Origin of the sequence: Flavobacterium sp. (assembly GCF_027483985.1) — a bacterium.
In the GTDB taxonomy this organism is placed as follows: Bacteria; Bacteroidota; Bacteroidia; order Flavobacteriales; family Flavobacteriaceae; genus Flavobacterium.
The window spans coordinates 230,686-287,625 of the sequence record NZ_JAIXTJ010000024.1; the positions used below are offsets into that span (position 1 = coordinate 230,686).

At 33.0% G+C, this 56,940-nt stretch carries 61 protein-coding genes (2 of these 61 cut by a window edge); 14 read left to right on the forward strand and 47 right to left on the reverse strand.

The window, feature by feature from the left end:
* From Q0050_RS06860 to Q0050_RS06905, 10 genes are all read right to left on the reverse strand, one after another.
* Window positions 1-269: the beginning of a hypothetical protein gene (locus tag Q0050_RS06860; RefSeq protein ID WP_298393599.1), read on the reverse strand. 286 nt of this gene lie to the left of the window's left edge; the window shows 269 of its 555 coding nt (coding positions 1-269); its start codon is at window positions 267-269; its stop codon lies off the left edge, out of view.
* 1 nt (window position 270) lies between these two features.
* Window positions 271-987 carry a hypothetical protein gene (locus Q0050_RS06865; protein ID WP_298393601.1) on the reverse strand — a complete coding sequence of 239 codons (717 nt, stop codon included), beginning with the start codon at window positions 985-987 and terminating at the stop codon, window positions 271-273.
* A 54-nt stretch (window positions 988-1,041) separates the two neighbouring features.
* On the reverse strand, window positions 1,042-1,929 hold the full coding sequence (locus Q0050_RS06870; protein ID WP_298393603.1) for a DUF2589 domain-containing protein: 888 nt from the start codon (window positions 1,927-1,929) through the stop codon (window positions 1,042-1,044).
* A gap of 35 nt (window positions 1,930-1,964) precedes the next feature.
* Window positions 1,965-2,669, reverse strand: a complete 705-nt coding sequence (locus tag Q0050_RS06875) for an outer membrane beta-barrel protein (protein WP_298393605.1) — start codon at window positions 2,667-2,669, stop codon at window positions 1,965-1,967.
* Window positions 2,670-2,935: 266 nt separating this feature from the next.
* A complete protein-coding gene (locus Q0050_RS06880; RefSeq protein ID WP_298393607.1) occupies window positions 2,936-3,748 on the reverse strand; it encodes a CPBP family glutamic-type intramembrane protease in 813 nt (270 codons plus the stop codon).
* Between the two features lie 85 nt (window positions 3,749-3,833).
* The gene (locus Q0050_RS06885; protein ID WP_298393609.1) at window positions 3,834-4,463 is read right to left on the reverse strand and encodes a hypothetical protein; all 630 of its coding nucleotides are present in this window, start codon (window positions 4,461-4,463) and stop codon (window positions 3,834-3,836) included.
* 4 nt (window positions 4,464-4,467) lie between these two features.
* On the reverse strand, window positions 4,468-5,259 hold the full coding sequence (locus Q0050_RS06890; RefSeq protein WP_298393611.1) for a prolipoprotein diacylglyceryl transferase: 792 nt from the start codon (window positions 5,257-5,259) through the stop codon (window positions 4,468-4,470).
* A gap of 110 nt (window positions 5,260-5,369) precedes the next feature.
* Window positions 5,370-6,023: an outer membrane beta-barrel protein gene (locus tag Q0050_RS06895; RefSeq protein WP_298393613.1), complete on the reverse strand. Its 654-nt coding sequence runs from the start codon at window positions 6,021-6,023 to the stop codon at window positions 5,370-5,372.
* 252 nt (window positions 6,024-6,275) lie between these two features.
* Window positions 6,276-6,902 (reverse strand): response regulator transcription factor, encoded by a 627-nt coding sequence (locus tag Q0050_RS06900; RefSeq protein ID WP_298393615.1) that lies wholly within the window; start codon window positions 6,900-6,902, stop codon window positions 6,276-6,278.
* 43 nt (window positions 6,903-6,945) lie between these two features.
* Window positions 6,946-9,711 carry a sensor histidine kinase gene (locus Q0050_RS06905; RefSeq protein ID WP_298393617.1) on the reverse strand — a complete coding sequence of 922 codons (2,766 nt, stop codon included), beginning with the start codon at window positions 9,709-9,711 and terminating at the stop codon, window positions 6,946-6,948.
* A 296-nt stretch (window positions 9,712-10,007) separates the two neighbouring features.
* Here Q0050_RS06905 and Q0050_RS06910 point away from each other — a divergent pair, with 296 nt between their 5' ends.
* Genes Q0050_RS06910 through Q0050_RS06925 form a run of 4 tightly spaced genes read left to right on the forward strand, consistent with a single transcriptional unit; the run spans window position 10,008 to window position 12,763 of the window.
* Window positions 10,008-10,706, forward strand: coding sequence for a hypothetical protein (locus Q0050_RS06910; protein ID WP_298393618.1), 699 nt, complete (start codon window positions 10,008-10,010; stop codon window positions 10,704-10,706).
* A gap of 10 nt (window positions 10,707-10,716) precedes the next feature.
* Window positions 10,717-11,367, forward strand: a complete 651-nt coding sequence (locus Q0050_RS06915; RefSeq protein ID WP_298393620.1) for a hypothetical protein — start codon at window positions 10,717-10,719, stop codon at window positions 11,365-11,367.
* Window positions 11,343-12,116, forward strand: a complete 774-nt coding sequence (locus tag Q0050_RS06920) for a histidine kinase (protein ID WP_298393622.1) — start codon at window positions 11,343-11,345, stop codon at window positions 12,114-12,116. Before Q0050_RS06915 ends, Q0050_RS06920 begins: the two co-directional genes overlap by 25 nt.
* Window positions 12,116-12,763 (forward strand): response regulator transcription factor, encoded by a 648-nt coding sequence (locus tag Q0050_RS06925; RefSeq protein WP_298393624.1) that lies wholly within the window; start codon window positions 12,116-12,118, stop codon window positions 12,761-12,763. Before Q0050_RS06920 ends, Q0050_RS06925 begins: the two co-directional genes overlap by 1 nt.
* A 72-nt stretch (window positions 12,764-12,835) precedes the next feature.
* On the opposite strand, the gene Q0050_RS06930 is transcribed toward Q0050_RS06925, so the two are convergent.
* The 4 genes from Q0050_RS06930 to Q0050_RS06945 all read right to left on the reverse strand — a co-directional run bounded on the left by Q0050_RS06930 (window position 12,836) and on the right by Q0050_RS06945 (window position 17,702).
* A complete protein-coding gene (locus Q0050_RS06930) occupies window positions 12,836-14,458 on the reverse strand; it encodes a hypothetical protein (RefSeq protein WP_298393625.1) in 1,623 nt (540 codons plus the stop codon).
* Between the two features lie 128 nt (window positions 14,459-14,586).
* Entirely contained in the window at window positions 14,587-15,882 is a 1,296-nt protein-coding gene (locus Q0050_RS06935) for a DNA cytosine methyltransferase (protein ID WP_298393628.1), read from the reverse strand.
* A gap of 34 nt (window positions 15,883-15,916) precedes the next feature.
* The gene (locus Q0050_RS06940) at window positions 15,917-16,585 is read right to left on the reverse strand and encodes a hypothetical protein (RefSeq protein WP_298393630.1); all 669 of its coding nucleotides are present in this window, start codon (window positions 16,583-16,585) and stop codon (window positions 15,917-15,919) included.
* A 193-nt stretch (window positions 16,586-16,778) separates the two neighbouring features.
* On the reverse strand, window positions 16,779-17,702 hold the full coding sequence (locus Q0050_RS06945) for a LysR family transcriptional regulator (RefSeq protein ID WP_298393632.1): 924 nt from the start codon (window positions 17,700-17,702) through the stop codon (window positions 16,779-16,781).
* A 402-nt stretch (window positions 17,703-18,104) separates the two neighbouring features.
* Between Q0050_RS06945 and Q0050_RS06950 the strand changes: the two genes are divergently transcribed.
* From Q0050_RS06950 to Q0050_RS06965, 4 genes are all read left to right on the forward strand, one after another.
* On the forward strand, window positions 18,105-18,389 hold the full coding sequence (locus tag Q0050_RS06950; protein WP_298393634.1) for a hypothetical protein: 285 nt from the start codon (window positions 18,105-18,107) through the stop codon (window positions 18,387-18,389).
* Window positions 18,389-19,225 (forward strand): DUF6671 family protein, encoded by an 837-nt coding sequence (locus tag Q0050_RS06955; protein ID WP_298393636.1) that lies wholly within the window; start codon window positions 18,389-18,391, stop codon window positions 19,223-19,225. Before Q0050_RS06950 ends, Q0050_RS06955 begins: the two co-directional genes overlap by 1 nt.
* Before the next feature lie 9 nt (window positions 19,226-19,234).
* The gene (locus Q0050_RS06960; protein ID WP_298393638.1) at window positions 19,235-20,188 is read left to right on the forward strand and encodes an L-threonylcarbamoyladenylate synthase; all 954 of its coding nucleotides are present in this window, start codon (window positions 19,235-19,237) and stop codon (window positions 20,186-20,188) included.
* Window positions 20,189-20,291: 103 nt separating this feature from the next.
* Window positions 20,292-21,257: a sodium-dependent bicarbonate transport family permease gene (locus Q0050_RS06965; protein ID WP_298393640.1), complete on the forward strand. Its 966-nt coding sequence runs from the start codon at window positions 20,292-20,294 to the stop codon at window positions 21,255-21,257.
* Between the two features lie 133 nt (window positions 21,258-21,390).
* On the opposite strand, the gene Q0050_RS06970 is transcribed toward Q0050_RS06965, so the two are convergent.
* The 5 genes from Q0050_RS06970 to Q0050_RS06990 are packed head-to-tail and all read right to left on the reverse strand — an operon-like array spanning window position 21,391 to window position 28,491.
* Window positions 21,391-23,310 carry a beta-L-arabinofuranosidase domain-containing protein gene (locus Q0050_RS06970; protein WP_298393642.1) on the reverse strand — a complete coding sequence of 640 codons (1,920 nt, stop codon included), beginning with the start codon at window positions 23,308-23,310 and terminating at the stop codon, window positions 21,391-21,393.
* An 8-nt stretch (window positions 23,311-23,318) separates the two neighbouring features.
* Window positions 23,319-25,466: a GH92 family glycosyl hydrolase gene (locus tag Q0050_RS06975; RefSeq protein ID WP_298393644.1), complete on the reverse strand. Its 2,148-nt coding sequence runs from the start codon at window positions 25,464-25,466 to the stop codon at window positions 23,319-23,321.
* Window positions 25,463-26,827, reverse strand: a complete 1,365-nt coding sequence (locus Q0050_RS06980; RefSeq protein WP_298393646.1) for a sugar porter family MFS transporter — start codon at window positions 26,825-26,827, stop codon at window positions 25,463-25,465. The genes Q0050_RS06975 and Q0050_RS06980 overlap by 4 nt, the downstream gene beginning before the upstream one ends.
* A complete protein-coding gene (locus Q0050_RS06985; protein ID WP_298393648.1) occupies window positions 26,820-27,662 on the reverse strand; it encodes a sugar phosphate isomerase/epimerase in 843 nt (280 codons plus the stop codon). The genes Q0050_RS06980 and Q0050_RS06985 overlap by 8 nt, the downstream gene beginning before the upstream one ends.
* A 1-nt stretch (window position 27,663) precedes the next feature.
* Window positions 27,664-28,491, reverse strand: coding sequence for a phytanoyl-CoA dioxygenase family protein (locus Q0050_RS06990; RefSeq protein WP_298393649.1), 828 nt, complete (start codon window positions 28,489-28,491; stop codon window positions 27,664-27,666).
* A gap of 163 nt (window positions 28,492-28,654) precedes the next feature.
* Here Q0050_RS06990 and Q0050_RS06995 point away from each other — a divergent pair, with 163 nt between their 5' ends.
* The gene (locus tag Q0050_RS06995) at window positions 28,655-29,491 is read left to right on the forward strand and encodes an AraC family transcriptional regulator (RefSeq protein ID WP_298393651.1); all 837 of its coding nucleotides are present in this window, start codon (window positions 28,655-28,657) and stop codon (window positions 29,489-29,491) included.
* 58 nt (window positions 29,492-29,549) lie between these two features.
* Here Q0050_RS06995 and Q0050_RS07000 read toward each other — a convergent pair whose 3' ends face one another.
* From Q0050_RS07000 to Q0050_RS07045, 10 genes are all read right to left on the reverse strand, one after another.
* Window positions 29,550-30,161 (reverse strand): heme-binding protein, encoded by a 612-nt coding sequence (locus Q0050_RS07000; protein WP_298393653.1) that lies wholly within the window; start codon window positions 30,159-30,161, stop codon window positions 29,550-29,552.
* Window positions 30,162-30,172: 11 nt separating this feature from the next.
* On the reverse strand, window positions 30,173-30,715 hold the full coding sequence (locus Q0050_RS07005) for a DUF308 domain-containing protein (RefSeq protein ID WP_298393655.1): 543 nt from the start codon (window positions 30,713-30,715) through the stop codon (window positions 30,173-30,175).
* A gap of 16 nt (window positions 30,716-30,731) precedes the next feature.
* Window positions 30,732-31,205, reverse strand: a complete 474-nt coding sequence (locus Q0050_RS07010) for a DNA starvation/stationary phase protection protein (protein WP_298393656.1) — start codon at window positions 31,203-31,205, stop codon at window positions 30,732-30,734.
* A gap of 198 nt (window positions 31,206-31,403) precedes the next feature.
* Window positions 31,404-32,420, reverse strand: a complete 1,017-nt coding sequence (locus tag Q0050_RS07015) for a 2-hydroxyacid dehydrogenase (protein ID WP_298393658.1) — start codon at window positions 32,418-32,420, stop codon at window positions 31,404-31,406.
* A 15-nt stretch (window positions 32,421-32,435) separates the two neighbouring features.
* Window positions 32,436-33,401 carry an MlaD family protein gene (locus Q0050_RS07020; protein WP_298393659.1) on the reverse strand — a complete coding sequence of 322 codons (966 nt, stop codon included), beginning with the start codon at window positions 33,399-33,401 and terminating at the stop codon, window positions 32,436-32,438.
* 27 nt (window positions 33,402-33,428) lie between these two features.
* Complete coding sequence (locus Q0050_RS07025; RefSeq protein WP_298393662.1) at window positions 33,429-34,163, reverse strand: ABC transporter ATP-binding protein; 735 nt, start codon at window positions 34,161-34,163, stop codon at window positions 33,429-33,431.
* 4 nt (window positions 34,164-34,167) lie between these two features.
* Window positions 34,168-34,926 (reverse strand): ABC transporter permease, encoded by a 759-nt coding sequence (locus Q0050_RS07030; RefSeq protein WP_298393664.1) that lies wholly within the window; start codon window positions 34,924-34,926, stop codon window positions 34,168-34,170.
* A gap of 346 nt (window positions 34,927-35,272) precedes the next feature.
* Entirely contained in the window at window positions 35,273-35,791 is a 519-nt protein-coding gene (locus Q0050_RS07035; RefSeq protein WP_298393666.1) for a hypothetical protein, read from the reverse strand.
* Between the two features lie 31 nt (window positions 35,792-35,822).
* Window positions 35,823-36,224 carry a hypothetical protein gene (locus tag Q0050_RS07040; RefSeq protein ID WP_298393668.1) on the reverse strand — a complete coding sequence of 134 codons (402 nt, stop codon included), beginning with the start codon at window positions 36,222-36,224 and terminating at the stop codon, window positions 35,823-35,825.
* A 13-nt stretch (window positions 36,225-36,237) separates the two neighbouring features.
* Entirely contained in the window at window positions 36,238-36,492 is a 255-nt protein-coding gene (locus tag Q0050_RS07045; RefSeq protein ID WP_298393670.1) for a hypothetical protein, read from the reverse strand.
* Window positions 36,493-36,689: 197 nt separating this feature from the next.
* Between Q0050_RS07045 and Q0050_RS07050 the strand changes: the two genes are divergently transcribed.
* Complete coding sequence (locus tag Q0050_RS07050) at window positions 36,690-37,295, forward strand: 2,3-diphosphoglycerate-dependent phosphoglycerate mutase (RefSeq protein ID WP_298393672.1); 606 nt, start codon at window positions 36,690-36,692, stop codon at window positions 37,293-37,295.
* A 21-nt stretch (window positions 37,296-37,316) separates the two neighbouring features.
* On the opposite strand, the gene Q0050_RS07055 is transcribed toward Q0050_RS07050, so the two are convergent.
* The 5 genes from Q0050_RS07055 to Q0050_RS07075 all read right to left on the reverse strand — a co-directional run bounded on the left by Q0050_RS07055 (window position 37,317) and on the right by Q0050_RS07075 (window position 40,127).
* Window positions 37,317-37,517: a hypothetical protein gene (locus tag Q0050_RS07055; protein ID WP_298393674.1), complete on the reverse strand. Its 201-nt coding sequence runs from the start codon at window positions 37,515-37,517 to the stop codon at window positions 37,317-37,319.
* Between the two features lie 24 nt (window positions 37,518-37,541).
* Window positions 37,542-37,754: an SHOCT domain-containing protein gene (locus Q0050_RS07060; protein WP_298393676.1), complete on the reverse strand. Its 213-nt coding sequence runs from the start codon at window positions 37,752-37,754 to the stop codon at window positions 37,542-37,544.
* Window positions 37,755-37,758: 4 nt separating this feature from the next.
* Window positions 37,759-38,445, reverse strand: a complete 687-nt coding sequence (locus Q0050_RS07065) for a type 1 glutamine amidotransferase domain-containing protein (RefSeq protein ID WP_298393678.1) — start codon at window positions 38,443-38,445, stop codon at window positions 37,759-37,761.
* 203 nt (window positions 38,446-38,648) lie between these two features.
* Window positions 38,649-39,320 carry a BON domain-containing protein gene (locus Q0050_RS07070; protein ID WP_298393680.1) on the reverse strand — a complete coding sequence of 224 codons (672 nt, stop codon included), beginning with the start codon at window positions 39,318-39,320 and terminating at the stop codon, window positions 38,649-38,651.
* A 147-nt stretch (window positions 39,321-39,467) separates the two neighbouring features.
* Entirely contained in the window at window positions 39,468-40,127 is a 660-nt protein-coding gene (locus Q0050_RS07075; RefSeq protein WP_298393682.1) for a BON domain-containing protein, read from the reverse strand.
* Window positions 40,128-40,340: 213 nt separating this feature from the next.
* On the opposite strand from Q0050_RS07075, the gene Q0050_RS07080 reads away from it, so the two are divergent.
* Both Q0050_RS07080 and Q0050_RS07085 read left to right on the forward strand, forming a co-directional pair.
* Window positions 40,341-41,198: a sensor histidine kinase KdpD gene (locus tag Q0050_RS07080; RefSeq protein WP_298393684.1), complete on the forward strand. Its 858-nt coding sequence runs from the start codon at window positions 40,341-40,343 to the stop codon at window positions 41,196-41,198.
* Entirely contained in the window at window positions 41,198-42,247 is a 1,050-nt protein-coding gene (locus Q0050_RS07085; RefSeq protein ID WP_298393686.1) for a response regulator, read from the forward strand. Before Q0050_RS07080 ends, Q0050_RS07085 begins: the two co-directional genes overlap by 1 nt.
* A 716-nt stretch (window positions 42,248-42,963) precedes the next feature.
* On the opposite strand, the gene Q0050_RS07090 is transcribed toward Q0050_RS07085, so the two are convergent.
* From Q0050_RS07090 to Q0050_RS07125, 8 genes are read right to left on the reverse strand one after another with little or no spacing between them, the layout of a single operon-like run.
* Window positions 42,964-43,665, reverse strand: coding sequence for a WG repeat-containing protein (locus tag Q0050_RS07090; protein ID WP_298393687.1), 702 nt, complete (start codon window positions 43,663-43,665; stop codon window positions 42,964-42,966).
* The gene (locus tag Q0050_RS07095; protein ID WP_298393688.1) at window positions 43,662-44,618 is read right to left on the reverse strand and encodes a methyltransferase; all 957 of its coding nucleotides are present in this window, start codon (window positions 44,616-44,618) and stop codon (window positions 43,662-43,664) included. The genes Q0050_RS07090 and Q0050_RS07095 overlap by 4 nt, the downstream gene beginning before the upstream one ends.
* Window positions 44,608-45,174 carry a histidine phosphatase family protein gene (locus Q0050_RS07100; RefSeq protein WP_298393689.1) on the reverse strand — a complete coding sequence of 189 codons (567 nt, stop codon included), beginning with the start codon at window positions 45,172-45,174 and terminating at the stop codon, window positions 44,608-44,610. Before Q0050_RS07100 ends, Q0050_RS07095 begins: the two co-directional genes overlap by 11 nt.
* Window positions 45,158-45,847, reverse strand: coding sequence for a hypothetical protein (locus Q0050_RS07105; protein ID WP_298393691.1), 690 nt, complete (start codon window positions 45,845-45,847; stop codon window positions 45,158-45,160). The genes Q0050_RS07100 and Q0050_RS07105 overlap by 17 nt, the downstream gene beginning before the upstream one ends.
* The gene (locus tag Q0050_RS07110; RefSeq protein WP_298393693.1) at window positions 45,848-48,142 is read right to left on the reverse strand and encodes a glycosyltransferase; all 2,295 of its coding nucleotides are present in this window, start codon (window positions 48,140-48,142) and stop codon (window positions 45,848-45,850) included.
* Between the two features lie 11 nt (window positions 48,143-48,153).
* Window positions 48,154-48,354: a hypothetical protein gene (locus Q0050_RS07115; RefSeq protein ID WP_298393695.1), complete on the reverse strand. Its 201-nt coding sequence runs from the start codon at window positions 48,352-48,354 to the stop codon at window positions 48,154-48,156.
* Window positions 48,355-48,372: 18 nt separating this feature from the next.
* Complete coding sequence (locus tag Q0050_RS07120) at window positions 48,373-48,516, reverse strand: hypothetical protein (protein WP_298393697.1); 144 nt, start codon at window positions 48,514-48,516, stop codon at window positions 48,373-48,375.
* Between the two features lie 13 nt (window positions 48,517-48,529).
* Window positions 48,530-48,829, reverse strand: a complete 300-nt coding sequence (locus Q0050_RS07125) for a hypothetical protein (RefSeq protein WP_298393699.1) — start codon at window positions 48,827-48,829, stop codon at window positions 48,530-48,532.
* Window positions 48,830-48,983: 154 nt separating this feature from the next.
* Here Q0050_RS07125 and Q0050_RS07130 point away from each other — a divergent pair, with 154 nt between their 5' ends.
* On the forward strand, window positions 48,984-50,774 hold the full coding sequence (locus Q0050_RS07130) for a sigma 54-interacting transcriptional regulator (protein WP_298393701.1): 1,791 nt from the start codon (window positions 48,984-48,986) through the stop codon (window positions 50,772-50,774).
* Between the two features lie 183 nt (window positions 50,775-50,957).
* Window positions 50,958-51,656 carry a DUF1826 domain-containing protein gene (locus Q0050_RS07135; RefSeq protein WP_298393702.1) on the forward strand — a complete coding sequence of 233 codons (699 nt, stop codon included), beginning with the start codon at window positions 50,958-50,960 and terminating at the stop codon, window positions 51,654-51,656.
* Window positions 51,657-51,792: 136 nt separating this feature from the next.
* Here Q0050_RS07135 and Q0050_RS07140 read toward each other — a convergent pair whose 3' ends face one another.
* The 5 genes from Q0050_RS07140 to Q0050_RS07160 all read right to left on the reverse strand — a co-directional run.
* Window positions 51,793-52,707 carry an AraC family transcriptional regulator gene (locus Q0050_RS07140; protein WP_298393704.1) on the reverse strand — a complete coding sequence of 305 codons (915 nt, stop codon included), beginning with the start codon at window positions 52,705-52,707 and terminating at the stop codon, window positions 51,793-51,795.
* Window positions 52,708-52,771: 64 nt separating this feature from the next.
* Complete coding sequence (locus Q0050_RS07145) at window positions 52,772-53,527, reverse strand: SDR family NAD(P)-dependent oxidoreductase (protein WP_298393706.1); 756 nt, start codon at window positions 53,525-53,527, stop codon at window positions 52,772-52,774.
* Between the two features lie 284 nt (window positions 53,528-53,811).
* Window positions 53,812-54,645, reverse strand: a complete 834-nt coding sequence (locus tag Q0050_RS07150) for a metallophosphoesterase family protein (RefSeq protein WP_298393708.1) — start codon at window positions 54,643-54,645, stop codon at window positions 53,812-53,814.
* Complete coding sequence (locus tag Q0050_RS07155) at window positions 54,630-55,964, reverse strand: sodium:solute symporter (protein WP_298393710.1); 1,335 nt, start codon at window positions 55,962-55,964, stop codon at window positions 54,630-54,632. The genes Q0050_RS07150 and Q0050_RS07155 overlap by 16 nt, the downstream gene beginning before the upstream one ends.
* Before the next feature lie 7 nt (window positions 55,965-55,971).
* A protein-coding gene (locus tag Q0050_RS07160) for a SusD/RagB family nutrient-binding outer membrane lipoprotein (RefSeq protein WP_298393712.1) crosses the window boundary here: on the reverse strand, window positions 55,972-56,940 show its 3' portion. It continues 474 nt past the right edge of the window; the window shows 969 of its 1,443 coding nt (coding positions 475-1,443); its start codon lies off the right edge, out of view — the gene reads right to left on this strand; its stop codon occupies window positions 55,972-55,974.

A 56,940-nucleotide genomic window follows, 5' to 3' on the forward strand; every position in this document is an offset into this window, starting at 1 on the left:
CATTCAGAGGCAACTTGAATTTGCCTTTTTCTTGCAGATCTATTTTGACTATCAGAAAACAATGGTGCTACTATTTTACTTCTTAAGCCAGCAATTTCGGATACACTAGAAATATTATTGTTTTTAAATATTAGTTCAATCTCTCTCATCCAATTTTCAAGATTTGATAGAAAAGAACTTTCTTTGTTTTGCAGACTATCAACTAACTTTGGAAATTGCATTAATTTAATTTTCAAAGCTTCGACTATTGTTATTGGTGATGGTTTCATGTTATTCAGGCATTAATTTTGAAATAACTTCACCGTTATCATTTTCCATTTTTATCCATTCCATTCCTTGCTCTGAAATATTCATCTTTACCATAATGATATTGTCAGATTTAATTTCTCTTAATTTTGAAGATTCTACAATTACATTTGCAAAATTACTAGTAGAACCAGACTTTGTTTTGATTTCATTTTTTAAATTTTCCTGAAGATTTTTTTCTAAATCATTCTTAATCAAATTCACTTGATCTTTGTTAATCTTCTTATTTTGTGATCTATAAATCTCGGCTACTTTGCTTATCACAATTTCTGTAATACTTTTTGAATAATTCATTAAAGAATTTTCTATTTGATTTACATTGATTTGCGCTTCTAAAAGTTTAATGTAATCACTTATTTTAGATTTTAATTCTTTGGAGATATCACTTGGTAATTTATCAACTAAAATAGATTTTAAAATTTGTTGATAAGTAATACTTGAGAAAGTTGCATTATTTATAGGTTCTAAAGTGCTGTTTACATTTTTTGTTTCAAACTCATCAATAGCTATTGGAATAGTTAATTCAACATTTTCAATTCTCATTCTCGGTACTGCAAAATGTTGTAATAAATTATCTTTTGCATATTGTTGAGCAATTCTAATCGATTGTAAATCTGAATTTACTCTTGATTCACTGATGCTAGAAACCAAGCTCCCTAAAAATTCGCTTAAATCTGCCATAATATTTCTATTTTTTTAGCGAAGTTCTCATTATTGAGAACTTCGCATAATTATTTATTTACCTAAAGTTAGTTTACCTGGTGTAGAAATCATTGCTCCTTCTAGTATGTTTAACAATTTTTCTATACCAGCAGGCATTTCATCTTGTGATGCTTTTACATGGATCGCCATCGAATAGGTACGTTCAACAGAAGAGCCACTTGATGTAGTCTTTTTATAAGCTACAGAACCATTGAATTTTACATATCCACGTTTTCCACCATATCCAGCTTCAACGCTGCCTTTTACGTCTAATTCTGACGACTGGCTTTGAGTTTCTACCGAATTAATTTTTGCATTAAAATCAATAGTAATTTCATCGACTTTAATAAATGGGACAGGTAGCATCGTTAAAATTGGTACTGAAAATTGCATCTCTTGAAAAACTGCTGGTTTGGCAGGAATAAATGTTGATGTTTTTTCATCCAAGTCAATCGCAGTAGATACTGATGCTCCTATAGTAGAGCTGGATATTGCGGTTGCAATTGTACCATCTGATTTAGCTTTGTATTCTCCTTGATTTTGAATGGCTACATAAGAATTAGCTAAAATTTTTCCAGTTGAATCTGCAGTTAAAGTTCCTGTAGCTTCAATAATTGTATCTGAAGGAGGAGTCGTCTTAAATACAATATTTACTACTTCATTGGGTTGAAAGCCTGTTACATCTGCTTTAACTTTTGCACTTAACAAATATGGATTTGAAGATGGTACATAAGTTATTACTTCTTTTGGATATTTAAAATCCACATACACTGGTTCGTTGTTTTCATCAAAACCAACAGATTTAATAAAATTAGCAGTAGAAATTGCTGCATTAGATTGTGCTGTAATAACTGCATTTAATGGGCCTCCAATTAGATTTCCAAAATCTAATGAAGCTAACTCTGTTCCTGGATTTGCCATAATTTTTATTTATTAAAGATTAATTTTTTTTTTTGTTATTTTCTTTTTACTGGTTTAGTTTCTTGACATCCAAATGGACAAAACTTACAACACGTACAAAGATGACATTGATAAATTGCCATTGAAACTCCTACCGTTGCTCCTAAAGAACCATAACCAGCATTTATTGATATACCTAAGTTTTTGGAAATTTTAGTTAGATTTACTTTTGCATTCACCTGCCACATTCCCACAACACTTTTATCTTTAGCTTCATATACTGTTTCTAGAAATAAATCTTGTTCATAAGCATCTATTCTGATAGAGTTGGGTGATGGGTTAATCCCTATACCTGCCATAGCATTGAATTCAAATTGATGTTTTTTTCCTAATCTTATGCTTGGTCCAGTCATTACAGAAATTTGTGACCATGATATAGAACCCGGTGGATCTGGAATAGGAATGTATCTTGGTGGTGTTTTTCGTTTTCTGGTAATACTTGCAACTCCATCGTCATCAAGAGAACCTGTAGAAAAGCCAATTCTTGAAGCAATTCCCCAGGTATCACCCCAACGATGTCCAATACCAAAATTTACACCATCACCAGCAAATAAAGGTCGACTTGGATTTTGATTTTCTTTTAAGGAAGAAAAGGTGTAACCTGCATCCAAACTAAATTGATGATAGGGTTCCCATTTTTTTTGAGCAAAGCTCATCGCTGTTACAAATAACATTACGATAATTGTGATTTTTGTTTTCATTATGAATAGTTTTTGTTTTCCCTACTCTAAATAGCTTTTCGGGTACCGCTTTATGCTTTTAAAAGCACATTACAAAACTGCAAACTATCTCAAAATCAATCTATAGTTGTTTAACTGAAATCATATCCGTTAAACGACGGAAAAGCACTTTTATAAAAAATAAAAAATTAAAATGTTTACCCACAAAAACCAAAAAGTATATTGTATGAGCTATTTGCAATCGATAAAATAGAAATGGTTTTTATGGATAAAAAATGCGGTTAAAGCTAAAAATGAAGTAAATTTTTTTGCCAAAGGGCAAAGATATCCATAGTAATTGCAATGCTGCAATGGATAAACACTCCTAACCAAATGTTTTTGCTTCTTAATGCGAAAGTTCCGAGTACGATGCCAGCAATAATAGCGGCTATAGCTTCGGGCATTGGTTTTGCAAAATGAATCATACAATAAGGTAGTGTCATTATAAAAACAGAATAATATCCAAATCGGTTTTTTAATCCCTGAAGTAAAAATCCACGGAAGAAAAATTCTAAAGTAAAAAATTGAAAGAAATATTCGATTTCCCAAATCAAGAATTTGTAATTTATAGGTTCGTTATTATTTAACTGGTAAAAGGGATATTTAGTTTGAAAACTAGTGTTGAAGGATATTACAAACAAAACTGGTATCATAATTACCAACATAATCAGAAATAATTTATAGTCGCTTAATCCATTGTTAAAGTTTAATCCATAATCTTTTAAAGGTTCTTTTAAGATGATTTTTATTATAAAAATTGGTATCAAAAGATAACTAATCGTTAAGACTAAATTCCAATGAGTTAATCTATTTAATTGTGCAAATTGACCTTCGTAGAAAAATTTATTTATTGCATTAGCACTTTTAGGATTTATAGTATGTACCAAATTCACCGTGCTTTCAAACGAACTGCAATAATTTATTAATAAAAGCGAAATTGCAACCGTGATAGAAATAACAACGACTTTAAAATCAAATTTTTTTGAATCATCGGTAGCATTAAAATTTTTGGAAGCACTTTCGATATCATTAAAAGTTGTTATAAAAATTTCTTTTATCATTGCGATTTAATTTTAGTATTTGCATTTAAAAAAAAGCGATAAAAGAATTTCTATCGCTTTTTCAAACTAACTATCAAACATTTTTTTATTGAAATACAATATCAATATAAGGAATTCCAAAGTTTACTACTGGTCCTCCAGTACCATAAAAATTAGAGCCTGTAATTGTAAATCCACCAGATGTCACTGGGAATACGCTACTTGAGCTTGTAAATCTCAAAATTCTGCCGATGGTATTGCCAATGTTGCCACCATATCCTCCAGCAGGTAGCGTTCTTCTTATTGTATACGATTGATTTGCAATTAAATTAACTGGAGTGATGCTAACATAACTTGTTGCGGTTGAACCAAATAAATGATTTCCAGTGTAAATTACAGCATTGGTTGTAGTGTCCACAATTTCGATAGTATAAGGAAGATTATTTGCAAATAATGTTGCATTTCCTTGATAACCGATACTACAAATGGTTTTGTTTGCGTTTACAGTAAATGTGTATTGATGGGTTAACAAATCCATTGTAGAAACATCTTGAAATGATGGATTTGCAGTTGCCGTTGCGGCGAAAACTTGTTGAAATAAAGTATTAGTTGTAGTACATGTTGGAGTTGTAGCAACTGGATCTGGAACAGTACTACCACAACTAGGACCAACAATAAGCGTTGCAGCAACAAGTAAGACGATTGGTAAGCCAATTTTTATTAAGATTTTTTTCATCTTTTTAATTTTTAAGTATTAATTTATTTTGATATAATTTTTTGTAAAATAAAAATGAGCTGATTAAAAGTAATAACGCGATGAATTGCGAATGAGATAAATATCCATCAAGGATGTAGCCTCTTTCATCACCTCGAAAAAGTTCTAGAAAAGCTCTGCATAACGCATAGATTGCTAAGTATAAAACAAATACCTGTCCGTTGAAAGATTTAAATTTTTTAACTACTAAAAGAAACAGCATCAATAGCAGTAAAATAACTGCTTCATAAAGTTGGGTAGGATGAACCGAAATGTTGTTAGAAGTTGGAAAAACTACAGCAATAAAACTACTTGTAGGCAAACCATAACAACAACCTGCACAATAACATCCAATTCTTCCCATACAATGAGCTATTAATGTGGTTATTGCTAAAATATCTAACATTGGTAAAATAGCAATTTTCTTTTTGTTTAAGTACCAAATAACTGTTGGAATACAAGTTACAAATGATCCATAAAAAACAAATCCACCTGAAACATTATCCAATAATAAACTTGGATTATTCCAATAAAAAATAGGCTTTTCCAAATAGTAAAATAATTTTCCACCAATAAATCCAGCAATAAAAATTATGTAGAAGAACGAATTGGATAATTCAATTGCTAAATCTTTTTTAGCGCTCCATTTTGTGTATAAAGTAGCAAACAACGATCCTAATGCTATGCAAAAAGCATACGTATAAACCGTAACCTGCTTAACATTAATAAAGTTAGATAGCAAATCAGGAAGATTGAAATTAAGTAATTCTCTGTACATATTAATTTATTTTTTATCTAGATTACAAGTATCGATTTTGCAGTTTAACTCCTAAATCTGGCAGTTTCTAGAACACCTGCTTTTTTTGAATTTCTATTTTAACAGTTGTTTTATCTTAACAAGGTTACGTGTCCAACATAATCATAAGAAATACCTACGCTCAAACCATTACTTCCATAGCCTGCGCTAATTCCTAAAAAACTATTTTTTGTTAATTTAATTAGGTTAGCTTTCGCATTCACCTGCCACATTCCCACAACACTTTTATCTTTAGCTTCATATACTGTTTCTAGAAATAAATCTTGTTCATAAGCATCTATTCTGATAGAGTTGGGTGATGGGTTAATACCAATTCCTGCCATAGCATTGAATTCAAATTGATGTTTTTTTCCTAATCTTATGCTTGGTCCAGTCATTACTGAAATTTGTGACCATGATATAGAACCCGGTGGATCTGGAATAGGAATGTATCTTGGTGGTGTTTTTCGTTTTCTAGTAATACTTGCAACTCCATCGTCATCAAGAGAGCCTGTAGAAAAGCCAATTCTTGAAGCAATTCCCCAAGTATCACCCCAACGATGTCCTGCACCAAAATTTACTCCGTTTCCTGCAAATAAAGGTCGACTTGGATTTTGATTTTCTTTTAAGGAAGAAAAGGTGTATCCTGCATCCACACTAAATTGATGGTAGGGTTCCCATTTTTTTTGAGCAAAGCTCATCGCAGTTACAAATAACATTACGATAATTGTGATTTTTGTTTTCATTATGAATAGTTTTTGTTTTCCCTACTCTTTATTGGATTTTCAGGTAACTCCATTTGTAAATTAACATACACTTTACAAAATTGTAAAAAACAAGTTTTAGTTGATATAGTTAATAAACCCATTTTAACTCCGTTGTTTAACGGTATTTTGCGTTTTTGTTTTGATAAACAAATATTGTTCTTTTTTCAAAACAAAAAATCCCTTAATAAATGGATACCAGGGATTTGGGAAAAGTAAAAGTTAAGAGAAAAATTATTTTTTGATGTTTTTGTAATAATAGGCGATGGCCTCACCTAAGGAAGAAATATGTAATTTTTCGTAGATGTGTTTGGCATGTGTATTGACGGTAGCATAGCTTATTCCGAGGGAATCGGCTACCATTTTATAACTTAAACCATCAGACAATAATGCAAGTACTTCGTTTTCTTTTTGAGAAAGTGGATTTTTTGATTGCTTGGGCTTGTTGAAATATTCTAGAACTTTTTTAGCAATACCAGGATTCAAAGCTGCACCACCTTGACTTACTTCCTCAATGGCTTGAAGTATACGTTGAGGTTTGTCATTTTTAAGAATGTATCCACTAGCTCCGTTTTTGATACAACTGAATATTTTTTCGTCATCATCAAAAGCAGTTTGCATCAATACTTTAACTTCGGGATGATGGAGCTTTATTTGTTTTAAGCCTTCAATGCCATTTACTTCAGGCATATTGATGTCCATTAAAACTACATCGGGATAATAAGATTCCATTTCGGAAAGTACATTTTTACAGTTCATCGCTTCACCTATGCATTGTAAAGTGTCATTGAGCATTAGCAGTGCTTTCAGACTGTCTCTGCGTTCATTGCTGTCGTCGTATATAAAAATCCGTATTGGCATGTTACAAAAGTATAGCATTATTATAGCACTGGAGTACCTTAATTTAGTGATGAGGAATTGTGATAGTAATTTCAGTTCCAGTCAAAGGATTGGAGATTATTGTCAATGTTCCTTTTAATTCAGACACTCTTGTTTTTATGTTTGTAATTCCGTTTCCTTTCATGATAGTTGGGTCAAATCCAATTCCATTATCAGAAATTTTAATAGTCAAAATAGAATTTTGCATTTGAATTACAACATTAATTTGCTTTGCTTTACTATATTTTACTGCATTATTGATAGTCTCTTTGGTAATTAAAACAATATTTTTTCGAGTAGTTATATCGGTAACTTCAACATCAATTTGTGAATCAATTTCAATTTTATAGTCAATATTGGTTGAACCAATGATTTCGTTAGCAAAGTTTTTTATTCTAGAACTCATTGTCAAGAATTCGTCTTTACCAGGTTTCATACTCCAAATAATATCACCAATCTTATCGGCTAAATTTTGCGATTGGCTTTCAATTTTTTCTAGTACTTTTTGAGCTTCATTTGGATTTCTATAGATTAATTTATTGGCAACAACACTGTTTATTTGCAAACTACTCAAAGTTGATCCTATGTCATCATGCAAATCTGCTGTAATTTTATTGCGTTGTTGCTCTAGTAAAAGTTGTTTTTCATAATTTATTTTTTGTTTTTCTAGTTTTCGTTGGGTGTAATAAAAAATGGATAGCCCTGCCATAAAAATAATTAGTATAATCCAAAATAGAAAAGTTTGATGAAACGGAATAGCTACGTCAATATTAATTTTCAACTTTTTGGGACTGATAAAATTATTTTCATCAATCGCTCTTATTTCAATGTTATTTTCGCCACTTTTAAGTAATAAATTTAAAATATTACCTTCAATTGAGTACCATATTTTGGACCGATTAATAGAATATTGAAATTTGTTAAAGTGGCCTGTTAAATCTACTCCTGCTAATTCTAAGACAATATTTTTTTGGTCTTGCTTTAGTGAATAACTATTTTTGCAAAGTTCATTTTTGTTGTTAATTTTAACGGAAATAATTATTGGCGTACAATCATTATTTTTATTTTTTAGAGAAATGGGTATTATTGATATTCCAGTACTGGTAGCAACATAAACGCTATCGTTTTTGTGAACAAAGTCATTTACATGATTAGATGTTAAACCATCTACTTTAGATATTTTACGTATTGAATATTTTGGCAATTTAGATGAGTTTAAAATATATATTCCATCTTTGGAGGCAATCCATAATTCCTTATTAATTTGAAGTAATTTTGTGCAGTTAATGGGTAGATTATTCGAATTTGTAAGGCTAAATAGTATTTTGTTTTTTTGAACTAAATAGATACCTCCTTTAAAAGTGCTAAACCAAAGAGTACCTTTTGAACTGCTTTCAATGCATTGAATATTATCATTTTGTAAAGTAGAATTTGAAAAAAACAGGCTATAAGTTTCGTTTTTTAAATCATATTTATATACACCTAAATTTGCTGTAAAATAAAATGAGAAATCATCAATTTTATCAATGGATAATATTCGTTCATTTGGACTTTTAATGTATTTATAAGTATTGTTTAAAACATTTAATTTAAAAATTCCATTATTATTTCCTAAAAGTAAAATACTATCATTTAATTTTTGAGCTGTTTTTAGAGAAGCTATCCTCTTGTCAGAGAGATAGAGATTGTTGCATTTTCCGTAGTTTATGCAATAACCCATATCAGACGTAATAATAGTTTTATCATTGAAAGAAGCAATCGAACGAATCCAAGGGTTTTGCAGATGTTCTACAACTTTATGATTAAGTGACTTTTTCCCTTTCTCATATATTTCTCCTTGATGATTACCAGCTAAAAGTGTGTTATAATCAGTTACGTGAATACTTAAAAAATTTGAATCTAACGAACCAAATTCCGATATTGTTTGAATTTGAGAGGTAGAAAACTTAAGTAGTCCATTGTTTAGGCTTCCTAACCACACATTATTATTAACATCTTTATAATAGTAATTGATTTCTTTATTAGTCAAAATTGAATTTTTTAGTTCGAATGTTGTTTTATCATATACCATAATTTTGCCTGTAACTGTAATCAAAGCAAACTCATTTTTGGAAGAACTATACCATTTAATTTGTTGACCAGGTTTTAATACATTTAATTTTACTTTAAATGGTATTGCAGAGTTTATTTTGAAGTAGTTGATATAATTTCTATACAATTCATAATAGCCATTTTCTTCCGATATATTACTTAATGTGTTTTCATTTGTAGGAGTTGAATAAAAGAATGTTTCAATTAAAGTGTTATTTTGATTAATTTTTAATTGATTTAATTTGTTATTTGTAGATGGTTTTAATTTGTTGGATTTAATTTCAAATTCTTTATTATTAATGAAAAGTAATTTACTATGATAATTAAATTTAACGTCTGCTAACTTTTTATTTTTAAAAAACAATAATTCACTAGAGTTTTGAAAATAAATACCATTAACTGGATGTACTTGGATGTTTAAAAGAGTTCGACTTGATTTTATAATTTTTTTATTACTTTCAAACGAGATAAATCGGTTGGATTTTTCATCAAAGTAGCTTGGTGGTTGTTTGTAGCAATTGGCCCAAATCGTACCATTTTTCTCTTTCCTAATTTGGATAACATCGTTTGATGGCAAGCCGTTTTTTGTACTATAATTTACAAATCGTTTCCCATCAAAACGTGATACACCATTGTCGGATCCTATCCATAAAAAACCATTATTATCTTCGGTAATTTCATAGATGTGATTACTAGGCAAACCGTTTTCTGTGGTAAAGCAATTGGATAATTTATAGCTTTGACCGAAAATTGTTGTCCAAATAAATAAAGTAAAAAGGAGATATACTTGTTTAATAACAATTTTTTTTAATTAGTGCTAATTTAAGTAATAATCGATTAAAATCACTACTTTAATTTATAATTTGAAAAACACCGTCGTTTAACGGATATAGAATTAGTTAAACAACTATTAATAAAAAAGTAGGAAGTTGGTTACTTTGTATCAAAATAAAAACTATTTTTATACAACTATAACCAATTTAAAAACAAAAGATTATGAGACTAAGAAATTTACTTGGCTACTTACTAGTAGCTATTGCTTCAGTTTTGATTACTTATTTTATTATGCAACCTACAACTGATCCGGTGTCGCCAGTTCCAGATTCCCAAAATATCTGTATGGATTATGATGCTCAAAAAATGAGCACACTCGATGCCGACCTGATTCATGTTATGACGAAAGGATATAAATATAATCAATTAGAGTACATTCAATCAAAATCTGGAACTATTGCTCCAAAAGACGCTAATGCAATATGGTTTGATTTAGAAACTTTAAAAAAGTATTTATATCACATTGAAAAAAAATCTAAGAATGTAGATGGAACTCTAACTGATAAGAATCTAGGCGTTAGATTTTATTACTCAACATATCCTTCGAATGACACTGTTCAGAAATATGATTTTAAAGATTTAAAGGATTCATCTGGGAATTTATTATTCAAAGATTATGAAGGTTTACATACTTTAGTTATGATACCAACAATTACAATTGGAGATCAAATTTTAGATTTTAATCCACTTGATGAATCTACTTTTAGAGAAGGATTTTCTCAAAAAAGTAATTATGCTTATAGACCAGGCGAAAATATCCCAAATAATCAAACAGGTGCGCTCGCGGGTACAAGAGATATGAGTGGTCAAAACCACGGTACCTTATATCCTCCAGGACCAGCAGTAGGAATGGGCTTTTAATTATTTTTTTATGTATGAACAACCAAAAATATTAATACATCTATTGCATCTTTGCGAATTTATCGCCTTGGTGGCAGGAATTATTAAGTTTAAATCTTTAAAAAATTCTTATTGGAAGTGGTTTGTCGTTTACCTTGCTTATATTTTTGTTTATGAAATTATAAGTTTTGTTGCCAAAGCAGAGTTCAAATCTAAAATTGGAGTTTTTCAATCTTATGTGCATATACCCATAGAGTATTTGTTTCTTTTTTGGTTGTTTGCAGTAAAATCGCTTAAGAATAAAGCCTTATTTTGGTGGTTATCGTTGTTGTTTTTAGTTTCATTGGTATTTGATGATTACCTAAAACAAAAGGATTATTCTTTTTTATCCTTAAATACAACGGTCGGAAATTTACTTTTACTGGTTCTCGTAATGTCAGAATTTTTGAAGCAAATAAAAAGCGATGCCATTTTGAATTTTAAGGAGAATAAAATGTTTTATATCAATGTAGGAGTAACTTTCTTTTATATTGGAAACATGCCTTTTTTTGCCTTATACTTCGATATTTTAGAAATTCCTAAGTATTGGAATAGTTATTATATCTATTTTATGGTTTCTAATTGTTTAATGTACTTACTATTTGCAGCATCATTTATATGGGGAAAAGTCAAATCATATTAAATACTATTTTATTTTTTGTATTTTTTATTGCATTCATAATTGCAATATTCTCTTTTGTGCGTCAATATAATTTAAAAAAGAAAGAACATATTATGATGATTCAAACGCAACACGAGCAACACCAACAAGAACTTTTGGCTACTCAAATTGAAATACAAAACCAAACAATGCAGCATATTGGTCGCGAAATTCACGATAACATTGGGCAGAAGTTAACCTTAGCCAGTTTGTATACGCAGCAATTGGCTTATGAAAATAAAGCACCTCACATTAACGAGAATATCGAAAATATAAGTGCAATAATTAACCAATCGCTTAAAGAGTTGCGTGCGCTTTCCAAAAATCTAACTGATAATACTATTGATACCAGTCCGATTACGGTTTTATTAGAAGAAGAATTTCAAAAGATAGCCGATTTGAAAATATGTAAAGTAAATTTTAGTTCGGATGCCACTCATTTGGTTTTACCTTATCAAACGAAAAGTGTACTGCTACGAATTGTTCAAGAGTTTCTTCAAAACAGCATTAAATATTCTAAATGCAAGAACATTGTTGGACTTCTAACTAAAAACGAACAATCCATTACACTTTCAATCGCTGATGACGGAATTGGGTTTGATGTTTCAAAAAAATCTGATGGAATTGGGTGGAGTAATATTAAAAAACGCACCGAAATCATTGGCGGAACTTCAAGTTTAAAAAGTAGTGCTGAAGGAACACATTTGTTAATTTCTATTCCAAGTATATAATGAAACATTCTATTGTTATTGTCGACGATCACGTTTTAATTGCAAAAGCTTTGCGAGGAATCATAGCCAATTTTGTTGATTTTGAAGTCTTGTATGAATGTGAAAACGGAAAAGAACTTCAAGACAAATTTAAATCACAAAGTACTATTCCGAATATTGTTTTGCTTGATATTAGTATGCCGATAATGAACGGTTTTGATACTGCTTTGTGGCTGAAAGAAAATCATCCTGATGTTCTCGTTATGGCATTGAGTATGCAAGATGATGACGAAAGTGTGATTAAAATGATCAAAAATGGCGCTAAAGGTTATTTGCTAAAAAATACGCATCCAGCTGATTTAGAAAAAGCACTTAAATCATTAGTAACCAATGGGTATTTTTATCCAGAATGGGCGGCAAGTAAGGTCTTCGCAAGTATTGGAAGTCCATTAAAGTCCAATGAAGCTGTGATTTCAATAACCGATAGAGAAAAAGAATTTTTAAAATATTCGGTAACCGAAATGAATTATAAAGAAATAGCCGAAAAAATGTTTTGTAGTCCAAGAACGGTTGAGAGTTATCGCGATAATCTGTTTGAAAAATTAGAACTAAAGTCTAGAGTTGGATTAGCGGTTTATGCCATAAAAAACGGTTTTGATACTTTATAAAATCATTTTGATTAGTACAAAAAAAAGGATAACTCTTATGAATTATCCTTTTTTTGTATTGTACTAGTTTTATTATTTACATTCGTCCAATGTTTGTGCGAAGGTCAATATACTTTCTAAATTGTTTTTGAACTCTTTTTTATCAACGCGTTCTAATAAAGAGGCGCAACCTGCTGCGAGTTCTTCAAATCGTTTTTTCGGACCTAACATCCATGAGGCCGAAGCTGTAGATTTTCCTTCCGATTCGTTGGCTGCTTTTACAATAATCTCACCATTAAAATATTGATAAACTGACATCTTCTTACCAGAATACATTTCTTTAACGAATTTTTTACTAGCTCCAGAAAGCGTTACACCACCATTTTCAGAAGACACTTTAAAGGCTACAGTAGCAAATTCTTCTCCGTTACTTAAGATCAGTTTGTTAACTTCATTGGCTTTGAAACTTCTTTCAGAAAATTTACCTTGAAAATCTTTTACAGTAACTACTACGGCATCGCTTAAATTCAAACCTCTACTTTTTGGCATATAACCAGTAACGGTGTCTTTTTTAATAGTCAAAATGTAGGCAAGAGTATAATTTGGATCCGTTTCTATGCTATAAGGTGCCGATTGCGAATAAGAAGGATTAGAATTGTATCCTTGTTGTTGAGGCACATTTTCTTCAAATATAAAATTCTTTGTATCAATAGGAAAGTGTCTAGTTTTTAACTGATTGACATTGAATAACGCAATGTTGTTGTCATTTTCCTTCACCATCGATTTTCCATCACCAGGATCATAATCATTTGTGATTAAGACATTTGCCCACTCATTAGATTTTACTGGTTGGTCTAAATAGTTGTAGATTTTTGCTAAGTTATAGTAAGCGCTATAACGTATTTTTCTATCAGCTTTAGAATCAGTTGTGTATTTATTAGACAACGATTTGAAGTAGTTAATCGGTTCTTCCAATTCTTTTTCAAAACCATCTACTGGCTCAGCAAAATTCATTTTATCCAAAACCGCTTTAGCTTGTACGTAAGCATTGTATTCAGCTGCTTGCTCTGGGTGTTTTTTGTTAGCTAAAATCCAAAATTGGTCTTTACCAGTTTTTACAGGATAACCAAACTCGTTGTTTAATTCGTTGTTCAAACGGTTTACTACTTCGTTTAAATAATTATTTACGATTGTACTTTGTAACGAATACTGACCATTTTGCGCCTGATTATAATTTTCAGTTTCCGTTCCTTTTATCGTGTTGGAAGCGTTAAAACTTATAATTTTATTGATTTTCCCGTCGCCACTTACTGCTTTTGCATTTCCTTGCTGCGTGTAAGAAACTACAGGTGTATAGTAATATCTTGTAGTTAAAACTCCATTTCTATCTTTATTCGATACGGTTCTTGTGGTAACTTCTTTTTTAGTTACTACAGGATTTTGGAGCATTACCTCAATACTCATATAACCATTTTTTTCTCTTTTTTCTAAACCAGAAATAGTTACTTGATTTTCAATAAAGTACTTCGATTTATTGTACAATAAAGAACGATCAAAAGAAATCAAAAACGAATAGTTTCTGTTTTTCTTATCCAAAATAGGTTTTGTTGGAAGCTGCACATAAGAATAGTTGATTTCAAATGGATCTAAATCAGTAGATTGAGCAAAAAAACTACACGATGTTAACAGCAAAAATGCGAGTAAAACTTTTTTCATAATTAAATTAATTTGTACAAATATATAAAATCTTAATTACCCACAAATTAATGGGTGTTTTTGTTTGAAGTATTAATTTGAATTTAAAAAAAATGGTAATTTAGAATATCCAACTCTTTTAAATACAATTATTTATTATAGGATTTTCTAATAGCTAATCCGATGGCTTTGGCTAATAATGGTGGTACTGCATTGCCTAATTGCACCAATTGTTTGTTTTTCGGACCTTCGAACAGAAAGTCATCGGGAAACGATTGAATGCGCGCCATTTCTCTTGCGGTTAATACTCTCGGTAGTTTGGGATGAATATTCACGCCACCGTGATTTTCTTTGATAGTGCACGAAGCTTCGTTCCACGGACACTTTTTCCACGCATCGGAATAACCTTTATATAAACTTTTTCCTTCTTCTAATTCCAACATTCTTTGCGCCATATCCGGACGATGTTTAGTCGAAACGTGATTGAATGCCGCGTCATCAGGAAGATGCATTAAATCTTGAATGGCTTCTCCAGTGGTCATATAATCGGTAGGCGATAGAAATGGTTTAGGATGTAAATTGGTTTTATTGATTCGGTTTCCAATAAAAATTACCCTATCGCGTTTTTGTGGAACACCATAATCTGCGGCTCTCAAAACGGTAACTTTCATTTCATAACCTGCTTCTTTAAAATCATTGATAATCATTTCTTCAACTTTACCTTGAAGCATTGAACGCAAACCAACGACATTTTCACAAACTACAAATTCGGGATTTAGGTGAACTACAATTTCTAGTAAATCTTTATATAATGAATTTCTTGGATCTTCAACAATGCGGTTGCCGGCCATACTAAATCCTTGACACGGAAAACCGCCAGCTACAATATTTAAAGTACTGCCATTCAACTGTTTTGCAACGGTATCGTAGAATTCTTTTTTCTTTTCGGGTAATTTTATATCGCCTTCAATAAACGGATGATTGAAATTTTTTCGATACGTTTTTGCAGCAGCTTCAAACCAATCCATTCCGCACATGCCTTTTAGTCCTGCCAATTCAAATCCTTTTGTAATGCCACCAGCGCCCGAAAATAAATCAACAAAGGTTAATTCAGATGGTTTTGGATTTTCCCAAAGGTCAATGATTTCCGTCCAATTTACATCGTCTTTAGCATTGTTTTTATAATTAACGGTTCTTTTTGCTTTTGTATTTAGCGTTATTTTTTTACCATGTAAATCATAGCCATATTGGGCTTCTTCTTCAGCAGCATTTGAATTAATAAATTGATCTAAAGCTTCCACCGGAATTCGATAAGACGTTCCAATTTTAACGGATTCTAATTTGCCACTGGCAATGTGTCGTCTTATAGTTTTTTGCGACAGACTTAATTTTTCAGCGATAGCTGCAATAGAGTAGAAGGTACTTTGGGTATTTTTAGCGTTCATAAATGTCCAGTTTGCATGGTGCAATATAGCGCTTTTAGTCGATGCTATAAAATTTATGAGATAGATTTCCTGAACGATCTTCTAAAATGAAAATTACATCTGAAATCACCTTTTGACAACTAATGAAATTATTGTGAATACTTACTTTTGAAGCATATTCTGCAAATACATTTTTCTTAAATTCCCAAGCACTTCTTAAATGCATTTCTCTTTTTTTATCTAGCATCGAATGATGTGCTATGAAAAGTCTGTTTTGGATGTTGCTTCTCACACCAGTACTTTGTTTTTCATAAAAGAAACGAACCATCTCAGTTGGATCATTTACAACTTTATCGATAGATTCTATAAAATCTTTAGGAATTACAGTACCTTTCAAATCAAATCGTAAGCTAGAATTACTATTAAATTCCAAATCATAGGATTGGTCTTTGTGGTTGGGATTGGGTGTAACATTTGAATTTTGACAAAATAGATATTCATCACATTGAGCACATTTCCATAAAAACCAACGGCGTCTGAAATAGTTTTTTGATTCGTCAGTAAGCGCTGTAATTTGGCGCTCTAAAGTTTCATAATCAGCTATTTGAAACATATTGACTTGTGAATCGGTGGCGTTATTTTGTATAAAACCCCAATGCAATGGCATTTTGGAAGCCAACAAACTCAAATCATTGGATAGTTTTTCAAATTGTGCTGCTGTCATAAGTTCTAACTTAGATTATTCCAAAAAAGGAATGTTATGAAAATCTAAAGTATTGATTTAAATCTAAATAGCGAAATTATTTTATGTTTTCAGTGTTATTCGCTTTCAATTTGAAAAATTATATCAAACTATTTTTTTGAACCTATAAAAAATTTGCATCCATCTAAACGTCTATTTTTAGTAGAAAAAATATTTAATACGAATTAATCCACGAGAAGTGTTCCTCGCTAATGTTTGCTTTTTCTTGACGAATAAAATCTAAAAAAGCGGTAGCTGTCGGACTCAATTTTTTTCCTTTTAACCAAATTAAAGTCCAATTGGTAATAATTGGTAGATTTTTTGCCGGAATGATTTTGATGCTTTCATTTTCTAATTCATTTTTCAAACCAATTAAGGGCATTATCGACAAACCAAGTCCTGCGATTACGGCTTGTTTTACGGCTTCATTAGAAGTTAATTTTAGTTTCATTTTGGCTTGTAATCCTTCATTTTTTAAGTAATTCTCCATTGCAATTCGTGTCGCAGAACCCTCTTCTCTATAAATTAGCGCACTTTTTGCAATGTAATCATTTACTTTTTTAATATTTTCTTCCTTATTTTTAGTGTTGGTTACCAAAAAAAGTTTGTTGGTAAGAATAACTTCTGAGTGTACTTCAATATCATTCGGTAAAGTTGAAACTAAGGCAAAATCGACTTCATTTTTCTTTAATGATTTGATTACATTTCCTCTGTTAGTTACATCCATTTCTAGTTCAATTCCCTTGTTTTTATTTGTAAAATCAGATAAAAAATAAGGCATAACATATTTTCCTGTAGATACCACCGAGATTTTTAGTTTTCCAGAAAGTATGCCTTTAAAAGCTAAGGTCTTATAATTAATGCCATAAACTTCATTGCTTATATTTTGAGCAGCTATTGCGATTTCTTTTCCAAATTCGGTGATGTATAATTGTCTTCCCACTACTTCAGTTAACGGAATTTCGAATTGATCCTGCAAATTTTTTAGTTGTATCGAAACCGCTGGCTGGGTTAAATGCAACTCCTCAGCAGCTTTAGTAATGCTCTTTGTTTGCGTGATTTTTAAAAACACTTGCAATTGATGTAAAGTATAATTCATAAAATATGTTTATGTATTTCATAACAAATATAAATAAAAATATATGAAATAGAGCATATACCTTTGTCAAAAATTAATACTACAAGTGGTGATTAACCGATGTTCAATAACTAAAAGGACAGCATTTTCAAATGAATTTCGAAATGTAACACCAATGTTAGAATAAGATTTGAATAATAAAATAGGACTATGTTTTTGCCAAAGCATCTGTACAACTTAAAGAATAAATATGAATAACAATAAATTATCTAAAAAAGACCAAATAGTGCTGACCGTATTGTTGCTCGTTGCACTTGGTAGTTTTATTCTAACACTATTTTCACAGCAAGTATTATTTATGTGTTTGTTAGGTATTTCTACTTTACTACTAGTTTCACAATTAAAAAAAATGAATATAAAATTATGAAAGTTCAAGAAAAAAAAGAATTCAAGCTTATCGATAGTACGTTTACTCCAAGTGATGCCAACAATGTTTTATCAGAATTAATTGTTAGTAAAATTAATTATCATAAAATAGATGATTTTAGTCAGCACATCCGATTTGAAAGAGATAGCCAGCATTCTAAAAAACGAATCGAGGAATTGAAAGCGACGCAAGTTGAACTAAAAGAATTCATAAATGCGGCCAAAAGTAAAGGAGTGAATTTAGTAGTTAAAAGTACCGTTTATATAGAATTTTCAGAATAGTGTTTAGTAATAGAAAGCTGCTTATAGCTACAAAACATGCTAAAGAAACCGTAATTGCTCCATTGTTTGAGCAACACCTTAATGTTAATTGTTTTGTAACCGATTTATTTGATACCGACACCTTAGGGACTTTTACAGGTGAAGTTCAAAGAAAAGATGATGCGCTGACAACGCTTCGCAAAAAATGCCTTCTTGCTATGGAAAAGAATCAATGTGATTTAGTTATTTCAAGTGAAGGTTCGTTTGGCGCTCATCCATCGGTTTTTTTTGCTTCGTGCAACGAGGAACTTATGATGTTTAAGGATGCTAAAAATGATTTAGAAATCGTAGTTCGCGAGCTAAGTATGGAAACCAATTTTAATGCATCCAAAATTAATAATGAAACCGAACTATTTGATTTTGCACTTCGTGCGGCGTTTCCTTCGCACGCATTAATAATGAAATCGGCAGAAAATAATTTTACTAAAGTAGTCAAAGGCATAACCGACAGAAAGGCTTTAAAAAAGCATTTTGAAGATTTCCAAAAGGAGTTCGGAACGGTTTATGTTGAAACCGATATGCGAGCTAATTATAATCCGAGTCGGATGAAAGTTATTGAAAAAACGGCTAAAAAACTGCTTGAAGCGGTTCAATCCAAATGTCCAAATTGTGAACTTCCCGGATTTGTGGTTACCGATGCCAAAGCTGGATTACCTTGTCAATGGTGCAGTACTGCTACAAATTCAACTTTAAGTTACCTATACACCTGTAAAAAGTGCGAATATACTAGCGAAGTTTTATATCCGCATAACAAAAAAACAGAAGATCCTGCTTATTGTGATTTTTGTAATCCTTAAAACTATAAAATGATATCCAAAGATATTTATCAAGCTGCTTTTTTATTAGAAAACAATGAGGTAGTGGCCATTCCAACAGAAACTGTTTATGGTTTAGCCGCCAATATTTATGATGAAGTTGCCGTAAAACGAATTTATCAAATCAAAGGAAGACCTCAAAATAATCCGCTAATTGTGCACGTTGGCTCCAAAGAAGTAGTTCAAGATTTGGTTTCAGAAATACCTAGTAAAGCCAAACAATTAATGGATAAATTTTGGCCTGGTCCGTTAACGCTAGTGCTTCCAAAAAAAGATACTGTTGCTGACTATATCACTAGTGGTAAAAATAGTGTTGCCGTAAGAATGCCCAATCATCCTGAAACCTTAAAGTTATTAAATCTATTAAAATTTCCAATAGCAGCGCCAAGTGCTAATCCTTCTGGATCTATTAGTCCAACATCGGCAGAACATGTTGCTCGTTATTTTGATACTAAAATACCAATGATTCTTGATGGTGGTGAGTGCCAAAACGGCATTGAGTCGACTATTATTGGATTTGATGGAGAACTTCCGGTACTTTATAGATTAGGTTCTATTGCAGTGGAGACTATTGAAAGTGAAATTGGTACAATTCGTATTCAAAATTTTGAAGAAAAGACTCCAAATGCGCCTGGGATGATGTTCAAACATTATGCACCCAGTACAAAAACTATTTTAGTAACCGACATTGTTGATGCTATGGACTTTTACAAAGGCAAAAAAATCGGTTTATTGTTGTTCAATTCTAAATTCAATTCTACTGATTGCGTTGCGAAAGAAGTGCTATCGGTAACCGCTGATTTAGAAGAAGCCGCAGCCAACTTGTATGCAGCAATGCATCGTTTAGATCAATTAGAATTAGATATCATTATTGCAGAACGATTTCCTGACAATCAATTGGGCAATACCATTAACGACCGATTAAAAAGAGCTTCTTCAACTTAAGTTTTAATTTTACTTCAAGAAGTAACTTGCTTCTAAATGCTATTTAAAATTGTTTTTAGATTAAATAATCGATTATAAATCTGCGTAAATACAAATCAAACCAATGAACTTAAATTTATTATTAGATAATTTAACCAATCCAGCCTTACTATTTTTTCTTTTAGGAATTATCGCCACTCGTTTAAAAAGTGATTTAGAGATTCCGCCCAACAGTTCCAAATTTATTTCGCTTTACCTTTTATTCTCCATCGGATTTAAAGGCGGACAAGAATTAGCACACAGTACTTTTAGTCTAGATATTTTGTGGTCGGTTTTATTTGGAATGACCATTGCCATTATTATTCCTACTTATTGTTTTTTTATTTTAAAAAGGAAATTCAATATTCAAGATTCGGGAGCAATCGCTGCGGCTTATGGTTCAGTTAGTGCGGTAACTTTTGTAACGGCTGCTTCTTTTTTAGAGATTCAAAAATACAGTTTTGGAGGTCATATGGTAGCAGTAATGGCACTTATGGAAGCTCCAGCAATTGTTGTGGGTGTGATTTTAATGCGAATTTATGGCGCAAATAAAGTAAATGCTAAAGAATCTAGTTTGTCATCGGTAATCAGACATTCTTTAACCAACGGTAGTGTTTTATTGATTTTAGGAAGTTTGTTGATAGGTTTCCTAGCCAGTGACCAACAAGCTATGGGAATTAAACCTTTTACTACCGATATTTTTAAAGGATTTTTAGCCATATTTTTACTAGATATGGGAATAGTAAGTGGCAAAAAGTTGAATGATTTTTTAAAAAGTGGTTGGTTTGCTACAGGTTTTGCTTCAATAATTCCTTTATTCAACGGTTGTATAGTGGCTTATCTAAGTCAATTTGTAACACAAGATATCGGAAACCGATTTATTTTTGCAATTTTAGCGGCTAGCGCTTCTTATATTGCAGTTCCGGCAGCTATGAAAATTGTTGCGCCAAAGGCCAATCCGGGATTGTTTTTACCAATGGCTTTAGCAGTAACTTTTCCTTTAAACATAACTATTGGTTTTCCAATTTATTTGGCGGTTATTTTGTGTTAAACAAATTCATAAAACAACTACGGTACTTTTTGGTTTGAATTTTCTTATTGATGTTTAGTTCCTAATAACCATTAAGTACATTAAAGTAGTTGCTTCAAGATGGAAAAGTTGTTACTTTTCCATCTTTTTTATTTTAAAAACTAACTTGTCTTAAGATGGTTGTTCCAAATGGAATAAGTGTAATATTTTCTATTTGGTTGGTTGTTTTGTTTTTTGCTTTGATTATTATTTTACCATTGTTGAAAGTAGCTTGGTTTTCGTCAATAAATTGGAAGCGATTACTGTCTTTTGGTTGATAAAATAAATCATCAAAATTAGTAAAATAGGTTTTTCCTTTAAGTTCTATAGCATTAATAGGTTTTGCATAAAATAATGCGCCGTAAGAAAAATATTTTTCTTTGTTTGCATCTTCTTTTATTTGAATTTTAGTACTGAAATTAATTTCAATAATGTCTTGTTTAGCAAACGGTCTGTCAAAAACTAAGAAGTCATTTTCATTAGTATATTTTTCTTTTGTGATAATACTTGTAACCCAAGAAGGTTTCCTAATCTTTAAAATAAAAGAAGCTTTATTTGGATTTGCTATTTTGAAAGTGAATTTATTTTGATAAGGATATTCGGTAATCGTTTCAATTGTTATGTTTTTATTTTGAACTTTTGTTGCAACTGTATTGGGCATTAAAAGTGCATTTACTAAAGTAGTGTCATTTTCTTTCAACCAAGCTTTTTCTATGAAATAAGGAGTAATTCTTCCAGCATTTGGATTGCAACAAACGGCAACATCTTGATGCGCAGGCGAATATTTATATCTAGTTTGATTTCGATTAGCTTCAACTTCACCATTCTTCGTTCCTTCCATTTCGAAAGAATTATCGGTTTTTAAATAGGCTATGCAAGAATGATTTGGATTTCGTGAACCTTGAGCTGCATTGTAGAAAATAGTTTCGATGGTTTCGGCAGTTTTTGAATTTCCTTGCTTTTGAAACAAAACGGAATAACTATCTAATAATTCGTGCAAAGAACAATATTCATAACCAGTATTAGTTGCATCGGCAATTCTTTCGGCTATCCATTCATCGCCAATTGCACCACCTGTTGGTGTTGTGGTGTTTTCAATTCTTTGAATATAAATTTGAAGTGCTTTTTGTAGTTCTTTATTATCAGAAGCATAAGCAGCAACTAATAGTGGTCGCAAATGTTCATATGTATGTACACCGTGGGATTGTAATTTGTAATTGGGATTTAAAATGTTATTCAATTGTACATCTTTTTCAGACTGAAAGGTTTTGCTAAAATCCTTATATAGAAACAGCGCATAATCGGTATATTTTGTTTCACCAGTAATTTGATACATTTTATCCAAAATATCTGTGAATGTTAATCCGTGTGAAACTCCGCCATTAAACGCATTACCAGAAGTAAACGGACTAGATTGATTTAATGGATAATTTGTCATCACATTATCAACAGCTTTTACAATAGCGTTCCACAATTTCTTGTCTTTTGAGTATTCATAATAAGCAAGTAAACCTCTATACATTGTAGCTTTTGACCATAATTCACCATTTTCTGAGTTGAATTGATAACGCAAATCTTTGTCATAAATACCAATATAACCGTCTTCATCTTGCGTTTTTAAAACCTCTTGAACGTACTTTTTAACTTTTTTAAGTCCCACTTTATCGTTCAATAAAATGACGTTTCTGATGTAACCATCCCACCAATTGGATTGGGTTTCGCTGTTCCACCATTTGTATTGTTCACTGCCTTCAGCATCGCCTTCTTTATTGTTTCCCAAATCTTTGACTTCGCTGTTCTTGTGCAATCTTCCTGAACCATAAATGGGGTCATTAATTAAGTCTGGAACTAATTGATCTAAGTTGCCCACAAAACCATCAACATCTTTTTGCATTTGTGTTCTTATCCAACCCGAAGGTTTGATGCTTCCAAAAGGTAGTATTTGATATTTTTCCTCGACTTTATTTGAATCTTTATTTTGTGAATTCATAGTGTACGAAGCTAGAATTACTAATGTTATATATAAATTTCTCATTGAATAAATTATTTATTGGTCATTTGAAAATTAAGAGTACCACCAGTCATAATTTCTGAATAGGTTATGAATGGTTTTGATAGTGAAGCACTATTCAGTTTAGGGTTTTCTTGAAAAATATTCTCATTAGAGAAGTTAGTTGCTTCAATGGTAAACGTTTTATCGTTTTTTAAATGCAAAGTTGCTTTTTTAACTTGTGGTGCTCCGAGGACAAATTCTCCATTAGTTGGATTTACAGGATAAAAACCTAAGTTAGACATAATATACCAAGCCGACATTTGACCACAATCGTCATTACCAATCATACCATCAGGCGTGTTGTTGTGAAATTCGTTAATGATTTTATGGATGTATTTTTGTCCGATTTTTGGTGTTTCTGAATACGCATACAAGTAAACAATATGATGACTAGGTTCGTTACCATGTGCATATTGACCAATCATTGCTTCCTGACCCAAGAACTTGTTTGGATTTAAACTTTCTATGGTAAAGAAATCATTGAGTTTTTTTGTGAATTCCTTTTTTCCACCCAATAGATTTTTCATGCCAACGATGTCGTATTGCGCTGGAGTCCAAAAATATTGCCAGGCATTGGCTTCGGTATAATCGCCTGGATTGTTCATTGGTGAAGTTGCAGTTAAAGGATCAAATGGAGTTCTCCAATTGCCTTTGGAATCTTTACCACGAAATAAATTTGTTTCAGCATCAAAAAGATTTTTATAGTAATTGGCTCTTTTTTGAAACTCCGCTTGATTTGTTTTATCGTTTAAATTTTTAGCCATTTTTGCTACACAATAATCATCAAAACCACTTTCTAAGGTTCTGGATACCGCTTCATTATCTAATTTATCAAAAGGATAATAACCATATTGATTATACAATTCCCAATCGGAATTAATATGACTTTTGGTTGAAGTTTCTATCATGGCTTTGAGTGCTTCGTCTTTATCAAAACCTTTAAATCCATTAGTATAAGCCGATAAAATCATAGGAATGGCATGATTGCCAATCATACAATAATTGTCTTGTCCCCAAGCCGTCCAAATGGGTAAAAATCCTGCGGCTTTGTGATGTAAAAGCATTGTATTTACAATTCCATCAATTTTTTCAGGAGCTATAATTTGAAGCAACGGAAAGGCACCTCTGTAAATGTCCCAAATGGATAGAGTAGAGTAGTATTCCTTATTTGGAGCAACTGCAATTCTATCATCCGCACCACGATAGTTACCATCTACATCAGCAATATTGGATGGTTGTAAAAGCAGATGATATAACGAAGTATAAAAGATTTCCTTTTGTTTTTGTGGCGCTTCAATGTCAATTCGATTCAGATAGTCGTTCCAAATTTTTTCGGCGTTTTGTTTTACTTTTTCAAAGCTCCAATGCGGAATTTCAGACTTTAAATTTTGTTTTGCTCCTTCAACACTTACCGTTGATAAAGCAATTTTTAGCTGCAAAATTTTATTTTTTGGCAAATTAAAATCTAGAATATATTTCGGTGCATTTTGTTTTTTCTCTTTCGGAAGTTCTTTAGATGCAACAAATGGCGTTTGAAAATTAATAGTAAAGAAATACTTTTTGGTTACCCAACCTTTGGTTTTGCAATAACCTGAAATTGTGCTATTATTTTCAATTTTGATGTCACTTTCTAGTACCAAACTGTCATTGAGAAATTGAAATCCGTGTTGAAAATCAAGCAGTAATTTTGCCGTTTTGTTTGGATATTTATATTTATGAAAAGCGACTCTTTCCGAACAAGTGAGCTCTACTTTGATGTCGTCTTTTTTAGTTAATGAATAATAGCCAACAGTTGCTTTTTCAGTGTTCTTGAAATAACTGTTTTTGAATTTTAGCTTTTTTTCATTGAAAGGTAGTAACAAAATGTTACCCATTTCACCAATTCCGGTTCCGCTTAAACGCGTTTGTGAAAACCCTAAAAGCAAAGTATCTTTGTATTGATAACCGCTCGTATGGTTCCATCCAGCAATGTTGTTATCAGGTCCGGGTTGTACCATTCCAAAAGGTAATGAAGGTCCAGGAAATGTATGTCCGGTGCCATCTGTACCAATAAATGTATTTACATATTTGGAATTGTTTTGGGCACTTGCATTTATCATAAATAACAAAAGTACCGACTTGAAAAGTAGCGTTCTCATTTCCATAACGTATCCATTTCTTCGAGAGTTTTGTTTTTTGTTTCTGGAACATTTTTCCAAACAAAAAGTAAGGATAGTAGGCAAATTATTGAAAACAAATAAAACGGAAATGCGCCATTAAAATTATCTTTTAACCATTGATTTTCAACCAAACTTGGAAAAACTTGTGTTACCACAAAATTAGCCACCCATTGAATAAAAACACTGATTGCCAATGCCAAACTTCTTATCTTATTTGGAAAAATTTCTGATAGTAACACCCAAACAATTGGTCCCCAAGAAATACTAAAAGAAGCCATAAATAGTAATAAAAAAGGTAAAACCCAATTACCAACTGCGTCATAATAAATAAACAATCCAACTGCTGCTAATGCAATAGTCATTCCAATAGAACCTATATAGAGCAACGGTTTTCTTCCCATTTTATCTACCCATTTGATAGCTAATAAGGTAAAAATTAAGTTTACAACTCCAAGAATACTTGTTTCGAGCAACGAAACATCTGTTGAACTTCCTAAACTTTTAAAAATTTCTGGCGCGTAATATAAAATGGCGTTAATACCTGTTAATTGCTGAAGAATAGAAAGTCCAATACCAACAAAAAGCGCTTTTTTGAATAAAGGATTAACTAAATGCTTCCACTGATTTTTATCTTTTTGGTGTAGTGAATTTTCAATTTCAGTTTGAACTAAAGCAACATCATTTGGAGCATTTAATTTTTCCAAAACACTAATTGCTTTCGAGGTTTCTCCTTTTTGGAACAACCATCTCGGACTTTCGGGAATTAGAAATATAAAAATTAGAAATAGGATAGAAGGAATGATTTCAGAACCAAACATCCAACGCCAACCAATATTCAAATTCCAATCGGCATCGCCTTGCAAAGCGATGAAGTAATTTACAAAATAAACTACAACAATACCAATCACGATGGCTAATTGATAATTACCTACTAAAGCGCCACGTCTTTTTGGTGGAGCAATTTCAGCTATATACATCGGTACAACCATTGAAGCAATACCAACACCAATTCCTCCAACAATTCGAAATATAACAAACATTGTAAATGAATTGGGCAATGCCGTACCTACAGAATTTAGAATAAATAGAATAGCAGTAATTAGCATTGTTGCTTTTCGCCCGAATCGGTTACTTAAATAATCAGAGAAAAAGGCACCAATTAAACAGCCAACCAACGCACTTGAAATAGCCCAACCAGTTTCAATAGGAGTCAAATGAAAATATTCGGTTAGATTCCCAATTGCTCCAGAAATTACTGCTGTGTCATAGCCAAATAATAATCCGCCAAGTGCCGCACTTAAAGCAATAAAAAGAATATAGTTTTTGTTGTTTTTATCCATTGGTTATTAGGTTTTGTTGCAAATAGTGTTTCATTTCAAGATTGATTTCCCATTGATTCGAAAGTGGTTTCTTTGAGAAAGGTTCTTGAGGCATATATGGAAACGGACCAAATTCTGGTGTAATGGTTATTTGAGAACCGTTACTTTTCTTTTGAATTTCAATAATTTCTTTCCACCAACTTAAATAGCGTTCTAAATGAGTGTTCCATTCTGGAGCAAAAGGGTTGTTTACTTGCGGACTTTGCTCAAATCCAACACGAGCATGGATGTGTTTTATATTGGGATAAATTTTGGTTAATAACTCTTTTTGGTCTTCTAAATTACTTTCTGATACTACGCAAAAATGAGAGAAATCGGCAATTAGTTTTAATTTGGGGTAAATGTCAATATACTTTAAAAGCGTTTTTAAATGAAATGAAAATCGGCCGCGATGTATTTCATGCCAAATGGGAATTCCTGAATTTCGAGTAATATGTTCTGTGATTTCAATTATTTTACAATTATCACTGAAATCATAAAAATCTTTTCCAGTATGCGAGTTAATGTAATTGGGTTTTAAAGTGGTTAAAAATTCCAATCGTTTTGTAATTCTTTCAATGTATTCATCGACCGTTTCGTTTTTATTGGACAACACTTGTTGCGCGATGAAAATAAAATTAGGATTAATAGTATTTCTAATATTCTCCAACTCTTCCATAAATTCAGTTATGAAATTTGCATCATCAGGAAAATTGATTTCTACACCTTCATAACCATTGTTCACAACATTGTATAGAAATTCTCTAGCCGATTGATGCTCGCAGCCCCAATAGGTACAAGTATATTTTCCATCCATATTAATTTGAATATAAAATTGGATTAATAGGAGAGTTGATGATTTCACCAATTTTTGCACCCGGACACCAAGTATTCCAATCGTGTATTTGGTTTTTATTTTCTGGATTTTTTAAAATCATATCTTTATCCATATAGATGATGGTCATTACTTTTCGCATTGCGTCTGTTATATTAGCACCAGCACGATGAAACACCCAACCCGAATGAAAACTAATCTCACCAACATCAAAAGGTTCGATAACATGTTTGAAATCAGTAACTCGTAATTTTTTCTGAATAAGTTCTTCACTCTCATCTCCAATTTCTAGTTCGCGTCCTTCTACTATAGTATGGCTTCCAGCACTAAATTCTAATGGACCCATTTCTAGTGGTGTTGCTTGTAAAGGCATCCAAGCCGTAACCGTTTTATCAGTTTCTAATGGCCAATAATATTGATCGGCATGCCAAGGAGTAATTCCACCGCCACCTTCTTTAAATAAAGCTTGGTCATGATATAAACGAACACCCTTTACTTCCATTAAATCGGTTGCAATTTTAGCTATTCGTTTACTAAAAATTAATTCTTTAATCACATCGTTTTCTAACCATAAATTAAATAATTGCAGAAATGCTTTTCCGTACGTTGTTCGATTTTCAAGAGCTGTTTGCTCTTGATTCATTATGTTTACTTGTTTTGTAATTGCATCGTTAAAGAAGGCAACAGTTTCTAAATTTAGAACTTCTTTCAATTTGATATAGCGATTTTTTTGATAGAATTCAATTTGTTCTTGAGACAGCGCATAAGGCATTTCAAGAAATTCAATTATTGAGTTTGGAACGGTTTGCATATTCTAAGAGTATTTTATTCTGTTTTTTTTTAATTGGTCATCCATTTTAGAATTTTCAAATCTATTGATTACTTCTAAATGGATTTAACATTAATTTGTTAGATTATGACACTATATTGAATTATTTTTGAATTTTAGTACTATAATAAGTTTATAATAAACTATGAAAGCCAAATTAGAAGACATACCATCAGAAAAAGGACACTCTAGTTTTTACGCTTATCGATTTCAGGTGCCTTTTTTCGAATTTAAATGGCATTATCATCCTGAATACGAACTAACATATATCGTAAAAGGAAATGGTTACCGAATTATCGGAAATTCTTATAAGCATTACACTAAAGGTGATTTGGTTTTATTGGGAGGTAATTTGCCTCATACTTGGTCGGGAACAATAGAGGACGATTCATACTCTGAAGCAGTTGTTATTCAGTTTTCTAAAGAACTTGTTGAATCATTTTTAGCATTTAATGAAAGTGCATTAATTAAAGAAATGCTAAAAAATTCAGAAAAGGGAATTTGCTTTAATGGAGATGACCAATTGATTTCAAATATTTCAGAGTTAGTAGAAACCAAAGGTTTGGAAAGAATATTAAAGTTACTTTCAATTCTTGATAGGTTATCGACCACTGAAGGAACATTTATTGCCTCCAATACGTTTCACAATGTTGTTTCTAAGAAAAATGAAATCCGACTAAATAAAGTATGTCAGTTTATTCAAAGCAACTTTAGTAGTAAAATATCTTTAAAAGAAGTAGCAGACTTAATTTATATAACAGAGAGTAATTTCTGTAAATTCTTTAAAAAAGCTACAGGAAAAACTTATTCTGATTACTTAAATGAATTAAGAATCAATGAAGCTTGCCGCTTGCTTATTCAAACAGAAAAAACCATTAGTCAAATATCTTTTGAATGTGGTTTTGAAACCATAAGCTATTTTAATAGAGTATTTAATGCCAAAAAAGGATGCACACCATCGAATTACAGAAAATCGAATTGAGTAAATGCTATCCTTTTCAATATGTGTGCATTAAATAAATGTTGTGGTTTGTGTTATCTTATTTATTTGTAGTAAAATTACTTTCGTTCAACCCAACAACCACTTCATTTCTTCTGCCAAAGAGTTGATAAGGCGGATTATATCCGAGATATCGAAAATTACCATAATAAGTAAGGCCTTCTGCTTTCAAGGCTTCTTCTAGAATACTTTTGTATTTAGCTATTTTTTCATCGGAGCTAAATCCGCCAAAGCGAATTGCGGCAACATATTCTGCTGCGGTAGTTTCAATACTTATTGCAGAATTATTGGGTTTGGGTAACGTTTCTTTTTTTAAATCAGATGGCATAACAAAGGTCATAGTTGCAGTGGAATCACGAAGTTCCATTTGTACAGGCGAAGTCATAGCAATTTTTTTGTTTTCGCTATTTCCACCAAAAATATAGGATGTCAATTTATTAAATCCAGATGCTCCTAAATCGCGATAAGATGTTGCTGTTAATGAAATTTTTGCCACATTCGCTACAAGATAATAGCGTATTTCAAATTGTTTTTTGACCTTAAGTACTTTGTATTCTTGTGTATTTGAAGCGCTAGTTGCCAAAGTACTGTAAATTTGAAAAATGATTAGCACACCTACAATGATGATGATAAAAATGAAAAGAGTTTTCATACTTGTAATTTTTATAAATTGCTTTCAACAACAGGATTTTCTTTTCCTTTCATTGCTGGAGTATAGAGAATCATATTTACACCAACTAAAACAAATAGAACTCCAAAACTTTCTAGTTGGTAGCTTTTGAAATTCATTACCATCGCGGCACTAAAGCCAATAGCTAAGCCAAGCAAAAACCGAATTATTATGGTTTTGTAAATGGTCTTTTGATTTAAGTTGAACAGCCAATTGCAAAAAATAATTTCTGAAACAGCATAGAAAACAAATAGGAATGTAGTGAAATCAATGAAGCGTTCTATTGAAATTCCGAATAATAAAATAGTGCTTCCGTAGAGTATCATTGCTAAACTGTGTAACGAATGGTAAACAAATTGCACTTGTTTTTTTTCTTGTACATAGGCTGCCAAAAATGCAAATAATCCTGCAACAATCAGCGTGATTCCAGTTGATAACGTAATCATTTTAAAACTGCAATAACTAGAGAGCACTAATAAAATGCCAATTAAAAGTACAAGGATACCATAAATAAGGATGGGAAGGCGTTTATACATTTGTCGTTGGTCTAGTTTATTTTAAATGAGATCTTAAAAACCAAGCCATTTTTTCGTGGGTTTCAACCAAACCAGTAATAAAGTCGCTACTGCCTAAATCGTCGTATTCATTTGCGAACAGATGAATTGAACCTCGTAGTGACATAATTAAGGTTTCGTGGTCATTCAATAACTCTTTGATATAACCTGTACTATCGTTTTTCTCACTCTTTTGTTCGGTAAATTGCGTCACACTAATAAATGCTTTTAGCATAGCGTCAACATAATGTCCTAAGGTGCGAATTCGTTCGGCCACACTGTCGACGATTACATCTAATTCTCCAAATTGCATTTCAAAAAATTTGTGTTTATCATAAAAATCTGGACCTTCAATATTCCAATGCGCATTTTTGGTTTTGGTATATAAAACGTATTCGTCGGCTAGTATTTTTGCCAATCCGTTGGCAACTCCTTCACGTTTTGCTGCTGTAATTCCGATAGCTGTTTTCATTTTTTTAATTTTTAAATAGTTTTCTAATGATGTTATTTTTATGAAGTTACAAACGAATCCACTTCTACTTTTTTACGATTTCTATTTCTCTAATTTGAAATAAAATAATGTAGGTTTATTAAATGCAAAGTTGAGGTATAAAAGTTGCGTTTTATATGATGTAGCGTACTTCAAAAAGTGATTTTCGTTACTTTTTAATTAAGTCGGTGAACTGACAGGCAATTGGAACGCAACTTCATTTTCAGTAGCTGTATTATCTGCAAAGGAATTGAAATTGGCGATGGTTATTCGGGCAATTTCATCTAAAGCTTCTTTGGTAAAAAAGGCTTGATGTGGTGTGATAAGCACGTTGTTGAAGGACATCAACCGTTCGATTTGGTCATCTTTTACAACTTTATCAGACAAATCTTTGAAGAATAATTGTTCTTCACCTTCATAGACATCAATTCCTAAAAAACCAATTTGAGCAGATTTTAAAGCTTCAATTACGGCTTTGTTTTGAATGATAGCACCGCGACTGGTATTGATAAGCATCATTCCTTTTTTGACTTTTGAAAACGCATCGGCATCAAATAGATGGCGTGTGTTTTGGGTTAACGGACAATGAATTGAAATAATATCAGCGGTTTTGAGCAGTTTTTCGAAGGAAACAAATTGGACACCTTTTTCCATTAAAGCCTTTGATGGGTTTAGATCATTCGCAATGACTTTGCAACCAAAGCCGAGCATTATTGTACAAAAAGCAGCACCGATTTTTCCAGTTCCTACAACGCCAACGGTTTTTCCATATAAATTGAAACCCATTAAATTTTGAAGTGAAAAATTGTTTTCTCTTACTCTGTTATAAGCTTTGTGCGTCTTTCTATTCAATGTTAAAATTAAGGCTACTGCGTGTTCGGCAACCGCTTGAGGCGAATAGGCAGGAACACGAAAGACTTTTATTTTGTTTTGCGCAGCAGCTTCTAAATCGACATTGTCATAGCCAGCACTTCTTAAATCAATAAGTTGTATGCCAGCAGAAGCAAGTTTTGCAATAACGTTAGCATCAAGTACATCAGTGAGCTGAATGCAAACTGCGTCAAAGTCTTTTACCAGATTAATGGTGTCTTCGTTTAAGGATTTTTCGAAATAGGTGAGTTGGTGTTTGCCTTCTTTATTATAAAGGTCGAGATTATCGCGTTCGTAATATTTGGTACTAAAAATGGCTACTTTCATACTATTTTAATAAAATTATTTTTTGATGGAATCTTGTTTTTGTTTTAAAAGTTTGGCTTCAACTTTGGCTTGTCTTTTGAAATTTCCTCTAAAAAGAAAACTGCGTTTAATGGCTTCTTCGAGTTCATTTAGTTTTTTGGTTGCAGATTTTAAATTGATAAATGTCGAATCTAAGGTTTGTGCCGTTTTTTCATCGGTTAGTAATTTGTGAACAATACCCGAATCATTATTTAGTTTTTTGGTAAAATCGTGGACTTCAACAGAACTTTTCTCAAAATTTGTAACCATTTTTTTGATGCTATTCGCATACATCGGATCGGTTAGTAGTTTAGATATTGTGCCGTTTTTATCGTTTAATTTTTCGCTAAAAATCACTAATTGATTTGTACCTGTTTCTAAATTAGTCATTGTTTTTTCAATGCTTTTAGCAATTTCTTCATCGGTTAAGACTTTAGACAAAGCACCTTTTCCGGAGTTGATTTTATAACTAAATTCTGAAAGTTCTTTGGTAATGATTTTCGTATAATCAATACTTTTTTTCAATCCGTTCATTAAATCGGTCATTTCAATGGCTTCGACAGTGTTGACAAATGCATTGTCTTTGATAATTTCGTTCGAACTACTTCCAGGCGAAATCATCAGTACTTTGTCACCCATTAATCCATCAGAACCAATGGTAGCTAAAGCATCAATTTTTATGTATTGTTGAATTTCGGATCGAACCACCATTTTGACCACCAAAATAGAATCTGAAACAAATTCAATTTCTTTTATGGTTCCGATATTGATGCCCGAAAGCAAAACGTTATTTCCTAAACTTAAACCGTTTACATTTTTAAATTTTGCTTGCAAATGAAATGTCGAACCAAATAGATTTTGGCTTTTTCCAATAAAGTAAACCGTACCCAAGAAAACCGTTAGGGAAATGATTACGAACAATCCCAATTTCCACGTTTTAGTATTTGTCTTTTTATTCTTCATTTTTTTAGTTTCTAAAACAGTTGGTTGTTATTCGAAGAAGGAACGCACCCAACTGTCTTTGTTTGTTACAAGTTCGTCATAAGTTCCTTCGGCATAAATAAGACCATCTTTAATAATCATTATGCGGTTACCGGTCATTTTAGCGCACACAATATCGTGCGTGATGATTAACGATGTGGTTTGGTATTTTTTCTGAACAGATAAAATCAATTCGCTTATTTCTTTGGAGGTTATCGTATCTAATCCGGCTGTGGGTTCGTCATAGAGAATGATTTCGGGTTTTATGATTAGCGTTCGTGCCAAACCGATTCTTTTTATCATTCCGCCAGATAGTTCCGCTGGCATTTTATCGATTGATTCTCTTAATCCAACACTATCAAGTGCTTCATTGATTTGCTTTTCAATTTCCTCTTCCGACAAATGACGCGTGTGATGTTTTAAGGTAAAAGCCAAATTTTCTCTAACAGACATCGAATCGTATAAAGCGCCATTTTGAAATAAAAAACCTATTCGCAATCTGATTTTGTTGAGTTCTTTGTTGCTAAGATGGGTTATATCAGTCCCAAAAACCTCTATTGTTCCTTTGTCAGCTTCTATTAATCCGACGATGCATTCTATTGTAACCGATTTTCCTGAACCGGATCTTCCTAAAATTACTAGTGCATCGCCTTTGTTAACCGTTAAATTTATACCACGTAAAACTTTGTGATTACCAAAGGATTTGTATAGATTTTTGATGGCGATGATAGGCTGTTCTTTCATAGTATTAAAAGAATAAATCGGTTATTTGAGCCGCCAACATATCGATAATAAAAATAGAAAGTGATGCTGTTACCACGGCTGAATTGGCTGCTTGACCAACACTTGCCGTTCCACCTGAAGCGTTGAATCCTTTATAACATCCGATGACGCCAATAAAAAAGCCAAAGAAGAATGTTTTTATGGTTGCTGGAAAAATATCTAAAAAATCAAGGTGTTCAATAACTTCTGAAAAATAGCGAAAAAGACTAATGTTGCCGTGAACATTATAGCCAATATAACCACCATATATTCCAACCAAATCGGCGATAAATACTAATAAAGGAACCATTAATGTTGTGGCGGAAATTCGAGTAACGACCAAATATTTATACGGGTTTATAGCCGAAACTTCCATAGCATCTAATTGTGAAGTTACTTTCATTGAACCCAGTTCGGCACCAATGCCAGAAGCAATTTTTCCGGCACAAATTAAGGCCGTAATAACTGGAGCAATTTCTCTGATTAACGAAAGTGAAACCATACTAGGTAACCAAGATTCGGCTCCAAATTTTGTCATTGTGGGTCTTGATTGAATGGTTAGTACCAAACCCATGATAAATCCGGTAATTCCAACTAGCGGAAGTGATTTATATCCAATGGTGTAACATTGTCTGATAAACTCGTTCCATTGAAAAGGTGGTACGATAAGTTCTTTGAAAAAACGTCCTATAAAAACAGAAAAATTTCCAGCTTGAGTTAATTGATCTTTTATTTGGACTATCATTATTTATATTTGATTTTAAAAGATGCGATTCAAAGTTGTGTTGGTAAGGACCTTTTTTTTGAATAGGAGCAGGTGCAATGACTTTTTTTGACCATACTACTAATTTTTAATTTATTAGAAATGAAAACTTCTTTTAGATAAATTCCATACAAATGTCCAATAAACGCTTCGTTCTAAAAATGATAACAATCACCTTAAAAAGTGACCGTGGTTACATTTATACCAAAAAACTTCCCATAAACTCTAAGGAATTTTGGGAAGTCACTACAGCTTAAAGGTTGGTTTGAGATGATTATTCGTTTAAGAATACATTTTTATGCCCTCGAATTACACTAGTTTGCTGCTTTTATTTTGGAATGCTATTTACTACTTGTACTTTTGTTGGTGTTTTTTTTATGGCAATAAAAGAATTGGCCAGTAATAAAATTATGGCAATTAACATGGCTATCGTTGTTAAGCCAATACCTTGTGAATAGCGTTTATAACCTTGGAGCGTGACCCGATTGTTTTTAGTAAACGAAATTTTATTGGCTTCTATTTCATAAAGTAAAACTTGTTCATAGGTTATGTTTTTCATTTTTTGATATTTCTCTACTGATAGCGATTCGTCTAGTGGTTTACCTCTGAATATTGTTAACATTAGTAGAATAGAGGTGATAAAAAACACAATTGGTATGATGGAAATAAATTGCATAATGCTGTTGGTTCCGTTTAAACTATTTAAGAAGAAAGGGATGAATAACACTGTAAAACCAATGATAGTTCCCGCATAAGAATGTTGTTGTCGATAAGAAGCGACTTGTTTTTCAATAATTTCTTTAGAGTTTTCGGCCAAAAATTCTAAAGATTTAATGGTATCATCCATACTGTTAGTTTGTCAATTACTTGAATTATGACTATTTTTTATTTGTTTGTTGCAGTAGTTCTTTTTCTAATTCGCTTATTTCGGTTTTGTCCTTTTTTATTTCTTGACGGAGTAAGCCAAACAAACTCATATAGAGATTTGCAATCCATATTACTGAAAAACCTGCAATGACATAACCACGCCAATCAGGAAGTAGCATTTTGAAATTAGTTAAAAAGAGAAAGACAAGTGTAACATAATGGCTAAAGCAATATTCACAAGTAAATAGATAAAAAAATTTTCGTTCTGCAATCGAGGTTCCTTTGATGCTGTGTTTGATGCAAAAAGCTCTAGGCTCGCGAAATACTTCTTCGTGAGTAACCGTCCAAGCTACGCAAGCAACTGGAATTGCCAGTAAAAAAAGCCAAAAGAGTTGCGAACTTAATGCTAACATAACTTCATATAATTTAAGCAGTTACCTCAGCGGTATTATTTTTGGATAATTTTTTAGCTACTTTTTTGGTATCTTTTTGTTCTTTCTTGATTGCACTCTTCTGATTTTTTAGCGTCGCAGCATCAATTCGTTTATTGATTTTTTTAACCAATTTGTTGGCTGTTGCATCAATTTTTTTCATAATCTTTTTTCCGCTAGATTTTGCCAGTGTTGCATCGGTCAGTGCTGAGGTAATTTCGGCAGCCATTTTCTTTGAATTTGATTTCATTTTAGTGTTTTTATTAGTAGTGAATGAGACGGTATTAGGTCATTTAGTTGCGCAAAGTTCTGTGAAATAGTATCGGAATAAAATGATTTGATGGCATTTAAAAAGTGATTAGAAACACATTTGTATCGGATAGATAACAGCTTAAAAGTTTGTCTTTCGGTCGAACTTTGATGGTTCTATTTTTACAACCTACTGCTATGTCAATTTTAATAATAGTTCGTCACGGACAATCAGTTTATAATCTTGAAAATCGATTTACTGGCTCGTTAGATGTTGCTTTAACTGCTTTAGGTGAACAAGAAGCCACAACAGCAGGAGTGAAACTGATGGACTATCAATTTGATTTCGCATTTACCTCAACGCTAATTAGAGCCAAGCAAAGTTTGCAGCTTATTTTAAATGTTATCGGACAGAGTGCAGTGCCAATTTTTGAAAATGCTGCGCTAAACGAACGAATGTATGGGACTTTACAAGGATTGAACAAACAAGAAATTGTAAAGCAATTTGGTTTAAAACAAGTTGCTTTATGGAGAAGAAGTTATGCTATGGCACCACCAAATGGTGAAAGTTTAAAAGCAACTTATGAGCGAGTGGTTCCATATTATCAATCGGTTATCGAACCCAAATTAAAGCTTGGTGCTACAGTATTGATTGTTGCGCATGGCAATAGCTTACGAGCGTTAATGATGTATTTAGAACAGATAAGCCCGAAGGATATTGTGAAAATCACGATTCCAACAGGCTTACCTAGAAAATATGTGTTTGATGAAAATTTAAAGATACTAACGGTTGCTTACTTGTAACAATCGACTCCGTTTTTAAAATTAAGTAGCGTCAAGGTTTTTATCCTTATAATTGCTTTTACTCTTTTTTAGTGTAGGCTTGTTCCTTGAACTACTTTTCGATTCCTGATTTTGTAATTCTATAAAAAAGGAAGCATTATCTTCGTTAGAAGTAGTGGATAGTTTCTTCAATTTTTGTTTTTGAAGTTGCGTTGCTTTTACATCATTGTTTTTAGATTTCATTGCCTTTAGATTAAGATAACGTCCTTATTGTTTTTCTAAATTTTTCTTCATCTCTTCAAATTCTTTAACAGTTATTTGTCCTGCGGCGAATCTTTTTTTCAAAATTTGTAGTGGTTGGTCTTTCGGATCGCGTTGCCCTGGAATTTTATACGGAATTGCAAAAATCCAAAAGAGCAAGATGAGCCAAATTACCCACCAAATAAAGTTCATTCCGTAGTAATAGTTTTGATAATACATAAGGTTATTTTTTAGAATTAATTGCTTCAACCAATAGGTTTGCTACTGCAGCTGAGGAAGCAGCATTTTGTCCGGTAATAAGTACTCCATCTTGCTTAACATAAGATGCTCCATCGGAACCTTTACTATAAATGGCTCCGTTTTTTACTAATTCATCTTCTAACAGAAACGGCACCACTTTGGTCAATTTTAAAGCTTCTTCTTCTGCATTTGAAAAACTGGTTAAATTTTTTCCTTTTACTACAGGTGTTCCATCGGGAGTTTTGGCATTGATTAAAGCCGCTGCAGCGTGACATACAAACGCCATTGGTTTTTCGTAATTATTAAAATCTTCAATCAAATTGATGGAATCTTCGTCAGTTGCTAAATCCCATAATGGTCCGTGTCCACCAGGATAAAATACACCATCATAATCCGCTTGATTAATTTCTTTTAGTTTAAACGTATGTGCCACCAAATCAATGGCCGTGTAGTCTTTATAGAAACGTTTGGTATCTTTAGTTTGTGCTGCTTCTAATTCACTTTTAGGATCAACAGGTGGTTGTCCGCCATTAGGTGAAGCGATAGTTATAGTTGCTCCAGCATCTAAAAAGACATAATAAGGTGCGGCAAATTCTTCAATCCAAAAGCCTGTTTTTACTCCATTTTCCCCTAAAGTATCGTGTGAGGTAAGTACAATTAATAATTTCATTTATGGTCAAGTATTAAGTTTTTAAAGGGATGAGGTATGGGATGTTTTAAATTGTATTTGCGCAATCTTTTGACATCTCTTCCAGTTGTGTTTATTAGAATTGTTACCGTTAATGCGGCTGCAAATACTAGGGCAAACAGTGTTTTCATATAATTAGTGGTAAAAAAATAATCGGGAAATTGTTAGCTTTCCCGATTAAAAGGTTAATCTACATAAGAGTAATCGTATTCTACTTCCAATTGATTGTCTACAGACCAAACGCCAGGTGTATTCCATGCAACGTGTTCAGCTTCTTCTTTTTGGTACAATGAAGTTACATTGCCCGTTAGCGTAATGTTGGTTCCTGATGCTTTCACTTTTATGTCTTTTGCATTTAACGACCAATGACGCGCTAAAGCGGCTTCGACATCTTTTTGCTCTACAGCATCGTGCACTTCCGATTTGATTTTGATATTATTGGTCACGCCAGTAACTCCCATTAAAAAATTTACTGCCTTGGTTGCTGCTTGTCTTTGGTAATTCCAAGACAATTCGCCGCTTAATGTGACCCAACCGTTTTCGATTTTTACTTTCACTTCACGATTCGGAACCACCCAACTGTCGTTCAATGCTTTAACCGCTTCTTCTGCAATTTCGTTATCATTTTTAGAAAATGTGGAATTGTATTTAATGGTTATTTTTTCGACAATCGCTTTGACTCCCGAAACGTTTTTGGCAGCATTTTCAGCTTCGGTTTTTTTGAAATAGCCATCTACGATTCCCGATAGTGTAACGATTCCGTCTTTGGCGGTTACTCCAATTTCTGCGGCGTGTAAAAGTGGTTCAAATTTGATAGCGTCTTGAACATCCTTTTGTAATTCTTCATTTGTTTTCATTTGAAAAGTGTTTATAATAGTACTATTTAACCGCTTCTTACGTTAAGAAACTTTAGATAAATAATTATACAAATTTGTAGTAATTTCTAGTTTTTTGAAATGATGCCACGACTGCTAAAAAGTGATTTGAAACACATTTACTACTTTTTATATAAGATGTTCTATTGATAGTTCGTTAGCAACACTTACAACACCGTGCGCTTTCCAAGCAATTCTGCCAGCGGTTTCTTTTTGATACCAAGATGCAACCGAACCTTTTAGTGTAATTTTGGCATCTTCTATTTCAATTGTGATATTTTTGGCGTCTAAATCCAAATGGTTTTGAAGTGCGTGTAGCACTGTTATCGGATTTATTTTGTCTGACGATTTAATTTTTATTTCGATGGCATTGGTTACTCCTTTAACACCAATCAAATTGATGACTGCTTCTTTTGCGGCTTCTTTTTGATAATTCCATTCAACAGCGCCTGTTAGTATGACCCAACCGTTTAGCACTTTTACTTTTATGGTATCGTTTAATGTATTCCAATTCCATTTGAAAAGCGTTAGTACTTCGGCCTTGATATCAATGTCTTTTTTTTGTTCCCAAGGATTTACTACCACTTCAATTTTGTTGATTACCGATTTAACATTGGCAATCGTCCAAGTTATGTTTTCTGCTTTTGATTTTTTGGTATAACTATCTACAATACCAGAAAGATTGATGTTTCCATCAACAGCACTTACAGCAATGTTACAATTTTCAAAAAGGTGTCCCCATTTTAATCCGTGCATGATGTGCTGTGTTATGATTTCGTCGGTTTTCATCTTCTTGTTTTAGCTAACTGCAAATTTGATGTAAAATAGGTTTTAATTAAATGAGGTATTGCGGCTGAATTTATGATAGCTATCACAAAAAAAGCTCCTAATCATCAGGTGTTATTTAAGCGTGAATGTTGTAAGTTATACGCGCTAGTATGTAAGAAATTATTGATTTAAAAAAGTGATATTTGATAATAACCAACACTTTTGAAATAAGTTATGGAAAATGCTACTTTACTTACTGCACACTTGCAAAAACCTTTTACCGTACTTCCAACAAATTACGCTTCTTATGTAGAAGATTTGGTGGAACAACGTACAAAAAAAATGGCTGCAACCATACGAGCACTCGAGCGTTCTAAAGCTACGTTGAGCGCTGCTCTAGAAAAAGAAAAAGACCTTGGTGTGCTCAAAAATCAGTTTTTAGCGATGGCTTCACATGAATTGCGAACGCCATTGAGTACGGCTTATTTATCAGCGTCGTTAATAGAAGCGTACGCAGCGCCTGTTCAAAATTCACCTATTGGTAAACACGCTGGCAAAATCATTAATGCAGTTTCAAATTTGACCGCAGTTTTGAACAACTTTCTTTACGTTGAACGCTTGGAAGAGGGAAAAATTAAAGCCAATAGTGTTAGTTTTGATTTAGTACAATTGTCACAAGAAATTTGTGAAGAGCTGCAGTTATTGGCCAAAGCAAATCAGCAAATCCACTACCATCATTATGGTGAGGAAAAACTAGTTGTTCTTGATGTCAATTTGATTAAAAACTGTATCATCAATTTGCTCACTAATGCCCTTAAATATTCTGGTGAATCCTCCACTATCACTTTTATTACTGAAATTAAAAATGGTTTGTGTACAATTAGTGTTAAAGATGAAGGAATAGGCATTACGGAAGAAGAACAACAACATTTATTCGAACCTTTTTTTAGAGCACGCAATGCGGCGAATGTTGCAGGAACTGGGCTAGGATTACATATTGTGTCGCGGTATCTTACTTTGATGAAAGGTAGCATTATTTGTAAAAGTACTTTGAATGAAGGAACAGTATTTACGTTAAACATTTTACTATAATGAGCACCATTTTAGTTATCGAAGATGCTATCGAAATTAGAGACAATATGGTTGAAATTTTGGCCTTAGCCGAATATGAAATAGTTATTGCCAAAGACGGTAGAGAAGGCGTTGCAGTGGCACTTAAAGAACTTCCCGATTTAATTTTGTGTGATATTATGATGCCTGAATTGGATGGCTATGGGGTTTTGTATTTACTAAACAAACATCCCGAAACCAGCACCATTCCGTTTATTTTTACTACTTCTAAAGCGGAACGTCTTGATTTTAGGCAAGGAATGGAAATGGGTGCCGATGATTATTTAATCAAACCTTTTGGTAGGATGGAATTGCTCAAGGCTATTGAAACCAGATTAAAGAAAAAAAGTACACAAGACGATTTTTATAACAGTTCTTTGGCGGAATTAGAAAACCTTCCTATAAGAAAAGGTGGATTAAATGAATTGACGAAAATAATTGACGAACGAAAAAGCCGATTTTTCAAGAAGCATCAGGTTATTCATTATGAAGGCGATGCGGCAACTGGCATTTATTTAGTACTATCAGGCAAGATTAAAACCATTAAAATGGCTGAAGATGGGCGCGAGTTTATGACGGGTATTTATCAGAAAGATGATTTTTTAGGAACCAATGTACTACTTTCAAACACACCCTATGCCGATACAGCAACCGCGCTTGAAGATAGTACGTTGTGTTTTTTTCCGAAATTGCAGTTTGAAGAATTACTACGCTTATATCCTGATGTGGCCGGAAAGTTTTTAAAGATATTATCTAATGAAATTCGGAACAAAGATGCTTATTTGTTGCAATTGGCTTATCAGTCGGTGAGAAAACGAATAGCTGCATCGATATGTAGGTTATTGCAACAAGGAACCACCGAACCCAATTGTATAACCATAAGTCGTGATGATTTAGCAGCCTTATCAGGCACTGCCTCAGAAACGGTAAGCAGAACCTTAACAGAATTCAAAAATGAAGGCCTGATAGAAAAAAAAGGGAGTACATTAAAAATCCTTAATCCTGATAAAATTAGTAAAATGAAGAATTAATGGGTTGGTTTTCATTTCTATTTTATTATCGATAGCATTTCGACAGGCTCAATGTGACATTGCTGGTTTTGATTGTGTTTTTCTTTGATAAGGATGATTTCGTTGGCAGAGGTATTTTGTACAGTGTTTTCTTCGTTGGCCGAGGTTCTTTAAGTAAACTTTACTTGAACTTTTTTTTTAAATTGTATGGGTTGTGAGTTAGATTTTGTATTCTATTTTGGAGTTGTTTTTGAGGTAGTATAGTTGTGTGTGATTTGATCTAATTTTGATTGTAAGTTTTAGGCAGTTTTCATACACCATCTATGCTTTATCTATGCTTTATCTATGACTCATTAGTGAGGTGAATTTTGTGCAAAATCAACTTCAAAAGTCAATTTCAACTTCAAAAATCAATTTCAACTTCAAAAATCAATTTCAACTTCAAAAGTCAACTTCAAAAATCAATTTCAACTTCAAAAGTCAAGAGTGTTATTTAATTTTTAGGAACACAGGCCTGACTGCCGACAGGCAGGTTGAAGAAATTTAAGAAATTTAAGAAATCATTTTTGGTATTTAATTTTTATGAACACAGGCCTGTCTGCCGACAGGCAGGTTGGAGAAATTGGAGAAATTTTAGAAATCAATTTTGGTTTTTAATTTTTAGGAATACAGGCCTGTCTGCCGACAGGCAGGTTGAAGAAATTTTAGAAATTTTAGAAATCAATTTTGGTTTTTATTTAAATGTCTAAAATTCTTGTTCCGTTTTCATTTATGATTTGTTTTTCATTGTTGTTTGTGGTTACTAATGCAAAACCATTATAAAAAGGTTCTGCTATTAAGTAGCGCTGGCGGTACAGCTCTTGACCCTTGCTATCAATATGAAACCATCCTTTTTCATCTTTAGCTGTGGCAAACCCTTTGTGAAAGACACCTAGGTCGTAAAATTCTTTGTCGTTGATAAATTCACCTTGATTGTTTATGTGTTTGAATGTGTTCTTATTTGTTTTTACGCAAGCTATGCCGTCTTTGAAGTCACCGCAATAATTATAGTTTTGATTATTTAATCGATTGCCGTTGCGATCGATATAAAAATATTTTTGGTTGTTGTCTCTAACGGTGCAAAGGTTTTCTTGAAAATTTCCAGTCCACTCGTATGAATCACTATAACTTCTTTTGCCAAATTCATCTATATGAAACCACTTATTATTATCGATTACAGCAGCTCTATTGCAATAAAAACCAAAAGTTCTTTCGTATCTTTCTTGATACAATTCTTTTCCTAAAGCGTTAATGTGATAACTTCCTGTATCGTCTTTTACAGGTGCTATGCCGGGTTCGTGAAATTTTAATACTTCTGTAAAGTGCTTATTAAAGAGCGGTTTACCATTTGCCAAGAAATGCGTGTTGTCAGTTGATGTTTTTATATCTTTCCAATTCATTTTTTAAATTTAAGGATGGTCTGTAATTCGTTTAATTTTATGTCAGATTCAAAAGTAAAACCTACTGAGGTCACCGTTTGAATGTATTCTACAGAGGTTCGTTCATAACTTTCGCAAATGACAGTCATGTTTAATGATAGTAATGATAAATCGATGGCTATTTTGTCGGAACAATTTTCAATTATATATAAAGTTCCATTTTTTGGTAAAGCATCAAAACAGTTTTTCAAAATTATTGCAGCCTTTTCATTGTTCCAGTCGTGCAAAATTCGGGATAATATTTGTACCTCAGCCACTTTTGGAATGGCTTCAAAAAAGTTACCTTTTAGGGTTAGAACATCTTTCTTGTTAGCCTTATCTATTACTTTTTCTAGATCAAATAGGTAACAGGTTAGATTAGGATAAAATGTTTTAATTGCACTTATTGCTGCACCATAGCCACCGCCAATATCAATAACACTATTAGCAATACTTAAGTCAATTTTATTAGGCAACTCTTTATAATCGTCTCTTGCATATTCGTACATTGCCTTATGATACTGATTTAATTTATCGGGATGATTGTTTAAATAATCGAAATAATTTTCACCATATAATTTAGTAAAGGAACTAGCTCCTGTTTGGATAGAATACTCTAAATCTTGCCACGCATTCCAATGTTCACCAGACCAATTTAAGCACGCATATTTTAATGATTCGGGATGATTTTCTGTAAGTAATAGTGATTTTTTACTTAAAGAATACATTCCATTTTCTTCCTTTAAAAAATCTATGTTGCGCAATACATTTAAAAGCATTGTTACTTGTTTTTCTTGTAAATTTAAACAGTCAGCAAGTTCTTTTGGGTTCAAGTCTTGTTGTTCAAGTGCCTCGAAAACACCTAATTTACAAGCCGTACTAACTGCCATATAATTCCAATGTTCGGTAAAAAAGGATTTTAATTTATCTTTCATTGATTCCGTTATTAAAGGTGATGCCCGATAAGTAGTTAACCCAATTTTCTTTTGTATAAACTGTTTTATTGATACTGAAATGATAAAATGCAATCAGCATATCGTGTGTAATAAAAATGGTAGTTTCCTTTTCTTCAGAATTGTTGTTAATAAAATCTGTTAAATCTTGATTCAAGCGCTCAGGCGTTGCTACACCTGGAACCATTACTCCATTGATGAAGCTTTCGTACATTACATCAAAACCTTGTTGTAAATAAAATGCTCCTGCTGTTTTTTCATCATTAATATGAAGGCCAGGCGCACCTAGTGCTGTTGTTTGAATTATGTTAACCGCTTTGCCATATCCTTTTGCTATGTATTCTGCTGTTTGAACACAGCGCTCGACAGGACTTGTATAAATTTTAGTGATTTTACTGGTTTTTAATTTTTCTCCAAAACTTTGGGCATTCTGTTTTCCCTTTTCATTAAGTAAAACTTCATTTCCAAAGGAACCTGCTGGAATAGCATCTCTGTCTCCGTGACGGATTAGCAGTGCTGTTTTATTTATTGATTTCATAGCGGATTGTTTTTAATTTGCTCAACATGTCAAAGTTTTTAAGGTGTAAAAAATAGGTGTTGTTGGTGATGTTCTTAAAATCTTCTTCATCCCAAATGTTTATTACAAAGTCGTTTAGCCAAAAATGTTCTAATGCCACTATATTTTTTGGTAATACCGATTTCCAAAGAAGTTCATCATTAGGTTCAGCGACAATTGCATCAAAACTTTGCTCCATTATAGCAGCATATTTTTTATTTAGATAGTATATAGCGCAATTTACAGTTGCCCAATAATTTTGGATTAATGTAAATTTTGGATTTTCTGTCTTTAAACATTTCTGAATGAAAACTTCATCGATTGGTTTTAAAGCATAAGTATCCCAGTCTATCCAAATTACATCATTGAATTCTTTGACTGCTTCAAACATTATCCAATGTTTCATTTTGTGTGCCGTATCTTTTAGTATTTCTATTGGAGCAGTATCAAAAATTTTGTGTACGTACAAGCCATTAGTTTTTAACACATCTGCCATTTCCTTGGAGTCCGCATAGCAAATTAACTGTTCTCGGTACCACGGATTAATTTTTAAAGATTGTTTTAATTCAGAAATGATGTTATCGGGATAATTTGATTTACCATTTCTTGTGTAGAAATATAAACCAGATACCAAAGTTATTGTTCGTGGTTCCATTTATGGTTTACGCATGTTACAGGTTTTACATAAATCAATAGTTTTGTAGTTTTCAACTAAATTTTTATAATTGGTACTTTCTAAAACTTCTTTTATAGAGGTATTATTTATAGTTCCGAAATCTCCCAAGGACTTTCTTAAATTATCTGGCGCACAGCACGGTGAAATGGTTCCGGTGGCTGAAATCCATAACTCTTTATTAAGAAAAGGGCATTCATATTCTTCTGGAACATCAGTTTGTTCGTTTTCTTGAAAAGGAATAATATTTTCTAAAATCACTTTTTCTCCATTGGGTTTTCTGAATTTTTCTTGAACATCTAGAGCTTGTGTAACATAATTGTTCCATTGTGCCATATTCTCTTTAGAAGCGCGCATCGATAGGTTTTTAATTTCTTCAAAATGCGCCCACAATTGATGTCCTTTTACTCGGTCCACTCCTAATTTTGCTGCTAGTTTTATGATGTCTGACAATTCGTGCATGTTGTTTTCCAAAAAGGTCAATTGAAAGGTCACTCTACAAAAATAACCAGTCGATTTAAAGTATTCGTCTCGGTATTTGATAAATTCAATTACGTTGGAAACTGCTTGGTCAAAATCAATACCTAACATCACTTTCTCTGAAGTTTCCTTGGTGGCGCCATTCCAGCTTATTTTTATATCGGTAGTGTTCGGAACGATTAATTTTGCCCACTCTAAAACCGATTTCTTTGGAAATGTACCATTGGTAGTGAGGTTTATTTTGATGTTATGCTTTTGCGATAATTCAAATATTTTATCGAATTCCTTGTAAAGTAAAGGTTCACCCATTGTAGAGGGAATAATTTCCTTGATACCTAATTGTTCCGATTGACGGAAAATATCTTTCACCGTTTCAAAATCCATTCTTCTACGTTTAACTCCAGTTTCTTTAAAAAGCGTAGGTATGAAGTTACTGTATGGACTGTGTTCTTCACACATGATGCATTTTAAGTTGCAATCTTCAGGATTGGTGTCAATTGTCACTCGCCAAAGCGTACTTTGATTTAATACACTGTTATATAATGAAACCAAACTAGAGCAATGCTTTTGAATAGTAGGAACACTACCATTTTCCGAAAATAAATACCCTTTTTCGCCTAAACGTTTCATTTCTTGTGGATTATTAATTGCAAATTCTAATTGTTCAGTAAGCGAATTAGTATATCTATGTTCAAATAACAATCCGTTTACTTTGTGTTGTACATATTCTTTCATTCCACCAAAATCAGCCGTAATTACTGGAACGTTGCACGATTGCGCTTCATGAATAACTAAGGGTGAATTTTCTCCCCAAATAGAAGGAACTACTATACAATCTACTTTTGCAAAAACTTCGTCGGCTAAGTTCTGATTGATGTATTCGCCTTTGAATTCGATTTTGTTTTTAGATTTAGAAGTAAGTACCTTCAACGATTGTGTACTTTGTCCGTTTTCTCTACCAAATATTTTTAATACTGCTGGTTGTTCTATTTTTGCGAACGCTTCGATTAACAAATTAATTCCTTTTGCTGGAATATGTGTTCCAATATATCCGAAAGTATAAGGTTTAGATGCATTAAATTTGCTTGTTGGCGTTAAATATTCTGTTGGAAAACCATAATCAAGATAAATGATTTTGTTTTCTGATACCTTAAATTCGTTAATGAATCGATCTCTTAAATAATTGGATGGCGCTATGAATAAATCTACTTTATCAATAATACTCTTGGTTTCTTCCATACGGTTACCAATCCAATTGGTCCAATTAGAAACTTCTTGTTGTCGCTCGCTTTCTTTTCCACTAAAATATACCTCATAGCAACTGGTAGCACACTTTTGATTTTCTTGTTCCGTGCACAATTGAAAGTTATTTTCTTTGCCAATACTTCTAGTCAAGAACTGACCTCGCGGACACATCAACCAAAAATCATGTAATGTAAAAACTATTGGAATATTTAATTTATTTAGAACATCAACAATACCTGTGGATAAATGATTGAGATGCCCAATATGCGCTACATTAGGTTTTATTTTCTTAATTAAATCTTCAAAAGCGCTATCGATTTGTTGGTGTAAGTACCCATCTTTTCCTTGAGGGTTATTAACAAAGTATAAGTTTAAGTTTTCGTCTATTTTCTGATATCTAATCTCAAAATCTGGTGTATAAGGATTTTCTTCACGAGTGAAAACAGAAACTTTATGTTCTTTAGATAATTCATTGCAGATAGATTGGCTGTAAACTTCTGAACCTGCATTATAGTTTGGCGGATAACCGTGTATTATTTTAAGAATGTGCATTTATATTTTTGTTAGTCGAAGTTATCAAATTCAAAACCATCATAATTATACTCCCGATCCTTTAAATCTTGTTGATAATAGAAATCATCTAGTTCGTCATCCAACAAATCATTATCGTTTTCAATTGAGCTAAAATAGGATTCTTTTTTAAAATTCAATTGTAGTTCTTCTAAAGAATTATTGTTTTCTGGTTTAAAACTTAGGTTTATCATACTTCTAGTTTATTATTTTTATTTCTTGTTGTTTGATTTTTGTTGGATTGGATTTAACTGTTTTCCTCTATTGCCTTGATTTTTATCGTAGGTCGTATTAGTACCTTTAGTTTCTGTATTAGGATTTTTAATGTCCGCCTTGTGGTTTGATGTTTTTTTCATTGTTTATAATTTATTAATATATAAGTTGATAATGTACTTTGTCTTGATTATTGAATAGATAATTCGGATGATCACACCAATAAGCAGTGACCAAAAGTTTTTGTTTGATGATGATAATTAAACACATTTTATCACTTTTAAGAACTCGGTTCTTTTTTAGAAAAGAGGGCATGACCAGTACTACATCTTTTTCACAAAAAGTACAACCTACATAGGGAAGTATTTTAAGCAGCAGCTCGTCATTTATTGTTCTATCCCATTGACTGTGCAAGAAATGGTCTGATTTTTTGAAGTCTAAAATTTTAGTTGTCATGATTAAGTTAAGATTGTTACTTATAGTATTATAAATAGTGTGCCAAAAAATTATGATAATTACTAAGTGATTGAATAGTAGTAAATTAAAAAATATTTCATTTTTTTAATAAAGTAATTTATTTCTCTAAAAGATAATTTATTACCTTTATGATATGAAAAATATTTATATCACTTGGCATTATACCAATTACGGAGTTGCTTATTTAAAACATATTTTAAGTCAATTTTATTTAGATGATAAAATTCCAAACCCTATTCATTATGAGAATTTAAATCAGGAGGCATTAAATGAGACTTTTAATCAGACCGCTACTCAAGGTTTTGTTTTTGATGAAATTATTTACTTAACGGCACCTCAAAAAACTTATGATAGTCTTTCTAGTAGGCGTTTTACGCACAAGAAAAACATTTTAGATGATGATACAATTAAAAATTTAGGGCTTTCAGAAATATATGATTCAATTTTAGAAAATGAGGATGTTTGCTATAAAATTGAAAAAGAACTCGATTTTGTAGCAGTAAATTTTCCTGATCAACTTCTTGCCTTTCAAAGTAACCTTTGGAGAAATATTAACCATTATTCGATTGATGAGCAAATAAAATGGTTAAATGACTACTCTAATTTTAAGACTATTTATCCCAATAAATTAAAAGTTATTGAGTTGTCTGTCGATGATTTAAGAAATGAAAAACAAATATCTGACGCGTTAAGTAATTGGATTGTAGGTTATTTTGATAAAAATAAGAATGTACAACCCATAATAAATGTCTCATTAGGAAGTAGCGAAACTCAGGTGGTTTGGCACATTTTGTCGGAATCTTTCCAATTACCCGATAAAGCACGATTTATTAAAACCTATGATGATAAGAATGATTTCTTAGATAAAAGATTTAAACGCTTTTCGATAAAAGAAATTCCCACCAACTTAATCTCAGATATAGGTTCTAACTTTAAAATTTATAAAGATCCTAAATCAAAATCGAGAGAATTGGTAAATCTAAAAATAAAAACTTTTATCAATTCAGGATTTTCCATTTTGTTACTTGGTGAAAGAGGAATTGGGAAATCTCAAATTGCGAATGAATCTGTAGAAAAGCATAAAAAAGAAAATTTTAAACAAGCCAATTGTGCTTCTTTTGATGAAGATAGTAAAGCAGAAGCAGAGTTGTTTGGTTATACTAAAGGCGCTTTTACTGGTGCTACCTCAGATAAAAATGGATTGTTGGAAGAGGCAAATGGTGGTGTATTGTTTCTTGATGAAATTCATCATTTATCAAAAATTGTACAAGCTAAATTGATGAAAGCTTTGCAAACTGATCGAGATAACAATATGTCCATTCGAAGATTGGGAAGTACTGATGAGATTAAAATTTCATGTCGTCTTATTTTTGCTACCAATCGAACGATAGCGGAGTTAAAAAAGGATTTATTGCCCGATTTCTACGACAGAATTGTACAGCATGTTATTACAATTCCTGCACTTCGGGAAACTGCCGAAGATAGAATAGAGGATTGGAAAAGAATTTGGAATCATCTTAAATTTAAAGGTCATCCCGAGGCACCATCTGATACTAATTTAAACAAGTGGTTAAGGCAACTACCGCTTTATGGTAATTATCGAGACTTACAGAAGATTGCGATGTACTATAATGCTTTTCAGTCTTTTGATGACGCTACAAAAGTTTTATTAGAAGAAAAAACCGCTTTTGATTATGCTAAAAATGAATTTGAAAAATATCATTCCCCAGAAGTTGATGTAAATAAACCAAAATACTTTGATGAAAATTTGACTACAAAAGATATGATCGCAAATTTCAAATTTGATTTACAAGTTTGGGCAATTGATAAGTTTAAAGGACGAAAAAAAGCTATTTTGCATTTTAAAAATTTGGGCGATACGATAACAGAAAAAACACTGGATAATTGGAAAAATAGAAACTAATTTTTAAATTATATGTATAGATTTTTTAATCAAATTTATTGGCTAGTTTTTGTAGCCGAAATTGTTTTAAAAACTTAGTTTTTCCTAAAATAGGTAGGCTAAAATTAAATTTTCATCACCACACCAACCACAACTTCACGTTTTGTACTTTTACAACTTTACGAACCCAGTTAGTTTCTTTTTATGAATGTAGCCTTTCCCGATCACCCACAAATTGCCGTTGTTAGTTCTTTTTTGGAGCTTACTGCTACTGAATTTGAAGGAACTACTAATGCCTTGTGTTGGCATCGAAGGTTGGAAGGCGATTTTGAAGAATTGGTTAGTAAGTTGACGCTGCAAGAGTCGGTTACGGAAGTTAGTTTGGAAGTCCTTAGGGCATTGCAATTGTCAGTACAAGGCAACCTTGCCAGAGCTATTATTTTGAGAGATTTGCAGGCTTTAACAGCTATCGGAGCTGCGCCTGTGCTCAATTTAATACGATGTTACGAGCGTGATACTGATTTTGATTTTATTGCGACGGATGTGTATTCTTTTCACGTGGATCGTTCGCCTGTGGCTACGGACACTTTTTTGTGTACGTATCACGGCGCACCAAGTGATCTTATTGCGAACGACCAAGCGGTTTTAAAAGTGGAAGTGCCCGAAATTAGGGAGCAATTGAAAGGGTTGCATCAAGGTACGGCCGCCGAATTTGAGGACTTTTTGAAGGATAATTATTTTGATTTGCATTACCAAGCGTTACCCAATGCTGCTACAGTATCTTTAGGAACGGGACACCTGTGGCGTTTGGCTGTCGATCATCCTACGCAAGCGGTGTTGCCTTGTATTCACCGTGCGCCAGTAGAAGCGGATGGTGGGTTGCGGTTGTTGTTGATTTGTTAATTTTTTCGACTAAACCCTTGCAGCGATAACCCTCGCAGCGATTGAAACGCAGCGAGGGTTATCGCTGCCAAGGTTATGGTGTTTTTATAGCTGCTGTATTTTGTTGTTAGATTACTTTTAAATCAGCTGCTGTTTTTTAATTAAATGACTGTCGGAATGCTAGTGGACTAACACCGCTTTTATTTTTGAATAATTTGCTGAACGATTGTGGATGTTCAAAGCCTAGCTTGTAGGCGATTTCGCTGACGGTTAAGTTGGTGGTTGTTAATAAATCCTTTGCATTTTCTAAGACCTTGTTGTGAATGTGTTGTTGGGTGTTTTGACCGGTTACTGTGCGAAGCATGTCGCTTAAGTAGCTTGTAGAAAGGCTTAATTCTTTGGCTAATCCTTGTACGGTAGGCAACATTTGGTCTGTTTTATCCTCAAAGTGTTTGGATAGCACCTTTTCAAATTGCGTTAGTACATCAGTGTTTGCCATTTTTCGGGTAACAAATTGCCGGTTGTAGAAGCGGTTGCAGTAGTTTAATAATAGTGCGAGGCTAGAAACCATAACGTCTTGACTGTATTGGTCCATTCGGGATTCGTATTCTGTTTTAATGTTTTGGACTCCTTTTTCGATTAATTGTTCTTCTTCCGCTGAAAGATGCAAGGCCTCGTTGAGGTCATAGGAAAAGAAGCCGTAGTTTTTTATTACGGCTCCTAAAGGATAGTTCCTTATCAAATCAGGATGGAACAATAACGACCAACCTTCTTTATTGCTGTTGGCCGCATCGTCAATGCCAATGACCTGATTGGGAGCCATAAACGACATCGTACCTTCATCAAAATCATAATAACTTTTTCCGTATTTCATTTGCCCTTTAAAACTCCGTTTGATGGTTATGTTATAGAAATTTAAAACCAAATTGGGATTTTGATTAGTATCTATGGGTTGGACCGCTGCGTGATCAATTAGTGTTATCAGAGGATGTTGCGGTTGGGGTAATCCCAACAACTTATGAAGTTCGGAAACTGAATTAATGATTTGAATGTTTTGTTTGTCGTTTTTCATTGGGTAAATTTAGGAAATTATAAAGCGCAGCGGTGCGGCCTCTCTTTTTAAACTAGTAGCGCGTTTATTTAAAGCCACCCGATACCTCAATTGTTTGTCCCGTAATAATTTTAGCTTCATCGGAAGCCAAGAATACTGCCATAGCGCCAATATCACTTGGTTTAGCCATACGTCCCAACGCACTTCTTTCTACAATAGCTTTGAAAGCGGCTGAGTCTTCTTCAAAACCCAATTTTGCAACCCCTTCGGTCATCACGCCACCAGGACGGATGGAATTTACTCGAATATTTTTTGGTCCCAATTCCTGCGAAAGGGCATAGGTTATACTGTCGACGGCACCTTTAGAAGCAGCGTAAACTACCGAGTAAGGTTCGGGTCTTGTGCCAGCAAAGGAACTGATGTTGATGATGCTTCCGCCATCAGGTCCAAATAAACGTAGCGCTTCTTTGGAAGTCAGAAGAATACCAAATACATTCAATTCAAATGTACGTTTAAACGATGCTTCGGTCACGGCTTCCAAAAGAGCAAATTCATAACTTCCGGCGTTGTTTACTACGACATCTACTTTACCAAAGGCTTTGATGGTTTCTTCAAACAGGTGTTGAACTTCAGATTGTTTCGATATATCACCTTGAATGGCAATTGCGTTACCACCAGTTTGCATGATATCTTGCACCACAGCGTCAGCGTCTTTTTTACTGGTAGCATAATTTACTATCACTTGGGCACCAGCTTTACCCATTTCTTTTGCAATGCCCGCGCCAATCCCTTTGGATGCACCTGTTACAAGTACTACTTTCTTTTCTAATTTTGTCTTCATTTTATTGCTTTATTTATGAAGCACAAAGATGCGCAGTTGTCCGCCACTGGTTGTATCCAAAATGAAGTAACTTGTATTCAGAATGAAGTACAGCAAAAGTTTTAGCAAAAGCTGTTAAGCATCCAAAATGGAACAATTGAATTTGTGTACCTATGCAGCACCGTCCTACAAAGTGAAAACACCTTAACACACTTGTTAGGAAAAACTACTACTTGTCTTAATTCGAAGCGTGCAAGTTGGTTTTTAAGAACCAATAGTAGCACAGCGCACCGTTGCTAAATGGATTAATGATTCAAAACAATAGGTTTTCCTTGTTCTAGTGTTTCGGTTAAAGGAAGTATTTCGGTATTGTCCCATATGCCAGTAAGTAAAGTTTTGGCGTATTCCTTGGGTAAATTGCGTTCGACCATCAATTTATTAGCCAATTGATAATCGTATTCAAGTTGTTTATGCTCAAAATGTAAAGTAGCCTCCGCATCGTTCAAAATCATGTACCAAACGGAAGTTGCTCCATCGTTGGCCGGCATTCCAATTACGCCAGGATTAAGCCATAGCAAGTCATCTTGTATATTATTAAAAGGCAAACCGGAATGGCCAGCAATAATCACATTACTTTGGGTTGCTTCAAAATTCGGTCTTTTTTGTTCCCAAGAAGTCGATTTAAAAATAAATTCCGAGGTGTTAAAAAAAGAGCCATGCACTACGGTACAAACTTTTCCTGCATATTTGAATTGGATAAATTCAGGAAGCGTTTTTAAATAGTCTAAAGAATCCTGTTGCAATTGGCTTTTAGCATAAGGATACCACAATTGAGAAAAATTATCACAGCGCGAACCTTTAGTGAAATCGCAACCGCAATCCTCAGCATTTTCATTAAGTTGTAATTCTACATTGCCGGCAATGCTGCGTGCTTTCCAATTTTTAAAAAACTGAATTGTTTCTTCCGGTTGTGCGCAATAGCCAATAAGATCACCTGTAGCAATGCAATTTTCAGGTGGTATATTTTCGCTCTTAGCAAGCTCTGCAAGCGCTTCGAGTGCCTGTAAATTGCTGTAAACACCGCCAAAAAGTAGCAGTTTTCCAGTCAAATTTCCGATAGAAGTTATCTTTTGATCCATTTTGGTAACAAATATAATAAGATGCAAGTACCAATTCCCCAAACATTTACCCAAAGTAAATCGGCAAATTTTCCTTTAGTGAGCACCAACTCATTTGGAAAATAATCGAATACTAAAGCAAATCCGAAAAACAATCCTCCCAGCACGCTAAGATAAAAACTTATTCTTGGAACCTTGATATTCCAAAATAAAAAAACTGGTGTGAGTCCGATAACCATAGTTCCAGAAATGGTAGTTGCCGATAAAATCTCAGCATTTAAAAATACTGGAATCGTTCCTAAAACGGCTAAAAGCACCATCGATAGTCTTCCTATGGTAACCGTATTCCCTAACTTTAAATCAATAGAAATCAATTTTGAAAACGACGAAAAGGTCGAATCAATAGTAGACGCTGCAGACGTTATCATTATGAAGTTAATCACCAATAAAGTAAAAACTCCAAAGGCTTTTCCTACTTCAAATGCGGCATCGCCTTGTATGCCATTTGCTTTAGCATAAACACCTATGATACTGAATAATATGATACATAAAACACCCAAGATACTTGCAAAAAAGAAGCTCTTTCGCATCACTTTTGGTTCCGTAATAAATCCTCTATCCGTCAAAACCGGATCGTGAAACGGATAACTGAAGCACTGTAGCAAGGCTGCAAACAATAAATTAAGACCCAGTTCAAAACTCCAAGTACTGGAACTAACAACGGCGCTTGCGGTAAAATCACCAATGGAAAATACCTGAAATAAAATAATCAGTAACAATACTGAAAATAAAATCATTTGGATGGCATCGGTAAAAAGCGAGCTGCTCATTCCACCTTTCAGTGAATAGGCTAGGGTTAAAGTTGTGAATACCAGAATAGCGGCAAAATAAGGCGTACTGCCCGCTGGTCCAAAATAAGAACCAATGACCATTGTATTACTCCATATTTCGTTGAACAATCGGATGAGAATCAATATCGAAAACAACGCCATCGCATTTTTGCCGAATTTCGAAGTTAAAAATTCGTGGATGCTGTTGTAGCCACCTTTTACACGCAGCTGGTAGATAAAAACACCAGCTACGGCAAAAGAAAAATAATATCCAGCATAGGCTATGCCGCCAAGAATTCCGAATTCTAATCCTAAATTGGCGGCATTAGTGATGCTTTTGGCAAAAATCCAGGAAATAATTAAACTACCTGTAAGCACCAAGGCGTTTGGTGCTTTGTTTTTGTTAATGGCTTTAAAAAACTGGTCGGTAGTTTTGGCAAACGGTGATATTAAAAAAAATACTAAACTTGATACAATTAATAGTATCCATTGCCAGTGAATTGCTTCCATATAAAAGTTATTGATTCCACCAAACTGGGAAATTGATACTGTTGTTGTCGGTTGCTCCAGCAGCGACATTGTAATTGTCTCTGTTTAAAGCTTCTTCTTCTGGTGGATAAGGCATACGCACCGGAATCAGATTGTTATTCAAACTCGCCGAAATAGTTCGCAATTGCGGGAAACCTGTTCTGCGGTATTCAATCCAACCTTCATATCCGTTGATGATGTTGGCAATCCATTTTTGGGTAAGAATTTGTCTTAATGGCGTTGAATTGGGCGCATTGTAAGCGGCATTACCCGTTAGATAAGTAGCCGGCAAAGGCGTATTCCAGTATTGAAAAGCAAGAGTTACACCGCTTTCATACAGTTGTTGTGCGTTGGCCGTAATTAATCCTCTTTCAGCAGCTTCGGCTAACGCAAAGTGTACTTCCCAAGCGGTCAGAAAATTGCAATCCAGTGTCGAAGTATCTTCTCTAAAAACTGTACCCGCTAAAGAATAATTCGATAAAGCGATAGAGGTTGCTCCAGAATTTATTCCGTTCAACAATCCGTTAAATTGGCCGCTAGTTGAACCTGCAAAAGGTCTGAAAAACTTGCCAATTCTGGTATCGTTTAAATTAGTCATGATGTCTTCCATAGTTTCAGACAGCACAAAATTGTTAAAATCACCTACACGCAACTGCGCCAATCTAAAACTATTTGGTGCCGTATTGGTAAAATTGAAAATGGCATTTTGCGTATTGGTGGTCATATAATTTCCTTGATTATAAAGGGCTTGCAATTGTGCTGACACATTGACTTTTGAAGAAATACGTAGCAAATATTTGATCTTTAAAGAATTGGCAAAACGCACCCAAGATTGCAAATTACCATTATACAAAATATCACCTTGTAGAGGAATAGCATCCGAATAATTTTGTATTGCTGCGATCCCTTTATCCAAATTATCTAAAATACCACCTTCGTCTAAATAAATGCTCTCTTG

What these genes read in the sequence shown, in the direction of transcription:
- Q0050_RS06865 (WP_298393601.1), bottom strand. Translation starts at nt 987, where the DNA reads ATGGCAGATTTAAGCGAATTTTTAGGGAGCTTGGTTTCTAGCATCAGT.
- Q0050_RS06870 (WP_298393603.1), bottom strand. Translation starts at nt 1,929, where the DNA reads ATGGCAAATCCAGGAACAGAGTTAGCTTCATTAGATTTTGGAAATCTA.
- Q0050_RS06875 (WP_298393605.1), bottom strand. Translation starts at nt 2,669, where the DNA reads ATGAAAACAAAAATCACAATTATCGTAATGTTATTTGTAACAGCGATG.
- Q0050_RS06880 (WP_298393607.1), bottom strand. Translation starts at nt 3,748, where the DNA reads ATGATAAAAGAAATTTTTATAACAACTTTTAATGATATCGAAAGTGCT.
- Q0050_RS06885 (WP_298393609.1), bottom strand. Translation starts at nt 4,463, where the DNA reads ATGAAAAAAATCTTAATAAAAATTGGCTTACCAATCGTCTTACTTGTT.
- Q0050_RS06890 (WP_298393611.1), bottom strand. Translation starts at nt 5,259, where the DNA reads ATGTACAGAGAATTACTTAATTTCAATCTTCCTGATTTGCTATCTAAC.
- Q0050_RS06895 (WP_298393613.1), bottom strand. Translation starts at nt 6,023, where the DNA reads ATGAAAACAAAAATCACAATTATCGTAATGTTATTTGTAACTGCGATG.
- Q0050_RS06900 (WP_298393615.1), bottom strand. Translation starts at nt 6,902, where the DNA reads ATGCCAATACGGATTTTTATATACGACGACAGCAATGAACGCAGAGAC.
- Q0050_RS06910 (WP_298393618.1), top strand. Translation starts at nt 10,008, where the DNA reads ATGAGACTAAGAAATTTACTTGGCTACTTACTAGTAGCTATTGCTTCA.
- Q0050_RS06915 (WP_298393620.1), top strand. Translation starts at nt 10,717, where the DNA reads ATGTATGAACAACCAAAAATATTAATACATCTATTGCATCTTTGCGAA.
- Q0050_RS06920 (WP_298393622.1), top strand. Translation starts at nt 11,343, where the DNA reads ATGGGGAAAAGTCAAATCATATTAAATACTATTTTATTTTTTGTATTT.
- Q0050_RS06925 (WP_298393624.1), top strand. Translation starts at nt 12,116, where the DNA reads ATGAAACATTCTATTGTTATTGTCGACGATCACGTTTTAATTGCAAAA.
- Q0050_RS06930 (WP_298393625.1), bottom strand. Translation starts at nt 14,458, where the DNA reads ATGAAAAAAGTTTTACTCGCATTTTTGCTGTTAACATCGTGTAGTTTT.
- Q0050_RS06935 (WP_298393628.1), bottom strand. Translation starts at nt 15,882, where the DNA reads ATGAACGCTAAAAATACCCAAAGTACCTTCTACTCTATTGCAGCTATC.
- Q0050_RS06940 (WP_298393630.1), bottom strand. Translation starts at nt 16,585, where the DNA reads ATGACAGCAGCACAATTTGAAAAACTATCCAATGATTTGAGTTTGTTG.
- Q0050_RS06945 (WP_298393632.1), bottom strand. Translation starts at nt 17,702, where the DNA reads ATGAATTATACTTTACATCAATTGCAAGTGTTTTTAAAAATCACGCAA.
- Q0050_RS06950 (WP_298393634.1), top strand. Translation starts at nt 18,105, where the DNA reads ATGAAAGTTCAAGAAAAAAAAGAATTCAAGCTTATCGATAGTACGTTT.
- Q0050_RS06960 (WP_298393638.1), top strand. Translation starts at nt 19,235, where the DNA reads ATGATATCCAAAGATATTTATCAAGCTGCTTTTTTATTAGAAAACAAT.
- Q0050_RS06965 (WP_298393640.1), top strand. Translation starts at nt 20,292, where the DNA reads ATGAACTTAAATTTATTATTAGATAATTTAACCAATCCAGCCTTACTA.
- Q0050_RS06970 (WP_298393642.1), bottom strand. Translation starts at nt 23,310, where the DNA reads ATGAGAAATTTATATATAACATTAGTAATTCTAGCTTCGTACACTATG.
- Q0050_RS06975 (WP_298393644.1), bottom strand. Translation starts at nt 25,466, where the DNA reads ATGAGAACGCTACTTTTCAAGTCGGTACTTTTGTTATTTATGATAAAT.
- Q0050_RS06980 (WP_298393646.1), bottom strand. Translation starts at nt 26,827, where the DNA reads ATGGATAAAAACAACAAAAACTATATTCTTTTTATTGCTTTAAGTGCG.
- Q0050_RS06985 (WP_298393648.1), bottom strand. Translation starts at nt 27,662, where the DNA reads ATGGATGGAAAATATACTTGTACCTATTGGGGCTGCGAGCATCAATCG.
- Q0050_RS06990 (WP_298393649.1), bottom strand. Translation starts at nt 28,491, where the DNA reads ATGCAAACCGTTCCAAACTCAATAATTGAATTTCTTGAAATGCCTTAT.
- Q0050_RS06995 (WP_298393651.1), top strand. Translation starts at nt 28,655, where the DNA reads ATGAAAGCCAAATTAGAAGACATACCATCAGAAAAAGGACACTCTAGT.
- Q0050_RS07000 (WP_298393653.1), bottom strand. Translation starts at nt 30,161, where the DNA reads ATGAAAACTCTTTTCATTTTTATCATCATCATTGTAGGTGTGCTAATC.
- Q0050_RS07005 (WP_298393655.1), bottom strand. Translation starts at nt 30,715, where the DNA reads ATGTATAAACGCCTTCCCATCCTTATTTATGGTATCCTTGTACTTTTA.
- Q0050_RS07010 (WP_298393656.1), bottom strand. Translation starts at nt 31,205, where the DNA reads ATGAAAACAGCTATCGGAATTACAGCAGCAAAACGTGAAGGAGTTGCC.
- Q0050_RS07015 (WP_298393658.1), bottom strand. Translation starts at nt 32,420, where the DNA reads ATGAAAGTAGCCATTTTTAGTACCAAATATTACGAACGCGATAATCTC.
- Q0050_RS07020 (WP_298393659.1), bottom strand. Translation starts at nt 33,401, where the DNA reads ATGAAGAATAAAAAGACAAATACTAAAACGTGGAAATTGGGATTGTTC.
- Q0050_RS07025 (WP_298393662.1), bottom strand. Translation starts at nt 34,163, where the DNA reads ATGAAAGAACAGCCTATCATCGCCATCAAAAATCTATACAAATCCTTT.
- Q0050_RS07030 (WP_298393664.1), bottom strand. Translation starts at nt 34,926, where the DNA reads ATGATAGTCCAAATAAAAGATCAATTAACTCAAGCTGGAAATTTTTCT.
- Q0050_RS07035 (WP_298393666.1), bottom strand. Translation starts at nt 35,791, where the DNA reads ATGGATGATACCATTAAATCTTTAGAATTTTTGGCCGAAAACTCTAAA.
- Q0050_RS07040 (WP_298393668.1), bottom strand. Translation starts at nt 36,224, where the DNA reads ATGTTAGCATTAAGTTCGCAACTCTTTTGGCTTTTTTTACTGGCAATT.
- Q0050_RS07045 (WP_298393670.1), bottom strand. Translation starts at nt 36,492, where the DNA reads ATGAAATCAAATTCAAAGAAAATGGCTGCCGAAATTACCTCAGCACTG.
- Q0050_RS07050 (WP_298393672.1), top strand. Translation starts at nt 36,690, where the DNA reads ATGTCAATTTTAATAATAGTTCGTCACGGACAATCAGTTTATAATCTT.
- Q0050_RS07055 (WP_298393674.1), bottom strand. Translation starts at nt 37,517, where the DNA reads ATGAAATCTAAAAACAATGATGTAAAAGCAACGCAACTTCAAAAACAA.
- Q0050_RS07060 (WP_298393676.1), bottom strand. Translation starts at nt 37,754, where the DNA reads ATGTATTATCAAAACTATTACTACGGAATGAACTTTATTTGGTGGGTA.
- Q0050_RS07065 (WP_298393678.1), bottom strand. Translation starts at nt 38,445, where the DNA reads ATGAAATTATTAATTGTACTTACCTCACACGATACTTTAGGGGAAAAT.
- Q0050_RS07070 (WP_298393680.1), bottom strand. Translation starts at nt 39,320, where the DNA reads ATGAAAACAAATGAAGAATTACAAAAGGATGTTCAAGACGCTATCAAA.
- Q0050_RS07075 (WP_298393682.1), bottom strand. Translation starts at nt 40,127, where the DNA reads ATGAAAACCGACGAAATCATAACACAGCACATCATGCACGGATTAAAA.
- Q0050_RS07080 (WP_298393684.1), top strand. Translation starts at nt 40,341, where the DNA reads ATGGAAAATGCTACTTTACTTACTGCACACTTGCAAAAACCTTTTACC.
- Q0050_RS07085 (WP_298393686.1), top strand. Translation starts at nt 41,198, where the DNA reads ATGAGCACCATTTTAGTTATCGAAGATGCTATCGAAATTAGAGACAAT.
- Q0050_RS07090 (WP_298393687.1), bottom strand. Translation starts at nt 43,665, where the DNA reads ATGAATTGGAAAGATATAAAAACATCAACTGACAACACGCATTTCTTG.
- Q0050_RS07095 (WP_298393688.1), bottom strand. Translation starts at nt 44,618, where the DNA reads ATGAAAGATAAATTAAAATCCTTTTTTACCGAACATTGGAATTATATG.
- Q0050_RS07100 (WP_298393689.1), bottom strand. Translation starts at nt 45,174, where the DNA reads ATGAAATCAATAAATAAAACAGCACTGCTAATCCGTCACGGAGACAGA.
- Q0050_RS07105 (WP_298393691.1), bottom strand. Translation starts at nt 45,847, where the DNA reads ATGGAACCACGAACAATAACTTTGGTATCTGGTTTATATTTCTACACA.
- Q0050_RS07110 (WP_298393693.1), bottom strand. Translation starts at nt 48,142, where the DNA reads ATGCACATTCTTAAAATAATACACGGTTATCCGCCAAACTATAATGCA.
- Q0050_RS07115 (WP_298393695.1), bottom strand. Translation starts at nt 48,354, where the DNA reads ATGATAAACCTAAGTTTTAAACCAGAAAACAATAATTCTTTAGAAGAA.
- Q0050_RS07120 (WP_298393697.1), bottom strand. Translation starts at nt 48,516, where the DNA reads ATGAAAAAAACATCAAACCACAAGGCGGACATTAAAAATCCTAATACA.
- Q0050_RS07125 (WP_298393699.1), bottom strand. Translation starts at nt 48,829, where the DNA reads ATGACAACTAAAATTTTAGACTTCAAAAAATCAGACCATTTCTTGCAC.
- Q0050_RS07130 (WP_298393701.1), top strand. Translation starts at nt 48,984, where the DNA reads ATGAAAAATATTTATATCACTTGGCATTATACCAATTACGGAGTTGCT.
- Q0050_RS07135 (WP_298393702.1), top strand. Translation starts at nt 50,958, where the DNA reads ATGAATGTAGCCTTTCCCGATCACCCACAAATTGCCGTTGTTAGTTCT.
- Q0050_RS07140 (WP_298393704.1), bottom strand. Translation starts at nt 52,707, where the DNA reads ATGAAAAACGACAAACAAAACATTCAAATCATTAATTCAGTTTCCGAA.
- Q0050_RS07145 (WP_298393706.1), bottom strand. Translation starts at nt 53,527, where the DNA reads ATGAAGACAAAATTAGAAAAGAAAGTAGTACTTGTAACAGGTGCATCC.
- Q0050_RS07150 (WP_298393708.1), bottom strand. Translation starts at nt 54,645, where the DNA reads ATGGATCAAAAGATAACTTCTATCGGAAATTTGACTGGAAAACTGCTA.
- Q0050_RS07155 (WP_298393710.1), bottom strand. Translation starts at nt 55,964, where the DNA reads ATGGAAGCAATTCACTGGCAATGGATACTATTAATTGTATCAAGTTTA.